The 57671-nt window shown below is 63.0% G+C and carries 44 protein-coding genes, 1 tRNA gene, 1 other RNA gene and 2 pseudogenes (1 of these 48 running past the window's edge); 17 read left to right on the top strand and 31 right to left on the bottom strand.

Annotated features, from left to right (window positions below; all coding sequences use genetic code 11):
• Both EK16_RS04465 and EK16_RS04460 read left to right on the top strand, forming a co-directional pair.
• Window positions 1-235, top strand: partial view of a hypothetical protein gene (locus EK16_RS04465; RefSeq protein WP_038034970.1) — the 3' portion only. It extends 233 nt beyond the left edge of the window; only the last 235 of its 468 coding nucleotides appear in the window; its start codon lies off the left edge, out of view; it ends in the stop codon at window positions 233-235.
• Window positions 232-780 (top strand): hypothetical protein, encoded by a 549-nt coding sequence (locus EK16_RS04460; RefSeq protein WP_038034968.1) that lies wholly within the window; start codon window positions 232-234, stop codon window positions 778-780. The genes EK16_RS04465 and EK16_RS04460 overlap by 4 nt, the downstream gene beginning before the upstream one ends.
• A 49-nt stretch (window positions 781-829) precedes the next feature.
• Here EK16_RS04460 and EK16_RS04455 read toward each other — a convergent pair whose 3' ends face one another.
• The gene (locus tag EK16_RS04455) at window positions 830-1366 is read right to left on the bottom strand and encodes a methylated-DNA--[protein]-cysteine S-methyltransferase (protein WP_156098482.1); all 537 of its coding nucleotides are present in this window, start codon (window positions 1364-1366) and stop codon (window positions 830-832) included.
• 133 nt (window positions 1367-1499) lie between these two features.
• A complete protein-coding gene (locus tag EK16_RS04450; protein WP_156098481.1) occupies window positions 1500-1697 on the bottom strand; it encodes a hypothetical protein in 198 nt (65 codons plus the stop codon).
• A 280-nt stretch (window positions 1698-1977) separates the two neighbouring features.
• Between EK16_RS04450 and EK16_RS04445 the strand changes: the two genes are divergently transcribed.
• Window positions 1978-3396, top strand: coding sequence for a TIGR03808 family TAT-translocated repetitive protein (locus tag EK16_RS04445; RefSeq protein ID WP_051928934.1), 1419 nt, complete (start codon window positions 1978-1980; stop codon window positions 3394-3396).
• Between the two features lie 106 nt (window positions 3397-3502).
• Here the strand turns inward: EK16_RS04445 and EK16_RS04440 are convergent, their stop codons facing one another.
• The gene (locus tag EK16_RS04440) at window positions 3503-3862 is read right to left on the bottom strand and encodes a TusE/DsrC/DsvC family sulfur relay protein (protein WP_038035879.1); all 360 of its coding nucleotides are present in this window, start codon (window positions 3860-3862) and stop codon (window positions 3503-3505) included.
• A 351-nt stretch (window positions 3863-4213) separates the two neighbouring features.
• Here EK16_RS04440 and mscL point away from each other — a divergent pair, with 351 nt between their 5' ends.
• Together mscL and def are read left to right on the top strand one after the other, a co-directional pair.
• Window positions 4214-4633, top strand: a complete 420-nt coding sequence (gene mscL, locus EK16_RS04435; RefSeq protein WP_038034966.1) for a large conductance mechanosensitive channel protein MscL — start codon at window positions 4214-4216, stop codon at window positions 4631-4633.
• 185 nt (window positions 4634-4818) lie between these two features.
• Window positions 4819-5337, top strand: a complete 519-nt coding sequence (def, locus tag EK16_RS04430) for a peptide deformylase (RefSeq protein ID WP_038034965.1) — start codon at window positions 4819-4821, stop codon at window positions 5335-5337.
• Window positions 5338-6296: 959 nt separating this feature from the next.
• Here def and EK16_RS04425 read toward each other — a convergent pair.
• The gene (locus tag EK16_RS04425) at window positions 6297-7298 is read right to left on the bottom strand and encodes an adenosine kinase (protein WP_038034964.1); all 1002 of its coding nucleotides are present in this window, start codon (window positions 7296-7298) and stop codon (window positions 6297-6299) included.
• A 452-nt stretch (window positions 7299-7750) separates the two neighbouring features.
• Between EK16_RS04425 and EK16_RS04420 the strand changes: the two genes are divergently transcribed.
• Window positions 7751-9352 carry a phosphoenolpyruvate carboxykinase gene (locus EK16_RS04420; RefSeq protein WP_038034963.1) on the top strand — a complete coding sequence of 534 codons (1602 nt, stop codon included), beginning with the start codon at window positions 7751-7753 and terminating at the stop codon, window positions 9350-9352.
• Window positions 9353-9489: 137 nt separating this feature from the next.
• Here the strand turns inward: EK16_RS04420 and EK16_RS04415 are convergent, their stop codons facing one another.
• The gene (locus tag EK16_RS04415; protein ID WP_231573602.1) at window positions 9490-9951 is read right to left on the bottom strand and encodes a c-type cytochrome; all 462 of its coding nucleotides are present in this window, start codon (window positions 9949-9951) and stop codon (window positions 9490-9492) included.
• Window positions 9952-11103: 1152 nt separating this feature from the next.
• Here EK16_RS04415 and dnaA point away from each other — a divergent pair.
• The 3 genes from dnaA (at window position 11104) to EK16_RS04400 (ending at window position 16777) form a co-directional block, all read left to right on the top strand.
• Window positions 11104-12513: a chromosomal replication initiator protein DnaA gene (gene dnaA, locus EK16_RS04410; RefSeq protein ID WP_038035877.1), complete on the top strand. Its 1410-nt coding sequence runs from the start codon at window positions 11104-11106 to the stop codon at window positions 12511-12513.
• Window positions 12514-12783: 270 nt separating this feature from the next.
• Window positions 12784-13947, top strand: a complete 1164-nt coding sequence (locus tag EK16_RS04405) for an exonuclease SbcCD subunit D (RefSeq protein WP_038034959.1) — start codon at window positions 12784-12786, stop codon at window positions 13945-13947.
• Window positions 13948-13951: 4 nt separating this feature from the next.
• On the top strand, window positions 13952-16777 hold the full coding sequence (locus tag EK16_RS04400; protein ID WP_038034957.1) for an AAA family ATPase: 2826 nt from the start codon (window positions 13952-13954) through the stop codon (window positions 16775-16777).
• Window positions 16778-17261: 484 nt separating this feature from the next.
• Here the strand turns inward: EK16_RS04400 and EK16_RS04395 are convergent, their stop codons facing one another.
• Entirely contained in the window at window positions 17262-20861 is a 3600-nt protein-coding gene (locus EK16_RS04395; protein ID WP_051928933.1) for a PAS domain-containing hybrid sensor histidine kinase/response regulator, read from the bottom strand.
• Window positions 20862-21398: 537 nt separating this feature from the next.
• Here EK16_RS04395 and EK16_RS04390 point away from each other — a divergent pair.
• A complete protein-coding gene (locus tag EK16_RS04390; protein WP_038034955.1) occupies window positions 21399-21644 on the top strand; it encodes a hypothetical protein in 246 nt (81 codons plus the stop codon).
• Between the two features lie 40 nt (window positions 21645-21684).
• Here EK16_RS04390 and argE read toward each other — a convergent pair whose 3' ends face one another.
• Together argE and EK16_RS04380 are read right to left on the bottom strand one after the other, a co-directional pair.
• Complete coding sequence (gene argE, locus EK16_RS04385; protein WP_038034954.1) at window positions 21685-22848, bottom strand: acetylornithine deacetylase; 1164 nt, start codon at window positions 22846-22848, stop codon at window positions 21685-21687.
• Between the two features lie 224 nt (window positions 22849-23072).
• On the bottom strand, window positions 23073-23354 hold the full coding sequence (locus tag EK16_RS04380) for a helix-turn-helix domain-containing protein (RefSeq protein WP_038034952.1): 282 nt from the start codon (window positions 23352-23354) through the stop codon (window positions 23073-23075).
• 383 nt (window positions 23355-23737) lie between these two features.
• Here EK16_RS04380 and EK16_RS04375 point away from each other — a divergent pair, with 383 nt between their 5' ends.
• On the top strand, window positions 23738-25264 hold the full coding sequence (locus EK16_RS04375) for a helicase HerA-like domain-containing protein (RefSeq protein WP_038034951.1): 1527 nt from the start codon (window positions 23738-23740) through the stop codon (window positions 25262-25264).
• Window positions 25265-25580: 316 nt separating this feature from the next.
• Here the strand turns inward: EK16_RS04375 and greA are convergent, their stop codons facing one another.
• The 3 genes from greA to EK16_RS04360 form a co-directional block, all read right to left on the bottom strand.
• A complete protein-coding gene (gene greA, locus EK16_RS04370; RefSeq protein WP_038034950.1) occupies window positions 25581-26054 on the bottom strand; it encodes a transcription elongation factor GreA in 474 nt (157 codons plus the stop codon).
• Window positions 26055-26295: 241 nt separating this feature from the next.
• Window positions 26296-29709, bottom strand: coding sequence for a carbamoyl-phosphate synthase large subunit (gene carB, locus EK16_RS04365; RefSeq protein ID WP_038034949.1), 3414 nt, complete (start codon window positions 29707-29709; stop codon window positions 26296-26298).
• 223 nt (window positions 29710-29932) lie between these two features.
• Window positions 29933-30481 (bottom strand): adenine phosphoribosyltransferase, encoded by a 549-nt coding sequence (locus EK16_RS04360; RefSeq protein ID WP_038034948.1) that lies wholly within the window; start codon window positions 30479-30481, stop codon window positions 29933-29935.
• Window positions 30482-30688: 207 nt separating this feature from the next.
• Here EK16_RS04360 and EK16_RS04355 point away from each other — a divergent pair, with 207 nt between their 5' ends.
• Window positions 30689-31348 (top strand): SOS response-associated peptidase, encoded by a 660-nt coding sequence (locus EK16_RS04355; protein WP_197059605.1) that lies wholly within the window; start codon window positions 30689-30691, stop codon window positions 31346-31348.
• 34 nt (window positions 31349-31382) lie between these two features.
• Here the strand turns inward: EK16_RS04355 and lptB are convergent, their stop codons facing one another.
• From lptB to EK16_RS04310, 10 genes and pseudogenes are all read right to left on the bottom strand, one after another.
• Window positions 31383-32150, bottom strand: a complete 768-nt coding sequence (gene lptB / locus EK16_RS04350) for an LPS export ABC transporter ATP-binding protein (RefSeq protein ID WP_369793090.1) — start codon at window positions 32148-32150, stop codon at window positions 31383-31385.
• Between the two features lie 167 nt (window positions 32151-32317).
• Complete coding sequence (locus tag EK16_RS04345; protein WP_038034945.1) at window positions 32318-32854, bottom strand: LptA/OstA family protein; 537 nt, start codon at window positions 32852-32854, stop codon at window positions 32318-32320.
• Window positions 32855-32858: 4 nt separating this feature from the next.
• On the bottom strand, window positions 32859-33581 hold the full coding sequence (gene lptC, locus EK16_RS04340; protein WP_038034944.1) for an LPS export ABC transporter periplasmic protein LptC: 723 nt from the start codon (window positions 33579-33581) through the stop codon (window positions 32859-32861).
• Window positions 33582-33819: 238 nt separating this feature from the next.
• Window positions 33820-34788: pseudogene (gene accD, locus EK16_RS04335) on the bottom strand (acetyl-CoA carboxylase, carboxyltransferase subunit beta); the annotation flags it as partial.
• Between the two features lie 181 nt (window positions 34789-34969).
• Entirely contained in the window at window positions 34970-35803 is an 834-nt protein-coding gene (trpA, locus tag EK16_RS04330; RefSeq protein WP_038034943.1) for a tryptophan synthase subunit alpha, read from the bottom strand.
• Window positions 35800-37017: a tryptophan synthase subunit beta gene (gene trpB, locus EK16_RS04325; RefSeq protein WP_038034942.1), complete on the bottom strand. Its 1218-nt coding sequence runs from the start codon at window positions 37015-37017 to the stop codon at window positions 35800-35802. The genes trpA and trpB overlap by 4 nt, the downstream gene beginning before the upstream one ends.
• Window positions 37018-37273: 256 nt before the next feature.
• Window positions 37274-38122: a fumarylacetoacetate hydrolase family protein gene (locus tag EK16_RS04320; RefSeq protein WP_038034941.1), complete on the bottom strand. Its 849-nt coding sequence runs from the start codon at window positions 38120-38122 to the stop codon at window positions 37274-37276.
• A gap of 26 nt (window positions 38123-38148) precedes the next feature.
• Window positions 38149-38349, bottom strand: a complete 201-nt coding sequence (locus tag EK16_RS12185; RefSeq protein WP_156098480.1) for a hypothetical protein — start codon at window positions 38347-38349, stop codon at window positions 38149-38151.
• Between the two features lie 4 nt (window positions 38350-38353).
• The gene (locus EK16_RS04315; protein ID WP_197059604.1) at window positions 38354-40522 is read right to left on the bottom strand and encodes an LUD domain-containing protein; all 2169 of its coding nucleotides are present in this window, start codon (window positions 40520-40522) and stop codon (window positions 38354-38356) included.
• Complete coding sequence (locus EK16_RS04310) at window positions 40519-41310, bottom strand: (Fe-S)-binding protein (RefSeq protein ID WP_051928930.1); 792 nt, start codon at window positions 41308-41310, stop codon at window positions 40519-40521. Before EK16_RS04310 ends, EK16_RS04315 begins: the two co-directional genes overlap by 4 nt.
• Window positions 41311-41612: 302 nt before the next feature.
• Here EK16_RS04310 and EK16_RS04305 point away from each other — a divergent pair, with 302 nt between their 5' ends.
• Complete coding sequence (locus EK16_RS04305; RefSeq protein WP_038034940.1) at window positions 41613-42407, top strand: FadR/GntR family transcriptional regulator; 795 nt, start codon at window positions 41613-41615, stop codon at window positions 42405-42407.
• Window positions 42408-42440: 33 nt separating this feature from the next.
• Here EK16_RS04305 and EK16_RS04300 read toward each other — a convergent pair whose 3' ends face one another.
• Both EK16_RS04300 and EK16_RS04295 read right to left on the bottom strand, forming a co-directional pair.
• The gene (locus EK16_RS04300) at window positions 42441-43658 is read right to left on the bottom strand and encodes an FAD-dependent monooxygenase (RefSeq protein ID WP_051928929.1); all 1218 of its coding nucleotides are present in this window, start codon (window positions 43656-43658) and stop codon (window positions 42441-42443) included.
• 219 nt (window positions 43659-43877) lie between these two features.
• Window positions 43878-45059 (bottom strand): YeeE/YedE family protein, encoded by a 1182-nt coding sequence (locus EK16_RS04295; protein WP_051928928.1) that lies wholly within the window; start codon window positions 45057-45059, stop codon window positions 43878-43880.
• A 293-nt stretch (window positions 45060-45352) separates the two neighbouring features.
• On the opposite strand from EK16_RS04295, the gene EK16_RS12180 reads away from it, so the two are divergent.
• Entirely contained in the window at window positions 45353-45523 is a 171-nt protein-coding gene (locus EK16_RS12180) for a hypothetical protein (RefSeq protein ID WP_156098478.1), read from the top strand.
• Between the two features lie 233 nt (window positions 45524-45756).
• Here the strand turns inward: EK16_RS12180 and arsC are convergent, their stop codons facing one another.
• From arsC to ffs, 6 genes are all read right to left on the bottom strand, one after another.
• Window positions 45757-46107: an arsenate reductase (glutaredoxin) gene (gene arsC / locus EK16_RS04290; RefSeq protein WP_038034937.1), complete on the bottom strand. Its 351-nt coding sequence runs from the start codon at window positions 46105-46107 to the stop codon at window positions 45757-45759.
• Window positions 46108-46194: 87 nt separating this feature from the next.
• Window positions 46195-47298, bottom strand: a complete 1104-nt coding sequence (locus EK16_RS04285; RefSeq protein ID WP_051929104.1) for a quinone-dependent dihydroorotate dehydrogenase — start codon at window positions 47296-47298, stop codon at window positions 46195-46197.
• 185 nt (window positions 47299-47483) lie between these two features.
• Complete coding sequence (gene recR / locus EK16_RS04280) at window positions 47484-48089, bottom strand: recombination mediator RecR (RefSeq protein ID WP_038034936.1); 606 nt, start codon at window positions 48087-48089, stop codon at window positions 47484-47486.
• A 109-nt stretch (window positions 48090-48198) separates the two neighbouring features.
• Window positions 48199-48522 carry a YbaB/EbfC family nucleoid-associated protein gene (locus EK16_RS04275; protein WP_038034934.1) on the bottom strand — a complete coding sequence of 108 codons (324 nt, stop codon included), beginning with the start codon at window positions 48520-48522 and terminating at the stop codon, window positions 48199-48201.
• Window positions 48519-50447 carry a DNA polymerase III subunit gamma/tau gene (locus EK16_RS04270; protein WP_197059603.1) on the bottom strand — a complete coding sequence of 643 codons (1929 nt, stop codon included), beginning with the start codon at window positions 50445-50447 and terminating at the stop codon, window positions 48519-48521. Before EK16_RS04270 ends, EK16_RS04275 begins: the two co-directional genes overlap by 4 nt.
• A gap of 273 nt (window positions 50448-50720) precedes the next feature.
• Window positions 50721-50817: signal recognition particle sRNA small type (gene ffs / locus EK16_RS11860), an RNA gene on the bottom strand.
• A 170-nt stretch (window positions 50818-50987) separates the two neighbouring features.
• Here ffs and EK16_RS04265 point away from each other — a divergent pair.
• Window positions 50988-52547, top strand: a complete 1560-nt coding sequence (locus EK16_RS04265) for a YifB family Mg chelatase-like AAA ATPase (protein ID WP_038034931.1) — start codon at window positions 50988-50990, stop codon at window positions 52545-52547.
• A 257-nt stretch (window positions 52548-52804) separates the two neighbouring features.
• Here the strand turns inward: EK16_RS04265 and EK16_RS04260 are convergent.
• Together EK16_RS04260 and EK16_RS04255 are read right to left on the bottom strand one after the other, a co-directional pair.
• A tRNA-Val gene (locus tag EK16_RS04260) sits at window positions 52805-52880 on the bottom strand.
• 269 nt (window positions 52881-53149) lie between these two features.
• Window positions 53150-54958 carry a monovalent cation:proton antiporter-2 (CPA2) family protein gene (locus tag EK16_RS04255; RefSeq protein WP_051928927.1) on the bottom strand — a complete coding sequence of 603 codons (1809 nt, stop codon included), beginning with the start codon at window positions 54956-54958 and terminating at the stop codon, window positions 53150-53152.
• A gap of 273 nt (window positions 54959-55231) precedes the next feature.
• Between EK16_RS04255 and mutY the strand changes: the two genes are divergently transcribed.
• Together mutY and EK16_RS12400 are read left to right on the top strand one after the other, a co-directional pair.
• Window positions 55232-56311, top strand: a complete 1080-nt coding sequence (gene mutY, locus EK16_RS04250) for an A/G-specific adenine glycosylase (protein WP_051928926.1) — start codon at window positions 55232-55234, stop codon at window positions 56309-56311.
• Window positions 56312-56575: 264 nt separating this feature from the next.
• Window positions 56576-57671, top strand: a pseudogene (locus EK16_RS12400) (hypothetical protein); the annotation flags it as partial.

Genomic DNA, 57671 nt, shown 5'->3' with positions numbered 1-57671 from the left:
GAAACTGAGCATTCAGCCCGATCCCCTGCTCGTGGATGAGGCCTTCCGCATCATTTACGCCACGCCCGTGCGGGATTTTCAGCGCATCGAGAAATATGATCTCGCCGCGCTGACCAAACGCCTGAAGGAGAGCGTGAACAAGCGCCTGGGCATGGATCTCGTCCGCGAGGTTCTCGTCGATTCCATCAACTATGTCTCCAAGAGCGAGATCCGCTATCGGGGGCTTAAGCAATGAGCCGCACACCTTTTCGGGAGTTTCTCTCCACCTATTCCACGCCCCTTCTCGCCGCCACCTTTTCCGTGGCCTTTGCCGGTTATGCCATCATCACCGGTGGCAACGGCGGCATGCCGGACATCATCGCCTTCGTCCGTCATGCACCGGTGAAAAGCCCATTGTCGGAAGCGCCGGATCATCGCATCGTACCCACGCACCGCCTGTTGCCTGATGCCGGCCCGGTCTTTGTCGATCCCATCATCACCGGATCGGTGGACAAGCCACACGAACCCGAAGGCGCGGCAAAAAGCCAAAGCGCCCGCAGCGGCGGCGTCAGCAAGGCCGAGCGCCGGCCCGAGCGCGAACGCCCGCCGCGGTACGTGTTGCGTTTCGCCACCCGCGAAATGGCCCTGGTGGAAGGCGAGGGGCGTCTGTGGGACGTCTCCCCGGGTGATGTGCTTCCCGGCCTGGGCCGTGTCACCGCCATCGAACGCAAAAAGGACAAAGGCTGGGTGGTCAAGGCCAGCGACGGCGAACGCATCTGGGAAATCGGCGAAGAACGCTGAGAAGGCAGGGCGGTTCAGGGGCGCCGCCGCTTCAGGCGCCGGATTTGTTTCATGACGGGGCTTCACCGGCAAGAGCGCCTTCCAGGATGAGAAGACGGCGCTTCAGGGAAAGGCCGCCGGCAAAGCCGGTGAGGCTGCCGTCGCTGCCGATCACGCGATGACAGGGCACGAAAAAGCCGATGGGATTGGCGGCCACCGCCTGCGCCACGGCACGCACGGCCGAAGGCCTGCCGAGCCGTTCGGCAAGGGCGCGATAGCTTACCGTTTCCCCCCGGGGAATGGCGCGCAAGGCCTGCCAGACCTGGCATTGAAAGGCACTGCCGATGAGGGCAAGCGGCGGGACGTGATCGGGGGCCCTTCCTTCGGCCATGGCGTCAAGAGCGGCTGAAACCTCTCGATATAAGGAGAGGTCTTCAGCCCTTCCGTTTTCATGAACGCCCTTGAGCCGTCGCAGAAGGCGGGCAAGAAGAGGGCGCTCATCCGCCTCGCCAAGAGAGAGCAGACACAACCGCCCGTTCAGCTCACCCATGAACAGGCGGCCGAACGGGCTTTCGATCCATGCCGTTTTCAGAACGTCTTCCGCCAACCTCTCATCCCCGCGCGCTTTGGGAAACAAAACCCATCTTTTTCCGGGCCTGATACACTCTCCCGGAAAATTCCGTTTGCCTCATTTCATGGGCATCCCAAGCGCAGGGGATTAACGGAACGATTGCGCCCCTTTAAGCGTGTTTTCCGGACGTGCGCTCGTAAATGATCTTGCCCACATACCAGGAGACCGGAATGGCGATGATGAATCCGGCGGCGATCAGCCACATCATCACGGAATTGGACCAGCGGGCCGCAAGCGCAACGGTCATCAGGATGCCTGCCAGCGTGGGACCGGCCAGAACATAGATGATGAGAAACATCTTGAGCATGGATCGTCCCTCCTCGCTTGTGCCGTCTTCGTATGTTTTTGTCAGCGTGAGACAATTATAGGGCACGCTCATTGATCTGGGTCAATCCGGGATGCGCCATATGAACTCATTTCTTCACCTCTTGGTACGAATCATGCAACCATAAGGCGATAATTCCTGATCAGGCGCAAAGTGTGCCGGCATGAAACGGATATTGGCACCGAAGCAGACACATCGCAGGCACACTGCGGAACTCCGTCCGGCATCTTGTGCGAAGGGCCTCTGGAGGGGAAGGAAGGACATGAAGGGCATCAGCAGACACACATCGGATGAGGACAAATCGGCGTTTGCCAGGCAGCGGCGGCGTTTTCTGCACGGTCTGGCCGGGCTGGCCGGCCTTGGCGTTGGTGTGCTTTCCGGAAGCCCTGAACCGGTGTTGGCGCGCGGCAGGCGTCGTGATGATGCCGGCACGGGCCCGTTATTCATCGAGGCGGAATCGTTCGGCGTGCGGGCGGATGGCGGCCGCCGGGATCAGACGGCAGTGCTGCTGCGCGCGCTGAAGGCTGCGGCGTATCGAAAGGCCGTCCTCCTGCTCCCTTCTGGGACCATACGCATTGGCAATCTGGAACTTTCCGCACCGGTGCGCATGGCCGGGCGGCCGGGCGCGCGCCTGCTGGCAACCAAATCCGCCGATTTTCTCATGCATGTGCGCAAGGGGCCGGTTCTTTTGCAGGATATCGAGCTGGACGGGCAGCATGCCGGCAAGGATCCGCTCTTGTGGCTGGAGCGTGTCCCTGATCTACGCATCGAGCATTGTCGCATCCGCCGGGCGGGTGCCGATGGCATCAAGCTCGACTCCTGCTCCGGAACGATCCGCGAGTGTCGCATTGAGGCCGCCGGCAAGGCGGGCCTGTTCAGCATCGATGGCCGGGATTTGCGCATCATGGGCAATAACGTGCGCAACTGCGGCGACAATGGCATTCTTGTCTGGCAGTCCAAGAAGCGCGAGGACGGCAGCCTCATCTCCGGCAACGTGATTGAGAACATCCGCGCCGATTCCGGCGGCGATGGCCCTTATGGCAACGGCATCAATGTCTTCCGTGCTGCCGGTGTGCGCGTGGTGGACAATCGCATCCGCCGCTGCGCTTTTTCCGCCGTGCGCAACAATTCCAGTGATGATTGCGTGATCGCCCGCAATGTCATCAGTGACATGAAGGAAGTGGCCATTTTCGTGGAATTCGCCTTCCGCGGTGCCGTGGTCAGCGACAACATCATCGAGAATGCCTCCGCCGGCATCTCCGTGACCAATCTGGACGAAGGCGGGCATTTTGCCGTGGTCAAGGGCAATGTGGTGCGCAATATGCGTCCGCGTATCTCCTCCCGGGACGGTTTGGGTTATGGCATCGCGGTTGAGGCCGATACTTCCGTGACCGGCAACGCCATTGAGGTCGTCTCCGGCATTGGCATTGCCCTGGGCTGGGGCCCTTACATGCGCAACGTGGTGGCCTCGGCCAATGTGATTCGCCGCTGTGGTGTGGGCATTGGCGTTTCCGCTGTCAGGGATGCCGGCAATGCGGTTATCACGAGCAATGTGATCGCCGGCGCCCGTGCCGGCGCCATCATTGGCTATGATCACGACAAGCCCATCACCGGCGATCTTTCCCGGTCCGGCGCCCGCGTGCCCGGCAATATCACGCTGGCCAACAATCGCGTTTCCTGACCGGATACGCCAAGCATCACAAGAAGGCGGGACGGAAAGCCAAAAGGCTCGTCCCGCCGTCGTCAAACGGATCAAAGCCGTTTTCTGCGCTCTCGCCTGAGGCGGATCAGGCCACGGAGCCGAAGCCTTCATCCACCGTGCCCGCCGGCGGACGCAAGCCGGCGAGAATGCAGACACGATAGACGGGCCCGCCGCCAAAAATGGCATAGAGATGGCGGATGCCGCCCTTTTCGGCAAAGCGGCCATCCAGCGCATCGTGAATGCGCCGCAGGGGCGGGGCCTCCTCGTCACGATAGGCGCCCTGCACCACGCGAATGGCCTCCCAGTGATCGTCTTGAAGCGTAATGCCCATCTCCCGCGCCCGGTCCTCGGCGAGCTGCGGCGACCAGTCCTCGGGCGCATCAGGAAAATCCGGTGTTTCATGAACCATCCCCGGATGGGTGAAAGCCTGCATGGTTCTCGGCATGGGCGTCTCCTCCTTTTTCTCCGCTGTGATTGTTTCGGCCCTCTTTCTCGCCCCAAGTCTTGGTGCGGGAGTGTTCAGGGCCGCATCATTGGGGAAGCGCCGGGGCAAGGGAATGAACCGAAGTTCGTCCGCGATTGCCGGACACATGCCGGTGCTTCCCTGTCTGAGATCATCATAACGGGACAGGAAAAATTTGCAAATGATTTGCAAATGCATATGTATCGATCCTTGCGCGCACATCCGCGATCAGAACGCGCAGAATGGTTGCATTCCGCTGTGTGAGGTCATAGGCTGTCGCCGCTGCCTGCCAGGGCGGCGAAATCCTGCAAGAAGCAGCAAGGGGGCAGAACCATGCTCAAGGAATTCAAGGAATTCGCCATGAAGGGCAACGTCGTTGATCTCGCCGTGGCGGTGATCATCGGCGGCGCCTTTTCCCTCATCGTCAAGTCGCTGGTTGATGACATCATCATGCCCATCGTCGGCTACATTTTCGGCGGCATGGATTTTTCCAATTACTTCCTGCCACTGTCCGACAAGGTGACAGCCACCACGCTTGCCGAGGCCAAGAAGCAGGGCGCCGTTCTCGCTTACGGCAATTTCATCACGGTGACGGTCAACTTCATCATCATCGCCTTCGTCATTTTCCTGCTGGTGAAAGGGCTCAACAGCCTGCGCCGCAAGGAAGAGGAGAAGCCGGCCGAGCCACCGGCGCCGCCGCGCGAGGAACAGCTTCTGGAAGAGATCCGCGACCTGCTCGCCAAGAAGAGCTGAAAACGCACGATTATTTCGTGCTCACGCATTCACAATCGCCGCAATCGACAGGCTCATATCCGGCCCGCGCGCCCTGTTGCCGCGGGCCGGAAGTGCAGGATGAACCGCATTGACCGCTCACTCCCGCTGGCCTATCTCTCACTTTAGAAAAGATCTCGTCAGCCGTTTGGAATGAACAGGGCGCCATGGCCGTTCGCAAGATCATCACCCCGCCGGATCCGCTGCTGAAAAAACCGTCGCTGCTGGTGAAGGAAGTGGACGATTCCATTCGCGAACTCGTCCGCGACATGTTCGACACCATGTATGCCGCGCCGGGCATTGGGCTTGCCGCGGTGCAGATCGGCGTGCCCCTGTCGGTGATCGTAATGGATACCGCGCGCGAGGAAGAGGAACCGCGCCCGCTTGCGCTCATCAATCCGCAGATCGTCTGGGCCTCGGAGGAAACCCGCGCGCAGGAGGAGGGCTGCCTGTCGGTGCCGGACATCTATGACGAGGTGGAGCGCCCGGCGGAGGTGCGCGTGCGCTATCTCGATCTTGACGGCAAGGAGCAGGAGAAGCATTTCACCGGCTTGGACGCCACCTGCGTGCAGCATGAGATCGATCACACCAAGGGCATTCTCTTCATCGATCACCTTGGCCGTCTCAAGCGCGAGCGCTATCTGAAAAAGGTCATCAAGAAGGCCCGCCAGATGCAGGAAGCATAAGCCCGGCCTCCCCCTGATGCTCGAGTGCCAACCCAGGAGTGCCCCATTAAATTGCTTTGTGTGTTGTGAATGTTTTTACCGCTAAAGAGCGATTACTAACATTCTACACAGATGTTTTTACCAAGGCATTTTCCCACCATTGCCCAAACTCGGAGTGGGTTATTTCTATCTGGAATATCAACAAGTTAAGTCATTAACTCAGTTGCCCTTGATATTCTTTCTATACATGAAGCACCACTTTTCTCCCTCCCCCTGGCAGGGGGAGGGGCGGGGAGGGGGTCGGGCAATTTAACTCTGCGTTTGTGGCCCCTCCCGGCGCTTCGCGCCGACCTCCCCCTATCAGGGGGAGGATTGAGACGCTGCATCCTTTAGGCTAGCCCTCCTTAAACAACCAATATAGGATAAGGCTGTGATGCAGTGTGGGAGTAAGGACAGACACAACAAACTCCACCTTAATGGAGGGAGATCATTCTTAAGGTATTGAATTCGCACACTCTTTTGTCATGCCTGGGCGTGTCCCGGGCATCCAGGGGCGGTTTACACATGTAGGAATAGCAGTCAGGAACGGTTCTTCCAGGCTCAGGGCTTACCGCCGGAAGGATATTGTATATCCTTCCGGAACGTTTCGGCGGGGTATATTACCCCGCCTATAGCATAGATGGCGGGGTAACATACCCCGCCAAGACGTTCCGGAACGGGATAAAATCCCGTTCCGGCATTTTACTTCCATACGGCTCAGATCAAGCCTGCTGGCAAACGACATCGCCCGCCAAAACCGCCTCGCTTGTGGCCCTGGATTGCCGGAACAACAAGTCCGGCAATGACGTTTTCTTGTGGTTTATCAATGAGTTAAACAATTTACCCTCAACTTATGCACACTACACGACATTTGCCCGGGAGACCAAGCACAACATCGATCGGAATGGCGCAAGTGTGGGCTCATATCCCACACTGAAGCATCAAAAGCCGTTTTCCCGGGCGATTTCATGGAAGGGGCGGATGCTGCGCGCGCCCACCTGCTGGATGATCTCGGCGGCCGCAAGCGCCCCCAGCCGCGCGCATTCCGCAACCGGCCGTCCCTCGCTGTATCCGGCCAGGAAGCCGGCCGCAAACAGATCACCGGCACCGGTGGCATCCACGACCTTGCGCACCGGATAGGCCTCGATCACGTGCACATCATCACCTTCCACCACCACCGAACCGGCGGCTGATCGCGTCAGCACCGCCAGCGGGCAATGCGCCTTGATCGCATGCATAGCCTCATCGAAGGTGGGCACCTGATAGAGCGCCTTGATCTCCGCCTCGTTGGCGAAAAGGATGTCCACCTGATTTTCAATCAGCTCCAGAAAGCTTTCGCGGTGCCGGTCCACGCAGAAGGAATCGGAAAGCGTCAGCGCCACCTTGCGCCCGGCCTCGCGCGCAATCCGCGCCGCCTTGCGGAAGGCATCCTTGGCATGGGGCGGATCCCACAGATATCCTTCCAGATAGATGATGGCCGAATCGGCCACCAGCGCCTCGTCCACGTCATCGGGGTTCAGGTTCTGTGCCGCGCCCAGCCAGGTGTTCATGGTGCGCTCGCCATCCGGCGTGATCATCACCAGACAGCGCGCCGTGCTCGGCCCCTCCGTGGCCGGCGGCGTGTTGAAATGCACCCCCAGCGAGCGGATGTCATGCGCAAAGACCTCGCCGAGCTGATCATTGCGCACCTTGCCGATGAAGGCGGCCCTGCGCCCGAAGGAGGCAAGCCCGGCGATGGTGTTGGCCGCCGAGCCGCCCGACATCTCCACGCTGGGTCCTAAGGCCTCATAGAGCTCATGGGCCTCCACCTCATCGATCAGGCGCATGGAGCCCTTCACGAGATCATGCTTGATCAGAAATTCCTCGGTCACGTTGGCCAGCACGTCCACAATGGCATTGCCGATGCCGAGAACGTCGAAACGGGCCTCTTGCGGTGTGCTCATGCCTGATCTCCCCTCCCACCCGTATGTCGTGAGCCGTCAGTATAGGCATGATGTACGTGCTGGCAATCGGGCATGTTCATGCATGACCGCCCCAGTCCCAAGTGCGGCTCTAAATTAAACCTGCATAATGAACCGCCCACCGCCCCGCGCCCCCGTCCAACCCCCTAATTATAAAAACAAGGGCCTGGGCGGTGGCGCGGGGCGATTTCACCGGTCAGCCTTTGCGCAATGTGGTACTTACAGACACCACGCTTGCCCGCTTCGGGTTTGCCTGCCTTGACCGAAAGTCTTATGCTGGCCCGGCCCGAGATGAAGCGGGCACAAGGGGGGACATGAGGCTTTTCATCCGGACATGAAATGTGTCCGCCCCGGGACAGGTGCAGATGGGAAACACTCTGCCCATGAGCCCGGGAGAGCATTGTGCGCAATTGCAGGCAAGGGGAGAGGGGAACGTGAGAGAGGAAGGACGCATCAATCCGCAAAACCGGCTGGATCCGGACCTTTTCGGCGCAGCCGAGGTGGCCTTTTGTAATCTCAATCAGGCCGAGCTTTATGAACAGGCCATCCGTCGTGGCGAAGGCGAGATCACCTTTGACGGCGCCCTGCGCGTGCTCACCGGTCAGCACACCGGGCGGTCGGCCAATGACAAGTTCACCGTGCGCGACGCCACCACCGAGAATACCGTGTGGTGGGACAACAACGCCGCCATGTCGGAGGAGCATTTCGCGCGCCTGAAGGCGGATTTCGCCGCCCACATGAAGGGCAAGACCCTCTTCGTGCAGGATCTCTACGGCGGGGCCGATCCCGATTATCGCATTCACGTGCGCGTGGTGACGGAAAATGCCTGGCACGCCCTTTTCATTCGTTATCTGCTCAGGCGCCCCTCCATGGAGGAGGTCGCCCGCTTCACCCATGAGCTCACCGTCATTGACCTGCCATCCTTCAAGGCCGATCCCGCCCGCCACGGCACGCGCAGCAGCACCGTCATCGCCCTCAATCTCAGCCAGCGCCTCGTGCTCATCGGGGATACGTCCTATGCCGGTGAGATGAAAAAGAGCGTGTTCACCACGCTCAATTTCCTTTTGCCCGAACAGGGGGTGCTGCCCATGCACTGTTCCGCCAATGTGGGCGGCAAGGGCGATGTCGCCCTTTTCTTCGGCCTCTCCGGCACCGGCAAGACCACCCTCTCCTCTGACCCTGAGCGCATGCTCATCGGCGATGACGAACATGGCTGGTCGGACAATGGCATCTTCAATTTCGAGGGCGGCTGCTATGCCAAGACCATCAGGCTTTCCGCCGCGGCGGAGCCGGAAATCTGGCAGGCCTGCCATACCTGGGGCACCATTCTCGAAAACGTGGTCATGGACGACATGCGCCGGCCCGACTTTGATGATGCCCGCTATACCGAAAACGGGCGCGCCGCCTATCCCCTGAACTACATCCCGCATGCTTCGGAACTGGGCATGGCCGGCCAGCCCGATAACGTCATCTTCCTCACCGCCGATGCCTTCGGCGTTCTGCCGCCCATTGCCCGCTTGAGCCCCGCTCAGGCCATGTATCATTTCCTCTCCGGCTATACGGCCAAGGTGGCCGGCACCGAAAAGGGCATTACCGAGCCGGAGGCCACCTTCTCCACATGCTTCGGTGCGCCCTTCATGCCGCGGCATCCTTCTGTCTATGGCAACATGCTCCGCGACCGCCTGCACAAGACGGGCGCCACCTGCTGGCTGGTCAACACCGGCTGGACCGGCGGCCCCTACGGCGAGGGCCATCGCATGCCCATCAATGTCACGCGCACGCTGCTGCACGCCGCCTTGGAAGGGCAGCTCAAGCGCGTCTCTTTCCGCAAGGATCCCGTCTTTGGCTTTGAGGTTCCGGAAACGGTGCCCGGCCTTGAGGAGAACGTGCTTGATCCGCGCAGCACCTGGAGCGATCCGGCCCGCTATGATGAACAGGCCAGGCGCCTGGCTTCCATGTTCCATGACAATTTCGCCCGCTTCGCCGATGTCGTCGACGACGAGGTGCGCAACGCCGGCCCGCTCGTGGGGATTTAAGCGACAGAGAATGCGATACCCAAAGACCACTGCGTAACCGGGGGCGTCGATGCCGATCGCACCGACGCCCCTTTGCGTTTCAAGGGTCTTTCTTGAAAGAGAAATCCCGCCCCTTTTTCGCTTTGGGCGCGCCGGTTTCAGGAGCCGCGGGCGGCGCGGGCGTTTACGGCATCATGCGCCGCGCGGATGCGGTCCGGCCAGCGGCTCTTGATGAAGGAGAGAACCGCGATGATGTCGTCGTCGGTAAGAACGCCGCCAAAGCCGGGCATGCTGCCGCGGCCGCCGGTAAGCTTCGCGGTGCCCTCGCGCGTGATCCGAAACAGCAGGGTGTCGGGATGATGCCAGGTATGGCCGCTGGCGTCATGAGGCGGCGCCTTGCCCGCGCCCTGTTGCCAGCCGGGCTGCCCCTCCAGATTGCGGCCATGGCAGCTGGCGCAATATTGCGCATAGACCTTTTCACCCCGCGCCACAATCGCTGCATCATCGGGCCTTAACAGGCTTGTCGCCTCACCCGGGGTTGAGCCGCGCCCGGTCCACCAGACGATGCCGATTGCACCGATCCCGATCAGGGCCACGAGAGTTGAGGGAGACAGCTTCACCGTTTTCTCTCCTTATTCCTTATGCCTTCTCTGCGCTCTGTCCTTGCATGCCTCACACCGGCGCCCGCCCTGGCCGCTTTGAAACGTGCAGCCGCATCCTTGCCGCCTTGATCACGGCAGAAAGATACCTAACGGTTCGGGCCGCCTTGTGAGCAGCGTTCACTTTCCAGTAACTGGAAGGTCAAGGGCCTTTCTCGCCCTTTCGGGCCTGACTCAAAATCCTCATGTTTCCCAAGCGCTTGCCGGCATGCCCTCGTTTTGAGAATTTTTTCTGCCCCTTTGCCCCGCTTCAGATGCCGCATCCTGAGCAGGCCGTTAACCATCTGTTAACTTTTTGCCCGAGCCTCTTGACAGGCGATTCATGAAGGCGAGTCAGGTCCTTGCCGAAATTGTCGCAGTGGCTCTCCACAGCTTCTCGGCAGCCACATTCTGCCCTGATGATCATCGCGCTCGCCCCAAGCATTGCCAGCGGCTTTTTCCGGGGGCTATAGTCACTCCTGTCGATGGTGCGGGCAGGCCATCGGCTCCAGAACCATCAAGGGAGAGGCGGCATTGAACGCCGGAACGCATCCCGTTCACGGCCAGCATGCCGCGCCGCTTCGGCGAAGAGACAAAAACGGCCCGGAAGACCGGAAAGCAGCATGAGCCAGCACCGGCCCGGGAAAAAACGCGATCGCGTCGGAAAGCGGCATCCCGCACATGAGAAAACGGCATTCTGCCTGCTGCCTAAGGGGCATGAGGGTGTTTTGTCCTTCATGACCAAGGCACCTGGCAAAAGCCGGATCAAGAAAGATCCGCCCGGATGGCTCATCATCCGACCGGATGCAAGGGGCGAGGATATTCGACATGGGGGCTTGTTACGACATGATGGTTTCGTTGCAATCCGGCATTTTCCCGATGCGGGGCGGGAGAAGGCCCGTCGGTCACGAAACGGGGCGAAACGATCCCGGTGATTGCGGCTTGAGCAGCCGCGCCTGAAACGGTGACCGACGGCCCGGTTAGGGGTCATTCGCGTAAGACAGTATCGATTTGAACGGCACACCGGAAAGGCATTTTTCCGGGAGGGGAGGTTTTTGCGCCATGACACGGCTGGTAACGGGGCAGCTCACGACAATGGAGAAGATGGACGAGGCGATGGGGCGCAGCGAGACGATGGGGCAGGACAGCGAACAGGCCTGGCAACGGGTGAAGGAACGCCTGCAGGCGGAGCTGGGGCGTGATCTCTATACCAGCTGGTTCGGGCGCATGGCGCTGGAGGCCATTGCGGACGGCATTCTCAAGGTTTCCGTGCCCACCCGCTTTCTCAAGAACTGGATCGAGACCCATTATCTCGATGTCTTCCGCCGGCTGTGCCTTGAGGAATTCAAGGAGGTGAAGGACGTCAGCGTGCTTGTGCGCGATGTTGCCCGCCCGCGGCCCAAGGTGCCTGCCGCGGCCGCTGCCGTGCAGGATGGCGGGGCGGCCGCTGCGCTTTCACCTGCCGCCGGCAGCCTTGGTGTGCATGATGAAAACGGCTCGCCGCTTGATCCGGCCCTGACCTTCGACACCTTCGTCTCCGGCGAATCCAACGCCCTGGCGCTTGCCGCCGCGCGCCGGGTGGCGGAACAGCCGCATGGCATGCCCCTGCGCATCAATCCCCTGTACATTCATTCGCCGTCCGGCCTGGGCAAGACGCACCTGCTCAACGCCATTGCCTGGCACATCCTGCGCAACGCACCGCGGCGCCGCATTCTCTACATCTCCGCGGAGCGCTTCATGTATCGCTTCCTGGCCGCGCTGAAAAACCGCGATGTGCTGTCCTTCAAGGATGCCTTCCAGTCCGTGGATGTCCTGCTGATCGATGATTTCCAGTTCCTGCAGGGGCGCACCATGCAGCAGGAGTTCTGCCATACCTTCTCCTCGCTGGTGGATTCGCGCCGGCAGGTGGTTATTGCCGCAGACGTGCCGCCCAGCCAGCTCGACCGGCTGGATGAGCGCATGCGCTCGCGGCTCAATGGCGGCCTTGTGGTGGACATCGACAAGCCGGATCATGCCTTGAGGCTTGCTATCTTGCGCCGCAAGCTGGATCTCGCCCGGCAGAAGGATGCCTCCCTTGCCATCGGCGATGATGTGCTGGAATTCATCGCCTCCCGCGTCACCGGCGGCGGCCGCGAGCTGGAAGGCGCGCTCAACCGCGTGATCGCCACCCAGCAGCTCATGGGCGCTTCTCAGGTGACGCTGGACATGGCCGCCCATGCCTTAAAGGATCTCACCCGCCGCAATGACTCTCAGCCGGTGCGCATTGACGACATCCTGCGCATCGTCGGGAGGCACTACAATGTGCCGAAGGCCGATCTGCTCTCGCCGCGCCGCGCCCGCTCCATTGTCTTTCCGCGCCAGATCGGCATGTATCTGGCCAAGAAGCTCACCTCCCGCTCCCTGCCGGAGATCGGCCGGCGTTTCGGCGGGCGCGATCATTCCACCGTGCTGCATGCGGTGCGCAAGATCGAGCGCGAAATCGCCAAGGACGAAAACCTGCGGCGGGAGATCGATCTGCTCACGCGCCTCATCGAACAGCGCTGAGCCATCAGCACCCGGCGTCTGGCCCAAGGACGTTCACCCAACCCTCTTTTGACCGGAAAGACCAGCCCGTGATCTTTCCGCCAAAAAGCGGGGGTGCCTTTCATGGAAAGCTTTTCAGGGCGTGCCAAATCCTTCATCTTGCGGCATGATGGGACATGGGCAAAAGCCGCCTGCCAATGGGGAAACGCCCATCATGGGCCTTGGGCCTTGAAAGAAACGGGCGGCCAATTGCCGAACCATCCATCCGTGAATTAAGGCATTTGGCGGATTATGCGCATCCTGCACACGGCGGACTGGCACCTGGGCCGGATTTTTTACAATGTGCACCTCACCGAGGATCAGGCCCATGTGCTTGATCAGTTCGTCACCCTGGCCCGCGAGGAAAGGGCAGAGCTCATCATCATCGCCGGCGACGTTTTCGACCGCGCCGTGCCGCCGCCGGAGGCCGTGGCCCTCTGGGATGAGACCGTAACCCGCCTCGTGCAGGAGACGAAGGCGCACATCGTCGTCATCGCCGGCAATCACGACAGTGCCGAAAGACTTGGGCTCAACGCCCGCCTGCTTGCCGCCTCTCGTGTGCATCTGCACACGAAAATAAGCCAAACGCCCCTGATCACGCTGGAAGATGCCCACGGCCCGGTGCATGTGCATCCCTTGCCCTATGCCGAACCCGTTCTGGCCCGCGACCGGCTGGATAAGGAAGGGGCGTCATTGATCAGGACGCATGAGGACGTTTTGCGCCAGCAAATGGCGCGCGCCCTGAAAGCCTCCGCCGGAGCGCAGGCCCGCCATGTTGCCGTTGCCCATGCCACCGTTCTTGGCGCGGAAAAAAGTGATACGGAGCGCCCGCTGGCCATCGGCGGGGCGGAGGCCGTGAGCGCGGATGTCTTCACCGGCTGTCATTACGTGGCGCTTGGCCATCTGCACAGGCCCCAGGCCGCAGGTGCCGATCATGTGCGCTATGCCGGCTCCCTGCTGAAATATTCCTTTGCCGAGACGGATCATCACAAATCGGTCACGCTGGTGGACATGGATGCAAAAGGCGCCTGTCACATCGAGGCCATCTCCCTAACCCCGCGCCATGATGTGCGCTGCGTATCCGGCTCGTTTGAGGAGCTGCTCGCCCGCGGCGAGGCCGATCCGGCCCGCGAGGACTACATCCTGGCGGAAATCACCGATACCGCACCGGTTTACAACGCCATGGAGCGGCTGCGCCGGGTCTGGCCCAACCTCATGCATGTGGACCGGAAATGGCTCACTGAGGCCACGCATGCTTCAAACCGCTTCGATTCCGATGCCGTGAAAAGGCTTTCACCCCTGGAGCTTTTCGCTGGCTTTTATGAGGACATGACGGGAAAGACGCTTGCGGAAGCGGACAGGGCGCTGCTTGCATCCCTGCTGGCCGAGATCGAACGGCAACGCCGGGAGGCTTAAAGCCATGAAGCCGTTAAAGCTCACGCTTTCCGCCTTCGGCCCCTATCCCGAGCGCGAGCAGGTGGATTTTGCCCGCTTCGGCACCGCGCCGCTCTTTCTCATTCATGGCCGCACCGGCGCCGGCAAGAGCAGCATCCTCGATGCGCTGTGCTTTGCCCTGTATGGCGTGGCATCCGGCAGCGAGCGTCAGATCGTTCAGTTGCGCAGCCAGTGGGCGCATGAGGACAGGCTCACGGAGGTCACCCTGGATTTCGCCCTCGGCGATGCCCATTACCGCATTCGCCGCCGTCCGGCGCAAAAGCGTCCGCGCAGACGCGGCGAGGGCATGGTGGAGATCGCCGCCGCCGCTCATTTGTGGAAGCGCACGCCTGAAATGTCCGATGAGGAAGACGGGACGCTCATCGCCGAAGGGGTGCGCGATGTCACCGAGGCCATCGAGGACTTGACTGGGCTGACGGCGCAACAGTTCCGTCAGGTCATCGTTCTGCCGCAGGGAGAGTTTCGCAAGCTCATTTCCGCCTCGTCCGGCGAACGGGCAGCGATCCTGGACAGCCTCTTTGACACCTGGATCTTCAATCGCCTGCAGGAGGCGCTCAAGGCCAGGGCCGCCGCCCTTGCCGAAAGGCGCGGGCGCATTGAGGCCGAGCGCAAGGGCGTTCTCGACAGTCTCCAACTGAGCGCGGAGATGAGCGATGAACAGGCCCTGGCGTTTATCGATTCTTCCATCGCGGAGATCGAAAAAAACCGGGAGAAGATTGCCGCGGATCAGCAGCGCCTGCACACAACGCTGGCCGCAGCCCAGACATGCCTTGATGCGCTCAGCGATCATCGCCGCGCGCAAATCGCCTGTGAAAAGGCCGAAGAAACCCTCAAGGCGGCAGAAGCTGCGGCGCAAACGGCCGAAAAGGCATGGCAGGCCGCGCTGGCCCGGGATGAAGAGCGGCTTGCCTTGCAAAAACGGCGCGACCTTTTGCGCGAACGCCTTGACGACGTAAGCCGCCTTCATGAGGCCCTGCACAAAAAGAAAGAAACGGAACAGACCCTTGCCGGCCTCGAAAAGGCCTTGGGCAGCGCGCGCGAAAAACATGAGCAAACGGCCGCGGAACTTCGCAAGATCGAAGAGGCGCTCATGGCCTTGTCGGCAAGCGCGGAGCGCAAGCAGCGCCTGCAGCAGGAGCGCGAGACGCTTCAAAAGGCCATGGCGCAAAGAGAGCGCTTGAAAGGCCTGAAAGAAAGGATCGCCCAGGCCGAAACCGCCTATGAGGCCGCACAGGCCGGCGTGGAGCAGGCCAGGGCAAGGCTGAAGGCGGCCGAAGAACATTACAACGCCCTGCAGGCCCGTTTGCGCGCCTCGCATGCCGCCCTGCTGGCAGCGCAACTGCGCCCCGGTGAGCCTTGTCCTGTCTGTGGCAGCCGGGAGCATCCGCATCCGGCGCGCGTTGACGGAGCAGGGGAAGGCGCCCCCGATGATGCCGCCATGGCCCGGGCCGAGGCGGCGGTGACAGAAGCCCGTAACGCCTTTGAAGCGGCACAGGAAGCGGCAAGAGAGGCCGAACGTCAGCGCGAGGTCCTCAAGGCCGAGCGGAACAGCATTCTGGACATTCTCCTACTTTCCGAGCTCACCGATGATGCCCTTGCCCGGCAGCTGCAGCGGATTGCGGCCGATCTGACAAAAGCGGAAGAGGATATTGCCCGCCGGGATGCCCTGACGGCGCAGCAGCCCCGGCTGCAGGCCACGTTGTCAGACCTTGAGCAGCATATCGAAGAAAAACAGAAAGAAGAGCGCGCCGCCCTGAACCAGAAAGCCGCCCTGCAGGCGCAGATTGCGGAAATTGAAGCACGCCTGCCTGAGGACATGCGCGACCTTGCCCGGCTGCAGGCTGAAATTGCCCGCATCGAACGGGAGATTGCCCGGCTGGAGCAGCAGCGGGCGGCGGCCGAAGTGGCCTGGACACGGGCAAAGGGGGTGCTCGATGCCGCCAGGGGCCGCTTGCAGCAGGCCAAAGAGGAGCACACCCGCACGGAAAAGGCCCTGCTTATGGCCCGGCAGGCCGGGCGGGATGCGCAGGATGCGGATCTGGCGGCGCTGATGACCTTTGACATGAAGCAGCCGCAAACCCTGCCCGCCGCCGAGCGCGCCCTTGCCGCGCATATCGAGACGGTGCGCACAACACTGAAAGAGCTGCAGCAGGAAGACGGGCGCCTGCAGGAGCGTCTGAAAATGTTTGAAGACCGGCGAGATGCCCTGCGGCGGCTGCAACAGGAGGATGCGGCCATAAAGGCCGAGCATGAGCGGGTGCATGCCCTTGCCGAGCTTGCCGCCGGTGACAATCCGCTGAAAACCTCACTGCAGCGCTATGTGCTTGCGGTTCTGTTCGATGAGATCCTGCAGGCGGCCAATCAGCGCCTGCTTGTGATGAGCGAGCGCCGCTATCGTCTTTTTCGCCGCCGCACGGTGGAGGACCGCCGCCGCGCCGGCGGGCTGGAGCTGGATGTCCATGATGCCTGGACCGGCGAGAGCCGCCCGGTTCAGACCCTTTCCGGCGGCGAGGGCTTTCTCGCCGCTTTGGCGCTGGCGCTCGGCATGGCCGATGTGGTGCAGGCCAGAAGCGGCGGCATGCGCATGCAGACGCTCTTCATCGATGAAGGCTTCGGCGCGCTGGACAGCGAGGCCCTGGACAAGGCCCTGCTCACGCTGGAAAGCCTGCACGGCGAGGGCCGCTTAATCGGCATCATCTCCCACGTCAGCGAGCTGCGCGAGCGCATCCCCGCCCGCCTTGAAATCATCCGCGGGCCTCACGGCAGCCGCATCCGCCATCACGCCCCCTGATCAGCCATTTATCGGGGGGCACGGTCTGGCATTTTTAGAAATTCAGGAAGCGTGATCCTCTCGTCAAACCGAGCAAGAAAAAACTTTCCACGAGTTTGGAATTGGTTATTTAACTATTTGAAAAAACAAAAGAAAACGTCATTGCCGGGCCCCGTCCCGGCAATCTAGGGCCAAGAACGAGGCGGTTTTGGTGGGCGTTGGCGCTCGCCAAATGGTTTGATTTGTGCCGTCTGGACATAAAATGCCGGAACGGGATTTTATCCCGTTCCGGAACATTTTGGCGGGGTATATTACCCCGCCATTCATGCTTAGGCGGGGTTGAAACCCCGCCGAAACGTTCCGGAAGGATATAAAATATCCTTCCGGCGGTAAGCCCTGAGCTTGGAAGGATAATCCGCGGGCCTCACGGCAGCCGCATCCGCCATCACGCCCCCTGATCAGCCGTTTTCAAAGCCATTCGTTTCATTCGTGCCCCATAAGCCTCTCAGCTCTCGGCGGGAATGTTGCCGTATGCCGTCTGTGAGGCCGCCTGTCTGCGCCGCATGCGGCACACCCGCGTCATCACCGCGCGTAAGGCCGCGGGCTTGATGGGCTTGGCCAGATAGGTCACGTCATGATGCCGCGCCCGCTCCTGCACCTCCCGGGAGCGGTCGGCCGTGATCAGCACGGCCGGAATCGGCCGTCCCGCCAGCGCCCGCAGGGTTTCGATCACATTGAGCCCCTCTTCCTCGTCATCGAGGTGATAGTCGGCGATGATCAGGCCGATCTCCTCATCGTGCTCCTGAAGCGCGCGCGCCGCCTGCGCGCCCGATTTCGCGGTCAGGACTTCACAGCCCCAGCCGCCGATCAGGGAGACCATGCCCTCAAGGATCGCCTCCTCGTTGTCAATGACGAGAACGGCTCCGGGCTCCGCCACGGCCGGACGGGCGGATGCACTCACGGCACTTGCCTTCGCTTTCGGTTTCTCCGCCGCGCCCGGTTCCGCCCGCGGCACGCTCACCCTGAATACTGAGCCGCGCCCCACCTGCGAGCGCAAGCTTAAGGAGAGATTAAGCCGCCGCGCGATGCGCTCCACGATGGACAGGCCAAGGCCCAGGCCGGGCGCTGCATTGGCATGATCATCCAGCCGCTCGAATTCCCGGAAGATGAGCGCCTGTTTCTCTTCCGGAATGCCCGGGCCGGTATCGTGCACCTCGATGCGCACCATCTCGCCTTCGCGGCGGCAGCCCAGCAGCACCTTGCCGGATTCGGTATACTTGATGGCGTTGGAGAGAAGGTTTTGCACCAGACGGCGCAGCAGCCGCCTGTCGCTGCGCACCCAGCAGCGGCAGGGCACCACCTTCAGCCTCAGCCCCTTCTTTTCCGCCGCTGCCGAGAATTCCCGCGCCAGCGGCTCCAGAATGTCCGAAAGCCGAAACGTGGTGATCTCAGGCTTCAAGGCCCCGGCATCCAGCCGCGAAATGTCAAGAAGGGCAGTGAGGATCTCCTCCACCGATTCCAGCGAAGCGTCGATGTTGCGGGCGATGGCAGGATCCAGCCCCTTCACGTCGCCGCGCTCCACCTTCTCCACCAGCGTGGAGGCAAACAGCCGCGCCGCATTGAGCGGCTGCAGGATGTCATGCGAGGCTGCGGCAATAAACCGGGTCTTGTCCAGATTGGCCTGTTCCGCCGCGGCCTTGGCCCGCGCCAGTTCCTCGTTGAGCCGCAAAAGCTCCGCCGTACGCTCCTCCACGCGCTTCTCCAGCAGCGCATTGGCCATTTGCAATGCCTCCGCTGCCAGAACCCGCTCGGTGATGTCGGCGAAGGTGATGACCACGCCTCCATGCGGCAGCCGCGAGGCACGCACATCCAGCACGCGCCCGTCCTCCTCGAAGCGGATGTTGAACGGCTCGAAGCGCTCCGTGAGGCATTTCATCCGCCAGTCCACCTCCTCTTCGAGGTGACCGTCCGGCATGGCCCGCGCCAGCACGTTCTGCAGAATGCTTCTTAAAGGCACATCCACCCGCTCAAGCTCCGGCGGCAGATGCAGCAGCCGGCTGAACTGACGGTTCCAGCAGGTGAGGCGATAGTTGCGGTCGAACACGCCAATACCCTGCCGCACATGATCGATGGCCGACTGCAGAAGGTCGCGGTTGTACTGGATGGCGGCGGAGGCATCGTCCAGAAGCCGCAAGGCGCTGCGCGGATCCGGCGAAACCCGCTCAAGCAACAGGGCGAGGATGAGGCGGGAGGATGCCGCTCCCACGGCCGAGGCCAGCAGATGTTCGGCAAAGCGCAGCAGGCGGATGTCCGCCTCTTCCGCCGGATTGAGGATCACCTCATTGCGCCGGGCGAATTCGGCAAAGGAGCGCCGCGTGCGCTCCTCGCCCAGATAGCGCGCCACCGTCTCCTGCAGCTGACCGATGCTCACCGCCGTGCGCCAGGCGTGCGCATTGCCGGCGCCTTCGGTTCTTTCCGCGGAGACGAAGGCCGCCCCCTGCAGCTTCTCCGCTGGTGTCGCCCGGGTAAAGCGCGAGACCACGGCCCAGGCCAGAAGATTGAGCGTCAGCGACCAGAAAACGCCATGCGCCAGGGGATCCATCTCCAGGCTGAACAGCGCCCGCGGCCGCAGCCAGGCAATGCCGAAGGGGCCGTCTTTCAGAAAGCTTGCATCGATCCAGCCGGAATCGGCGAAAGAGGGCAGAAGCAGCGTATAGGCCCACAGCAGAAAGCCCGTGGCCAGCCCGGCCATGGCGCCGCGGGCGGTGGCATTGCGCCAGAACAGCCCGCCGAAGAAGGCCGGGGCGAACTGCGCCACCGCGGCAAAGGAGATCAGGCCCGTCTGTGCCAGCGCCTCGGAAGCGCCGGCCATGAGATAATAGCTGTAGGCAAGCAGCAGGATGACGGCGATGGCCGTGCGCCGGATCAGGATCAGCGCGCGCCCCATGTCGCGATAGGCCCGCCCGCGCCCCAGGCTGCCGCTCTCCGCCCGTGCCAGCAGATAGGGCACCACCAGGTTGTTGCAGGCCATGATGGACAGCGCCACCGTCTCCATGATCACCATGGCGGTGGCCGCGGAAAGGCCGCCGACAAAGGCCAGGAGCGCCACAAGGGCGTGGTCGCTGTGCACCGGCAGGGCAAGCACATAGGTGTCCGCATCCACCGCCCGCCCCAGCACAAGCAGGCCCGCCGCGGCGATCGGCACCACGAAGAGATTGATGGCCACAAGATAGAGCGGAAACTTCCATGCGGCCTTGCGCACATCCCCTTCGTGGGTGTTTTCCACCACCGCCACGTGAAACTGCCGCGGCAGCAGCAGAAAGGCGAACAGGGACAGCACCGTGATCGTCAGCCAGCGGCCGGCATGCGGTGTCTGCTGAAAGACCGAGAGCACATCCGCGCGCGCCCGCACCTGTTCCATGAGCTGCGCGGGCCCGCCCATCAGCCAGAAGACGACGAAAACGCCCACCGCCAGAAAGGCCACGAGCTTCACGATCGATTCCACCGCGATCGCCGTGATCAGGCCGTCCTGATGTTCGGTGGCGTCGATGTGGCGGGTGCCGAAGAGAATCGCAAACCCGGCCATGGCAATGGCCACGAGCAGCGCCAGGTTCTCGCCCGCCGTGGTCAGGGCGGTTCCGCCCGCCGCCATCTGCGGCATCATCGTCTGCAGCGAGAAGGAGACGGCCTTCAGCTGCAGCGCGATGTAGGGCACGACGCCCACGATCGCCACCAGCGCCACCAGCGCGCCGAGGGCGCGGTTCTTGCCATAGCGGGCGGAGATGAAGTCGGCGATGGAGGTGATGTTCTGCTGCTTGGAAATGCGCACCACCGATCTCAGAAGCGGCCAGCCGAAAATCAGCAAGAGCGCCGGGCCGATATAGACGGGCAGGAAGTCATAGCCGGTGCGCGCGGAAAGCCCCACCGAACCATAGAACGTCCATGAGGTGCAGTAGACGCCAAGCGAAAGGACGTAGATCATCGGCCGCGGCCGGTTGCGGCTGCTGCCGCCCGCCCGCATGGAGCGGTCGCTGAAATAGGCGATGAGAAACAGCATGGCCACATAGGCCAGGGCCATGACAATGGCGATCCACGGAGCCGACATGCCGCCTGCGACCTCGCTCTTGCCTGATCAGCCGGGACGCTCACAGAACACACACGCTTCCCTAAAGCATCCCCGGGCTTTCCCAGTGTGGACAGGATCTTAGACCACGGCCGCGGCAATGGCAAAATCATGTCTCCATCGTGCGCCTTTTGCACGGCAGGGTTGACGGAAAGGAAGAGACATGCGATAGTAATTTGCAATAACTATAACGCAACCGAATGTCGCATGCGGGGCGATGGCGCGGGCGCTCCTTGTCAGATCAAGGAGGCCATCATGCCTGGTTTTTCACTGCCTCCCGCATGGATGGAACAATTCGGTAACCTCTATGCCATGATCGGCTGGTGTCCGTCGCCAAGGCCGTGCCGCAAGGATATCGAAGAGGGAAATCCCCCGTCTCCCGAATGTAAGAAAGCGCTGCGCTGCCATCGCCAGGTCCTGGAATTCCTCTTTTTCTTGCGCTCTATTCCCTGGCTTTCCGCCCTCCCTGATGATTTTTCTAGATCAGAACCGGGCCCTTACAGGCCTTTCTCGGCGGATATGCCTATAGCCATCTGGATTTCCGGCCCCGGCGTTCAGACCCAGGCCCTTGAGGCGGAGTTCATGCTGAAAATGCTGCAGGCAACACCCCGGGAGCAGGAGTCAAAAATGCTCACGGGCCTGCCCACGCTGTCCGCCTATTATTCCAAGATGAACCTTCTGGCCGAAGCGGCCGAAAGCCTTGCCGACCGCATGGAGAAAGTGGCCGGAATGCTGCGGGAAGAGGCCAAGATGCTCTCCGTCTGACTGAAAGGAGGCCGCCCTGACGGAAAATCGCCCGGCGGCCTCACAGGCAGTTTTTCACAAGCCGCCGCAGGAAGGCATCGCAGGCCTCGAGCTGGGAGAGGTCCACGTATTCATCGGGCTTGTGGGCCTGGGCGATATGCCCGGGCCCGCACACCACCGCCGGCATCTCCGCCTGCTGAAACAGCCCCGCCTCCGTGCCGTAAGGCACGCAGTGCGTGGCGTTCTCGCCCAGCGCCTGCAGTGCCGCCTGCACCGGCCATGAGTCCGGATCATGCTTCAGCCCCGGCACCCGGTTGTTCACCTCCGTGACAATACCGGCCCCCGGCCAGTGTGCCTTCATCTCTGGCTCCACTTGCGTGCGGCAGAAGTCATCCACTTCGGCGATGAGGGCATCGCCGTCCACATCCGGCATCAGGCGCGCCTCCCATTCTATGGTGCAATGCCGGGGCACGATGTTGCGCGCCGTGCCCGCCCGCACGCGCCCGATCTGCACCGTGGTGTAGGGGGGATCAAACCCGCTGTCTTCATCGGCCTGTTTCGCCAGCGCTGCGGAGAGCGCAACGATCTTCGTCATCACCGGCGCGGCGTAATGCGCCGCATTCACCCCCAGTTGCGGACAGCTGGAATGTGCCTCCCGTCCCGTGATCACGGTGGTGGCGGACATGATGCCCTTGTGCGCGGTCACCACCTTCATGCCCGTGGGCTCGCCAACGAAGACGCCGGCTATGGGCGGCAGGTGTGCGCGCATCCAGGCAATCATCGGCCGCACGCCGGTGCAGCCCACTTCCTCATCACAGGAGAAGGCGAGATAGACCGGCCGTGACAGCGGCAGACCGACGATCTCGGGAACGAGTGCCAGGGCAGAGGCAATGAAGCCCTTCATGTCCGCCGTGCCGCGGCCATAGGCCCGGCCCGTCTCTTCATCCACATGCAGCCGGAAAGGATTGGTGCGCCAGTCCTGATCGTCCACCGGCACCACGTCGGTGTGTCCGGAAAGCACAATACCGCCTGGCGCTTCCGGCCCGATGCGCGCCAGCAGATTGGCCTTCTCCGGCCCGAAGGGAATGCGCCAGCACGGCACGCCATATTCCGCCAGCCAGCCTTCCATGAAGTCGATCATCTCCAGGTTGGAATGCCGGCTGACGGTGTCAAAGGCCACAAGCCTCTCAAGCAGGGCAAGGGTGCTGTGTGCTGCGCGCTTCATGCCCCGGTTTGTCAGGCGCACACCCCACCCCTGTCAAGCCTGCGTCTTCTTGCCTTTTCGCTTAATGAGCGCGGGGTAAGGCGAAGGGTCATACAAGGAAAGAAAATGCCTTGTCAGGAGCGCTTCTTCACAACTTTCTGTACATTTCAGCGGGGCCAAAAGTGTTCCGGATACAAATCCGTTTTGTCAGTTGGGAAATGAAAGGAAAGTCCCGGCGAAGATTGTCAGCCCTCAGGAACGAGCTCGATTTTCAAACGAGCCCCAACCGCTGCCGCATAGCGCTCCAGTGTTTTCAGGCTGGGTTTGTGGCCGCTTTCCAGCCGCGCCACCACCGGCTGTGACGTGCCCATGCGGCGTGCCACTTCTTCCTGAGTGAGCCCGGCGGCAAGTCGTGCCTTGATCAACGTATGTGTTAAATCGAATTCGGGTCCAAGTTCCTCGTATGCGTGACGGAACTCGGGATCCTCCATCCATCGTTTCTTCACGTCCTTGAAGGGAATGCTCATCACGTAACCTCCCTCGCACGTCTCTGCGCCAGCTTTAGCGCCGATTGTATCATGTGGTTATGATACTATAACGTGTAGATTGCGCGCCCCTGACACTGTCAAGACCACCCTTTCCAATGCCGGAACGGGATTTTTTCCCGTTCCGGAACATTTTGGCGGGGTATGTTACCCCGCCATCCATGCTTTAGGCGGGGTTGAAACCCCGCCGAAACGTTCCGGAAGGATATAAAATATCCTTCCGGCGGAGACGCACAGCCCGCCCCTGTCAAGCCCGCCCTCTTTATCCTTTCATCTCATGACCACGGCCCCTTGACGGGAAAGTTCTCGCTGAACAGACTGGCGCCAGACAAACACTGCCGCAGCAAGGACCGGGGGATGATCCCATGACCGAGACGTCTGCCTCAAACCGTGTGTTCATCGGTTCCGCCTTTGATGAAAAGGGCGCGCCCCTCAAGCAGTGGCTGAACCTGCCCTATGCCAACCGGCACGGGCTCATCACCGGCGCCACCGGCACGGGAAAGACCGTCTCCCTGCAGATTCTGGCGGAAGGGCTCTCCGATGCCGGCGTGCCCGTTTTCGCCGCCGACGTGAAAGGGGACCTTGCCGGTTTGTCCCAGCCGGGCGAGGCCAATGACAAGATTCTGGAGCGCGCCCGCAAAATCGGTTTCGATGATTACGGCGTGCGCGAATTTCCGGTCATTTTCTGGGATCTCTTCGGCGAACAGGGCCATCCCGTCCGCACCACCATTTCCGACATGGGCCCCTTGCTGCTTTCGCGCCTGATGAACCTTACGGAGGCACAGGAAGGCGTGCTCAATATCGCCTTCAAGGTGGCGGACGAGGAGGGCCTGCTCCTGCTTGACCTGAAGGACTTACGCGCCCTGCTCAAGGATCTCGCCGATCGCGGCAAGGAGCTGGTCACGGAGTACGGCACCATCAACAAGCGCTCCGTGGGCGCCATTCTGCGCCGCCTCGTGGTTCTGGAAGAGCAGGGGGGCGAGATGTTCTTCGGCGAGCCCTCACTGGATATCCGCGATTTCATGCGCACAACGCCCGATGGCCGCGGCTACATCAACATTCTCGCCGCCGACCGCCTCATGCAGTCGCCCAAGGTTTACGCCACCTTCCTGCTCTGGCTGCTCTCCGAACTCTTTGAGGAACTGCCCGAGGTGGGCGATCCTGAAAAGCCGAAGCTCGTGTTCTTCTTTGACGAGGCGCACCTGTTGTTCAAGAACGCGCCCGTCAGCCTGGTTGAAAAGATCGAGCAGGTGGTGAAGCTCATCCGCTCCAAGGGCGTGGGCGTCTATTTCGTCACCCAGAACCCGCTGGACATTCCCGACAGCGTGCTGGCCCAGCTTGGCAACCGCATTCAGCACGCCCTGCGTGCCTACACCCCGCGCGAACAGCGGGCGGTGAAGGCAGCCGCCGAAACCTTCCGGCAGAATCCCGCCTTTGATACGGCGGACGTGATCACCAAGCTCGGCGTTGGCGAGGCGCTCGTCTCCACGCTTCAGAAAAAGGGCGTGCCCAGCATGGTTCAGCGCACGCTCATCCGCCCGCCGTCCTCACGCATGGGGCCGATTACTGAGGCGGAAAGAAAGCGCGTCATTCTCGATTCGCCCGTTTATGGCATCTATGAGGAAAGCGAGGATCGCATCAGCGCCTTCGAGACCCTCAAAAAACGCGCAGAGGAAAAGGCCCTCGCCGAGGAGCGCGCCCGTGAGGAAGAGGAGCGCCGCAAGGCCGAGGAGCGTGCCGCCCGCGAGGAGGCGCGCGCCAGAAGCTATGCCTCCCGCCGCATGAGCACAACAGAGCGCTTCATCAAGTCTCTCGCCGGCTCCATCGGCACCCAGCTCGGCCGCGCCATCATCCGCGGCATCCTCGGCGGCCTCCTCCGCGGCCGCCGCTGAGAAATTGTTTCACGGCACGGCGAAGCGCGCCGGAGGGTTTGATGAAGAGGCTTTTGTCCATGCTCAGGATTGACTGAATTATAGCAAACTATAATCTCCGCCCCCCTTTTTATACCAAAAGGGCCGTTTTGTATAATTTGCAGCGAGCCAAGGCCGATTACTGGCCGCGAGATGCGGGCGCGGGGGATGCCAGTGAAGACGTAGAAAAGGCGAAAGCAGACAGCCCGCAGCATGCATGCCATGCTGACGGGCGCTGCCGCTTTCGCCTGATCAAGAAACACGCGTGATGCGTGCCAGTGCGGTGTCGATTAGGGTCTTACTTGTATTCCACCTTCATGATCTCGTAGGACTTGCCGCCGCCGGGAGTGTTGACCTCCACGATATCGCCCACCTCCTTGCCGATAAGCGCGCGGGCGATGGGCGAGGAGATGGAGATCTTGCCCTTGGAGACGTCCGCCTCGAGATCGCCGACGATCTGATAGGTGACCTCCTTCTCCGTGTCCTCGTCAATCAGGGTCACCGTGGCGCCGAACTGAATCTTGTCACCGGAAAGCTTGGAGACATCGATCACCTCGGCGCGCGAGAGCTTGTCCTCCAGCTCGGCGACGCGTGCCTCGTTCCATGCCTGCTGCTCCTTGGCGGCATGGTATTCGGCGTTTTCCGACAGGTCGCCATGTGCGCGCGCCTCGGCAATGGCCTTGATGATTCGCGGCCGCTCCACCGTCTTCAGATACTTGATCTCCTCAAGCAGCGCCGCATGGCCTTCCGCAGTCATCGGAATCTTGTTCATGGTCGTCCTGTCTTCCTGAATATCCGGTTTTCGGCCGGCGCCCCGCCTTGTTCCGGTCTCACAATCGGCAAGCCAGGGATGCGCCGGCTCTTGCCCCCTTCATGGATCCGGCCGCATCAGGGCGGCCGGTCCGCCTGATTTGGGCCGCTAGGACTGAACCATCCCGTGCGGCCCTCTCGCCCGACAGAAAAAAGCCGCCCCGCAGATCGTCTCCGATCAGCGGGGGACATCACCTCGGGCTTCAGCGGCGGCCAATATACCCCTGCAGGGAACGGACTTCAAGGGGGCGTGCCTTCAGCGCGGCAATGGCCGCGGCTGTGGCCTTCGCGCCGGCAACAGTGGTGGTGTAGGGGATGTTGGAAATCAGGGCCTGCTGGCGAATGGAGCGCGAATCCTCCTGGGCCTTGGCGCCCTCCGTGGTGTTGATCACCAGCTGCACCTCGCCGTTAGCCATGGCATCCACGATGTGGGGCCGCCCTTCGCGCACCTTGTTCACCCGTTTCGCCGGCACGCCGTGCGCCTTCAGATAGGCAGCGGTGCCGCCGGTGGCAATGATGGAAAAGCCCATTTCATGCAACGCCCGCGCCGGCTCAAGCACCTCCGGCTTGTCGGCATCGCGCACGGAGATGAAGACCGTGCCCGAAAGCGGCAGCTTCTGCCCCGCCGCCAGCTGCGCCTTGGCGTAGGCCATGGGAAAATCGGAATCGATGCCCATGACCTCGCCGGTGGAGCGCATCTCCGGCCCCAGCAGCGTATCGACGCCGGGGAAACGGTTGAAGGGAAACACCGCCTCCTTGACGCTGACATGATCCAGCGTCGGCGGTTTTAAGCCGAAGGTGGAAAGCAGCTCTCCGGCCATGACCCGCGCCGCCAGCTTGGCGATGGGCACGCCCGTGGCCTTGGCCACGAAAGGCACCGTGCGCGAGGCGCGGGGGTTCACCTCGAGGATGTAGACGATATCGCCCTTCACCGCATACTGCACGTTCATCAGCCCGCGCACGTCAAGCGCCTGCGCCAGCAGGCGGCTTTGGCGCTCAATTTCGCGAATCACGCTTTCGGGCAAGGCATAGGGCGGCAGCGAACAGGCGGAATCGCCGGAATGAATGCCCGCTTCCTCGATATGCTCCATGATGCCGGCCACATAGACGGTCTCGGCATCGGCAAGCACATCCACGTCCACTTCCGTGGCCCGCACCAGATAGCTGTCGATCAGCACCGGTGAATCGCCGGAGACCACCACCGCCTCGCTGATGTAGCGCTCAAGCTGTTCACGGTCGCGCACGATCTCCATCGCCCGCCCGCCGAGAACATAAGAGGGGCGGATGACCACGGGATAGCCGATCTCCTCGGCGATGCGCACCGCCTCTTCCGCCGAGCGCGCAATGCCGTTGTCCGGCTGCCTTAAACCCAGATCCTTCAGAAGACGCGAGAAACGGTCGCGATCCTCGGCCAGGTCGATGGCATCCGGCGATGTGCCGAGAATGGGAATGCCGGCCTTCTGCAAATCCTGCGAGAGCTTCAGCGGGGTTTGCCCGCCAAACTGCACGATCACGCCCTTGAGCGTGCCGGCCTGTTGCTCCGCATGCAGGATTTCCAGCACGTCCTCCGTGGTCAGCGGCTCGAAGTAGAGACGGTCGGAGGTGTCGAAATCGGTGGAGACCGTCTCCGGATTGCAGTTGACCATGATGGTCTCGTAATCGGCATCCTTCAGGGCGAAGGAGGCATGGCAGCAGCAGTAGTCGAACTCGATGCCCTGACCGATGCGGTTGGGGCCGCCGCCGAGGATGACCACCTTCTCGCGATCGGAGACGAAGGCCTCGTTGCCGTCGGTGAGGCCGGGAATGCCGGTCTCGTAGGTGGAATACATGTATGCGGTGGGCGAGGCGAACTCCGCCGCGCAGGTGTCGATGCGCTTGTAAACAGGACGCACGCCAAGCCGCCAGCGATGGGCGCGCACGTCCTCTTCCCTCAAGCCCGTCAGCTTCGCCAGCCGGGCATCGGAAAAGCCCATGGCCTTCAGCCAGCGCATGTTTTCGGCATCCTCGGGCAGGCCGTGGGCCTTCACGCGCTCTTCCGCCGCCACGATCTCGGCGATGCGCTCAATGAACCAGGGATCGTAACGGGTGATGCGGCAGATGTCCTCCACTGATGCACCCTGGCGCAGGGCCTGCGCCACCTTCAGCAGCCGGTCCGGTGTCGGCACCGAAAGGGCGGCCCGCAGGGCATCGCCATCCCCTTCGGCCAGGCCGGGGATCTCCACCTCATCAAGGCCGGTCAGGCCGGTTTCCAGCCCGCGCAGGGCCTTCTGGAAACTCTCATGGAAGGTGCGGCCAATGGCCATGACCTCGCCGACCGATTTCATGGAGGTGGTCAGCACCGGCTCCGCGCCCGGGAACTTCTCAAAGGCGAAGCGCGGCACCTTGGTGACGACATAATCAATGGTCGGCTCGAAGGATGCAGGGGTTGCGCCCTTGGTGATGTCGTTCTCCAGCTCATCCAGCGTATAGCCGATGGCAAGCTTGGCCGCCACGCGGGCGATGGGAAAGCCCGTGGCCTTCGAGGCCAGGGCGGAAGAGCGCGACACACGCGGATTCATCTCGATGACGACCATGCGGCCGTCCTTCGGGTTGATGGCGAACTGCACGTTGGAGCCGCCCGTCTCCACGCCGATTTCGCGCAACACCGCAATGGCCGCATTGCGCATGCGCTGATATTCCTTGTCGGTCAGCGTCAGCGCCGGCGCCACGGTGATGGAATCGCCAGTGTGCACGCCCATGGGATCGACGTTCTCGATGGAACAGACGATGATGCAGTTGTCGTCCTTGTCGCGGACGACCTCCATCTCGTATTCCTTCCAGCCGATGATCGATTCCTCGATCAGCACCTCGGAGGTGGGCGAGGCCTCAATCCCCTTCAGCACCAGATCATAGAGCTCCTCCAGCGTGTAGGCGATGCCGCCGCCGGTGCCGCCCAGGGTGAAGGAGGGGCGGACGATGGCGGGAAGTCCCGTGACCTGAAAGGCGGCAAAGGTCTGGCGCATGGCCTCAAGGCGGTGCTCCTCGCGGCGGATCCACTCCTTTTCCAGCCATTCGGATTCGAATTCGCGCAAGGCCCGCTCGCGCTCTTCTCCTTCGGGATAGGCTTCGTGGATTTCAGCTACCAGCGCCTCATATTCCTTGCGGAAGCGACGCTTCAGCTCCGAGGTGTTGACAAAGGCGGAGCGCGGCAGATCGAGGCCGATCTTCTCCATGGCCTTGCGGAACAGCTCGCGGTCTTCCGCCTTGTCGATGACATCGGCGCGCGCGCCGATCATCTCCACGCCATAGCGGGCAAGCACGCCGGAGCGCTCCAGGGTCAGCGCGGTGTTCAGCGCCGTCTGCCCGCCCATGGTGGGCAGCAGCGCATCAGGGCGCTCTTTCTCGATGATGCGCTCCACCACCTCGGGCGTGATCGGCTCGATGTAGGTGGCATCGGCCAGCTGCGGATCGGTCATGATGGTGGCGGGGTTGGAGTTGACGAGGATGACGCGATAGCCCTCTTCCTTAAGCGCCTTCACCGCCTGCGTGCCGGAATAGTCGAATTCGCAGGCCTGACCGATGATGATGGGCCCGGCTCCGATGATGAGGATGGATTCGATATCGGTTCTTTTCGGCATGACTGCTCTGCTTGTGTTCGCCCTGCCCAAATTGCCGCCCTCATTACACCACGGCGGGCGGCAGGAAAAGGCCGCGCTTTGTCCGCGGCATGCTTTTTTCGCCTCTCCCCCGTTCTTTTAGCGGCCAGGTCATTTTATGCCATGATGCGCGAGGCTTTCTCACAGCCGATAAGGGCTCATGAAAAAGGGCCGGATCTTTGATCCGACCCTTTGTCGTCTTGGCTCATGCCCCTTCGAATTCCACCAGCGTATGCACCTTCACGCCTTTCTGCCGCAACCGCTCCGCACCGCCGAGATCCGGCAGATCGATGACGAAGGCGGCCGCCACCAGATCGCCGCCGGATTCCCGAATCAGGTCGATGGCGGCGTTGGCCGTGCCGCCGGTGGCGATGAGATCATCCACGAGCAGAACCTTGTCACCCTGGCTGATGGCATCGGCATGCACCTCGATGCGATCCACGCCGTATTCCAGCTCGTAGTCCTTGCCGATCACCTTCCACGGCAGCTTGCCCTTCTTGCGGATGGGCACGAAGCCCTTGCCCAGCTCATGCGCCACCGCCCCGCCAAGGATGAAGCCGCGGGCCTCGATACCGATGACGTAATCGATGTCCTCATTAAGAAACGGCCAGATCAGCTCGTCCACGGCCGCGCGCAGGCCATGGGCGGAGGCAAGCAGCGTGGTGATGTCCCTGAAGATGATGCCCGGTTTCGGATAGTCGGGAATGGAGCGGATGTATTGCTTGATGTCGAAGACCTTGCGGCTGGTGTTCATGGCCGGTCCCCTTGCCCGTAACGCCTCTGGCCTGTGTCTTTAAGCCCAGGCCGCCGCATAAGACAAGCGTTCTTTTGGGCGTCAGGAAAAGAAGGCGGGAAAGGTTTGCGGGAGAGAGCACAAAGCGGCGGTGACAGCGACATTGCGGCTTTCTATCTTGAACCCGGGGGAATGCCGTATGGAGCGGAAAAAGACAGGGAACGGGACATGTGCGGGCTGTATCGACTGACTATCGCGCCGGAGGCGATGAAGGCGGCCTTTTCGCTGGCGGAGGGGCCGGAGCTGGCCAATTGCTGTCCGCGGGCGCTGGTGCGCCCGGGTGAGCCGGCGCCCATCATCCGTCGCGAGGAGGATGGCGCTTATCATCTGCGCTTCGCCCTGTGGGGGTTCGTGCCGCACTGGATGAAGGAATGGCCCAAGCAGCGCCCCATCAACGCCCGCGCCGAATCGCTTTTGGAACGGCCCTATTTCCGTTCCGCCGTGCGTCATCATCGCTGTCTGTTTCCGGCCGACGGCTTTCATGAATGGACGGGCCAGCCCGGGCACAAGCACGCCATTCTTTTTACGCTGCCCGATGAGCGTCCCTTCGCCATGGCCGGGCTGTGGTCGCGCTGGATGGGTGCGGACGGCAGCGAGATGGAAACCTGCGTGATCATCACGGTGGATGCCAATGCCGATGTGCGCCCGGTGCATCCGCGCATGCCGGCCATTTTCCTCAATGAGGCGGACAGGGCCGCCTGGCTCGATCCCGCCTGCCCGGCGGAAGAAGCCGTGCGCCTGTTAAAACCCGCTCCGGACGGCACCTTCTCAGGCCATGATGTCGGCCATCCCTTGAAACGCCCGCCTGAGCAGCCGCGCCTGCTCTAGGTGGCGCTGGCCGGTTATTGGCAGAGGATTGCGTTCACAGCGTGAAGTCCTCGCCGAGATAATAGCGGCGCACTTCCTCGTGTGCGACGATCTCCTGCGGCGTGCCTTCCGTCAGCACACGCCCGTCATGGATGATGAGGGCGCGGTCGATGAGGCTGAGGGTTTCGCGCACGTTGTGATCCGTAATAAGCACCCCGATTCCCCGATCGGTAAGCTTTCGCACCAGCTTGCGGATATCATTAATGGCAATGGGATCGATGCCCGCGAAAGGCTCGTCGAGGAGCATGTATCGGGGATCGGCGGCAAGAGCGCGGGCGATTTCCACGCGGCGACGTTCTCCGCCAGATAGCGCCACAGCCGGCGAATGCCTAAGGTGCGTAATCTGGAACTCATCCAACAACTCACTCAAGCGTTCCTCGCGCGCCTTCCTGTCGCGGATACGCAGCTCCAGAATGGCGCGGATGTTGTCCTCAACCGAGAGGCCGCGAAAGATGGAGGCCTCCTGCGGCAGATAGCCGATGCCCCGCCGCGCCCGCCGATACATGGGCAGCAGGGTGACATCGCGGCCATCCAGCGTGATCGTGCCCTGATCGGCGGCGATCAGCCCGGTGATCATGTAGAACACCGTGGTCTTGCCGGCCCCATTGGGGCCCAAAAGGCCCACGGCCTCGCCACGGCGAACGGAAAGCGACACGCCCTTCACCACCGGCCGCCGCCGGTACACCTTCACCAGCCTTTCGGCCCGGATTCCCTGCTGTAAATCGGCCCGTGCCTCCTTCGAGGCCGTCGCGGCGCTGGGCATGTCCATGGGCGTCGTTCCGTTCATGAGCTAGAGTGATGTGTCAACCTTAACAGGCGGTGAATGACCAGCGAATGAATGCACTGCATGCGCTCGCGAATATGCGGCAAACCTCACACGAACGCATCGTTCCCGCTCGACAAGTCTGCGAGCGCCCCCCATATTTGCCATCATTCGCTGAAAATGCCGCGCACCCGCCCCTTGCCCGGCGCTTCCATGCGCGACACGCCGGTCTTGAGATTGGCAAACAGCTTGGTGCCGCGCACCGTGGCCGTCTTTGTCTTCACCGTGACGTTGCCCGTGACCCACAAAAGATCCTTCTTCACGTCCATACGGGCCTGATCGCCGGTGATGGTCTGATCCGGATCGACAATCTTGACATGCCCGGTGGCCACGAAGTCGGTCACTTCCGTTTTCTCTCCCCCGTCTTCTTTCGGCACTTTCTTGTAGTGCACCACCATCTTGTCGGCATAGAGCGTGGAATTGCCCCGCGTGGCCTTCACATTGCCGATGAAGATCGCGGTGTTCTTCTCGTCCTGGATTTCCATGCTGTCAGCCTCGATATCCACCTTTCGGGCCTTCTTGGCCTCCTGCATGGGCTTGGTGTTGACCACCTGTGGCTGCGCCATGACCGGCGTCATGGTCGGGGCAAGAAAGGCTGCGGCCATGACGGCAAGCAGCGGCGGAAAGATGGACTTGGCGGACATCGGTTCACTCCCGGGCGTTGGCTTTGTCCTCTCTTGCCGGCCTGCCCCCTGTTGCGTCCGTGGTTCCACCGGCCGGCGTTTCGCTGCGAAAGGTAGCGTAAACCCGCCCGCCGAAAAAGACATGATCGGAATTGCGGGCGGTGCGCATGCTGCGGGCGCGGATTTCGCCATCCTTGAGAACAACGCGCACCGGTCCCGGCACGGTGAAGATCTTGTCGGGGATGTGCACGCGGGCGCGCTGCGTATAGAGGTCATAGCGGCCCTGTGAGCTGACATGCACGTTGTCGATGAGCGTGGCGATCTCGGTTTCGGTATCGTATTCTCCGCGATCGGAGGAGAAGCGGATGATTTCGCCGTTGCGCTTGGTCAGCGTGCCCCGGACGTTGCGCAATCTGATGCGGTTTCTTTCCTGCTCCTTGCGCTCCGACATCTGTGCGATGATGGTGAAGGGCAGGCCTTCGTCATCCAGGCCGGAAATGCGCGTATTGCGCACCACGATGGTGCCATCATCGGTGACCGTTACCTCGATTTTCGGCGGTTCGCGGCGTTTGGGCGCAATCAGGCCCGATGACCAGAGAAACAGCGCGATCAGGCCCAGAGCCGAAAACAGAAACAGAAGGGATACCCAGAAAGCGAGCGGCCGGCGGCGCCGTTCCCGACGCAGATAGTCCTGTGGTGCAACCGGTTCGGTTTGCGCCGCGTTCCTCTCCTCGGCCTTGTTCACCACGGCACGATCAACTCCCTGACCCCGCTAAACGGCTTCAAACGTGAAATGTAACAAAATCGCAGGTTCAGTCCTTGCGCGCCTCTTCGGCCTTCGCTGGCGGAGAGGATTCCTTCTCAGCGCCCTCCGCCTCCTTCGCCTCGTCTGCGGAAGATCTGGCCTCGGCCTTATCTTCCTGCATGTCAGCCCCGGATGCGCTCTCGGCAGCTTCGCCATCTTTTGGGGCGTTTTCTTTTTCATATTCTGCCGTTGCGGCCGTTTCGGCGCTTTCCGTGGCATCGCTTTCAGCCGGCTCTTCCGGCTTTGTTTCGCCGACCTCTTCGGCCGGCAATTCTTCCGCCCGGGTCTCCACCAGCGCCGGCTGATGGGTGAACAGCCGCACCAGCCGCGAAATCACCGCACGCATCTCATGCCGCGGCACCACGGCATCGACCATGCCATGCTCGAGCAGATATTCGGCGCGCTGAAAGCCCTCGGGCAGCTTTTCCCGGATGGTCTGCTCGATCACGCGCGGACCGGCAAAGCCGATGAGCGCGCCCGGCTCGGCCAGATGCACATCGCCCAACATGGCATACGATGCGGTGACACCGCCGGTGGTGGGATGGGTGAGCACCACGATGTAGGGCAGGCCTGCTTCCTTCAGCTCCTGCACGGCGATGGTGGTGCGCGGCATCTGCATCAGGGAGAGAATGCCTTCCTGCATGCGCGCGCCGCCTGAGGAAACGAAGAAGATGAAGGGACAGCGCCGCTTCACCGCCTCGCGCATGGCGCGGATGATGGCCTCGCCTGCGGCCATGCCCAGCGAGCCGCCCATGAACTCGAAGTCCTGCACGGCAATCACCACCCGCACGCCATCCAGCCAGCCGACACCGGCGAGAATGGCATCATCCCGCCCGGTCTTGGCCCGCGCCGCCTTCAGGCGGTCCACATATTTCTTCTGATCGCGGAACTTCAGCGGATCCTGCGGCACCTCGGGAAGCGGGATTGCTTCATATTCGCCATCGTCGAACATGTGGCGCAGGCGCTCTGTTGCAGGCATGCGCATGTGATAGCCGGATTCCGGCACCACCCACAAATTGGCCTGCAGATCCTTGTAAAAGACCATCTTGCCCGTCTGTGGGCATTTCACCCACATGTTCTCGGGCATTTCGCGCTTTTTGCCGAGAAAGCTGCGGATCCTCGGGCGGACGAAATTCTTGATCCAGTTCATGGCGAGGCTCTGCCTCCCTGTTGCCCCCGTTGATGTCGTTCATGCGCAAAGAGCCTTTTTCGACGGCCGGCTGGCTTAAATGGCCCTGATGCGGCACTTCATGGCCTGTTCCTTGACCAACCACCGGCCCGGGCCTGTGCATGCACGGGGCTTTTGGCCCCTTTGTGCTTTCTTAAGCCACTCACTGGCGCGCGGCGCGCACGCCCTCCGCCAGCGCCGAGACGAGATCGAGCACGGCAGAAACCGTGCCATCCGTGGCCCGTCCCTGATCATCCAGGCTGTCGCGCACGGCGTTCACCAGCGCCGATCCCACCACCACGCCATCGGCCACCTCGGCGATGGCCCGCGCCTGCTGCGGTGTTTTTACACCAAAGCCCACGGCGATGGGCAGGTCCGTGGCCGTGCGGATGTACGCAAGCGCATCGCGCACGGCATCGACATCCGGCTCGCGGGTGCCGGTCACGCCCGTGACCGAGACGTAATAGAGAAAGCCGCTGGCGTTGTTGAGCACCTTGGGCAGGCGGGCCGCATCCGTCGTCGGCGTGGCCAGGCGGATGAAATTGATCCCCGCCTCAAGCGCCGGCAGGCACAGCTCTTCGTCCTCTTCCGGCGGCAGGTCGACAACGATGAGACCATCCACGCCCGCCTCCCTGGCTTCGGCGAGGAAGCGCGCGTTGCCGTAAACATAGATGGGATTGTAATAGCCCATGAGCACGATGGGCGTTTCCGCATCCGTTTCGCGAAAGCGGCGCACCATTTCCAGGGTGCGCGGCAGGGTCTGCCCCGCCGCCAGCGCCCGCTGCGAGGCGAGCTGAATGGCCGGGCCATCGGCCATGGGGTCGGTGAAGGGCATGCCCAGTTCGATGATGTCCGCCCCCGCCTGCGGCAGGCGCCTTAAGATTTCAAGAGAGGTCTCGAAATCGGGATCGCCGGCGGTGATGAAGGTGACCAGCGCCGCACGGTTCTGTTCCTTCAGGGCGGCGAAGCGCGCCGCGATGCGCCCCGTCTCGCTCACAGCTCCACTCCCAGATGCTTGGCCACGGTGAAGATGTCCTTATCTCCCCGCCCGCACATGTTCATGATGATGATCTGATCCTTGTCCATCTCCGGCGCCAGCTTCATCACGTGCGCAAGGGCATGCGCCGGCTCCAGCGCCGGAATGATGCCTTCCAGACGCGAGCAGACCTGAAAGGCCTCCAGCGCTTCCTCGTCCGTGGCCGCCACATAGTTCACCCGGCCCACCTCATGCAGCCAGGCATGCTCCGGCCCGATGCCGGGATAATCAAGCCCGGCGGAGATGGAATGCGCCTCCTTGATCTGCCCGTCCTCATCCATGAGCAGATAGGTGCGGTTGCCGTGCAGCACGCCCGGCTTACCGCCGCTGATCGAGGCGGCATGCAGGCCCGTTTCCAGCCCCTTGCCGGCGGCTTCCACGCCATACATGGCCACATCCGTGTCATCGAGGAAGGGATAGAACAGCCCCATGGCGTTGGAGCCGCCGCCGATGGCCGCCACCAGCGCATCCGGCAGGCGCCCTTCCTTTTCCAGGATCTGGGCCCTGGCCTCGCGGCCGATCACTGCCTGAAAATCCCGCACCATCATGGGATAGGGGTGCGGCCCCGCCACGGTGCCGATGCAGTAGAAGGTGTTCTCCACATTCGCCACCCAGTCGCGCAGCGCTTCGTTCAGCGCATCCTTCAGCGTGCGCGAACCGGAGGAAACGGGCACGACCTCAGCCCCCAAAAGCTTCATGCGAAAGACATTGGGCTGCTGGCGCTCCACATCCACCTCGCCCATGTAAACGACGCATTCAAGGCCGAAGCGGGCACAGGCCGTTGCCGTGGCCACGCCGTGCTGACCGGCGCCGGTCTCGGCGATGATGCGCGTCTTGCCCATGCGCCGTGCCAGCAGGATCTGCCCGAGAACGTTGTTGATCTTGTGCGCGCCGGTGTGATTGAGCTCATCGCGCTTGAAGTAGATCTTCGCCCCGCCCAGATGTTCGGTTAAGCGCTCGGCAAAATAAAGCGGCGAGGGGCGACCCACATAATCCCGCAGAAATGCCTCCATTTCCGCATGAAAGGCGGGATCGTTCCTGGCCTCCTCATAGGCGGCCTCCAGCTCGAGAACGAGCGGCATTAACGTCTCGGCCACGAAACGGCCGCCATGAATGCCGAACCGGCCATGTTCATCCGGCCCGCTGCGGAAGGAGTTGGGCGTGCTTTCGCTCATGTCGTGCCTGACCGTTGAGAATCTCGCCTTGCGCCGTGTTCACCATGTCCGGGCCCGCGTGTCAATGAACCCGTGCCGCTTTCGGCGCATCCTGCCAACAGCTATATACCCCTTCGCCATGCTTTCACCAGTGACAACGCACCTGGCTCATCTCGTCCTTACGTTTTTTCAACGGCGGTTCTCGCTTCCTTTTCCGTAAAAATGATGAGCTGATCAGGCGCGGTTGAACTTAAATGAACGCGATGAGAAGAAAACATCAGGCCGGTTCGCGGCGCACCTGTTGTCTTTGGCGGCCAAGCCCGGTGCCGGTGAGGGTCATGACGTCACCGTCCTTCAGATAGACGGGCGGCGTGCGTCCGTGGCCGACGCCGGCCGGGGTGCCGGTGGCGATGATATCGCCGGGCATCAGCGTGAAATGGCGGGAAAGGTAGGAGACTAGCTCCGCAACGGAAAAGAACATGTCCGCCGTCGTGCCCTTTTGCATCACCTGGTCATTCACCCGCAGTTCAAGGTCGATCGCCTGCGGATCAGGCAGCTCATCGCGGGTGACCAGCCACGGCCCCACCGGCCCGAAGGTGTCGAAGGACTTGCCTTTCACCCACTGGCCGGTGCCCTCAAGCTGCACGGCGCGCTCGGAAATGTCGTTGACCAGGCAATAGCCGGCGACGTGATCGAGCGCATCCGCCTCGGGGACGTTCTTGCACACCCGCCCGATGATCACGCCAAGCTCCACCTCCCAGTCGGCCTTGCGGGCGAAGGCGGGCAGGATCACGTCATCATCCGGACCGATGATGCAGCTGACATGCTTGGTGAAAACCACAGGCTCGGCTGGCTTTTCCATGCCCACTTCCGCGGCGTGATCGGCATAATTGAGGCCGATGCCGATGAATTTCTGCGGCGCCCGCACCGGCGGGCCGAACCGCGGCGTTCCCTCCACCGGCGGCAGATCGGCGATATTCAGCCCCGCGATCGTCTCCAGACAGCTGGCGGCGAGCGTCTCAGGCGTGATATCCTCGATGATATGGGAGATGTCATAGACCTTGCTGGCGGCATCGACGATGCCCGGCCGTTCCGCCCCCGCTTCGCCATAGCGCACGATTTTCATGGTTGCAGTCTCTCCATTCTCGCACATTACACGACACATGCATCGTCATACCGGCGAAAGCCGGTATCTAAAGCCACAAACGCATGAATTTGCGGCTTAAGACCTAAGGCTTTCGCCGGGGTGACGGGGAAGGTGGCAACGTTGTGTCGTGTAGTGTGCCCTCCTCGATTTTTGCCGCGCCGCAAAGGAGTTTGAAATTTCAACAAAAATTCGTTTTCCGCTCCCATCCGTTCAGGCCTCCTTGATCAGGAAAATGTGCAGGATGGCGGGGCCATGGGCGCCGAGCACGAGCGTTTGTTCAATGTCGGCGGTGCGTGACGGGCCGGTGATCCAGTGCACGCTGCGCGGCATGTCTTTCGGCCCCAGGCGGGTGCGCAGCAGATCCCAGCTGTCATCAAGCCCGGGCCGAATGGCCGAAACCGGCACCGCCGCCAGGAGCACTCGCGGCAACAGCATCAGCGTGGGCGGTGCCGTCTTTCCGGAAAGCGTAAGCAGGCTGCCGGTTTCGGCAATGGCCGCCTCCGGCAGGATCAGGCCTGCGCCTTTTGCGCTCTCCGCACACGGCGGCAAGGAGGGATCAAGATCAATCCCCGCCTCGTCCCACGCCAGCTCAGTGAATCGTGAAGAGAGCACATGCAGCGGCCCTTCTTCCCCGTGCCTTTTCAAGGCGAGCGCCACCGCATCCGGCAGAGTGTTGAAAGACGGCACCGTCTCCACGATGGCGCCGGCCGCCTCCGCCTCTTCGCTGAAGCGCAAGGCCAGACGTTCCGGCGCATCGGGCCGGGCCCTCTCAGGCTGCGGTCCGCGCGGATGGTTGCGCAGGCGCGCTTCAAGCGTCTCGTAAGCGGCCTTCCCCGCGCGTGCCTTTTTCCCGCCCTCTTTTGTGCAAGGAGCTTCTGTCAGGGATGTATGAGCTTCCTTGCCCGGTGCCTTTCCGCGCTGATCGGGCCAGACATCCTCATGCGGCTGCGCAAGAAACGGTGGTGCGTCCGGCGCCGGCAAATCTCGCACGCTGAACCAGCCGCCCAGCCCCGGCAGGGGGCGGGTGATGAAATGTGTCTTTCCGGCAAGAAAGCGCAGCATGCCGTTGCCAAGCCGGGAAAGGCGCCGATAGAGCCGAGGCCGCTGTGCCAGCCGGGCCCAGAGTTTCAGCCCCAGCCGCTGCATGGCGGACCCGTGCCCGGCCTTGAAAGCCCGCATGCGCCAGCGGCGGATGAGATCGGGCAGGGGGATGCGCACCGGACACACCTCCGCACACCGCCCGCACATGGTGCAGGCATCGGCCAGATCATGCATTTTTTCCAGGCCATGCAGGGCCGGCTGCAGCACCTCGCCCATCGGCCCGGGATACACATCACCATAGGCATGACCGCCGGTCACCTGAAACACCGGGCAGTGATTGAGGCACGCCCCGCAGCGGATGCAGGCGAGAATGTCGGCAAACGGCCCCTGCCGCACATCCTTGCGCCCGTTATCCAGCAGCACGATGTGCATCTCCTCCGGCCCGTCCGCATCGGCATCCCGCTTCGGCCCGGTGAAGAAGCTGGTATAGGTGGTTATCTCCTGCCCGGTGGCCGAGCGCGCCAGCAGGCGCAACAGCGCGGTGGCATCCTCGCGCGTGGGCACCACCTTCTCGATGCTGGCAAGCACGATGTGCAGGCGGGGCAGGGTGGCGCAAAGATCGCCGTTGCCCTCATTGGTCACCAGCACAACCGTGCCCGTTTCCGCAATGAGGATGTTGGCGCCGGTGATGCCGGCATCAGCCGTGCAGAAGACCTCGCGCAGAACCTTGCGCGCCTCGCTGACGAAATCCTCCTGGCTGCTCAAGGTCCGTTCGGGTGGGAGCTGTTCATGGGCCTTGCGGAAAGCGGGCTCGATATCGGCACGGGTCAGATGAATGGCGGGCGCCACGATATGGCTTGGTGCCTCCTTGCGCAGCTGGATGATGTATTCGCCAAGGTCGGTTTCGGTCACCGTCATGCCCGCTTGCTGTAGGGCGGCATTAAGCCCGATCTCCTCGGAGATCATGGACTTGCCCTTCGCCACCCACCGCACACCCCGTTCGGCAAGAAGGGCTTGAATGCGCGCGCAGGCTTCTGCCGCATCCGCAACCCGGTGCACATGGCAGCCGGCCGCTTCCGCCTGCCTGATGAAGCGCTCAAGAAGCACATCGAGATCGGCAATGGCCCGCCGCTTCAGGGCGGCGGCATACTGGCGCAGATCCTCGAATTCCGGCAGACGCGCAAGCGCCTTCGCCCGCTTGGCGATGAAGCCGCGCGGCACATTGGCCAAGGCCCTTTGCAGCTGCGCATCCGTCAGCGCCCGCACCGCCCGCGCCCGGAATGTCGCCGGTGCTGCCGTGGCCGCATCCGCCTTTTTCCTTGCCGTTGTCTCGTTCATGATCCGGCCTCGTTGGCGATCCGGGTGGGCTTGCAGAAGACAGGCGCGAATCCCGCCAGGATCTCGGCAACGTGCATGACCGCAACCTCCATGCCGCGCCTGTGCATGCGCCCGGCCAGATGCAGCAGGCAGCCCATGTCCACGCCGGTGAGAATTCGGGCCTTGCTCTGCATGATGGTTTCGATGCGCCGGTCGGCCAGCGCCGCGGATACTTCCGGCAGCTTCACCGAAAACAGCCCGCCAAAGCCGCAGCAGGTTTCCGGATCATCAAGCGCCACAGCCTCAAGCCCCGCCACCTGATCCAGCAGCGCCCACACAGGCGTGCGCCCGCGGATTTCGCGCAAGAGCGCACAGGATTCATGCACCGCCACCGGGCCAAATTTCCAGCGCCCGGCAAGCGGCGGTACGCCATGGCGATGCAGAAACTCGCACAGCTCAAAGGTTCGCGCCGCCAGCGTACAGGCGGCCTCATGCTCGGCGGAACCTTCGGGAAACAGCGAGGGATAATGCACACGGATCATCCCGGCGCAGGAGGCAGAGGGCACAACCACTGCATCAAAAGCGGAGAGCATCTTGATCGCCTGTATTGCCAGCGCCCGTGCTGCCGCCGCATCGCCGCCGTTATAGGCCGGCTGGCCGCAACAGGTCTGCCTTTCAGGCACCGAGACACGAAAGCCCGCCGCGCGCAGAAGCTTCAGCGCCGCCTGCGGCACGGAAGGGCGCATCACATCGGCCAGACACGTGGCAAACAGGGCGATGGTGCGGGGGCGTTCGGAAGAGTCCGTCATGAAAGGTGTCCGAAAGGCTCTCAGTCTGGCAGGGGATTCAGGGCATCTTTGGCTTTTACGCGCACATGTATGCGCTTGTGTGTAGAGCCTGCCGATGGCCGCTTCGTCAAGCATGCAAAGGTCGCGTTTTCCTGATCGGGAAGGCCAAGGCACGAAAAAGGGAAGACATGGGCCCATGGAGAGGTGAAGGCGCCGTGCCTGCGACAGCCCGTCATGGCCATATCCCTTGACCACTCCGGGAAGCGATTGTTACTTCAAGAAAAAGAACCTATAACCCTCGCCACAACCAGCGGGAGGGGGCCATGACGAACAACGTTTTCACGCGCATCGATCAACGCAAGATCTCTTCCGAGGTGGCGCGCCAGATCGAGGAGCTCATTCTGGAGGGCACGCTGCGCCCGGGCGATCGTCTGCCCGGCGAGCGTGACCTGGCCGAGGCCATGGACGTTTCGCGCCCCACGGTGCGCGAGGCCATCGAGGATCTCAAGAACCGCGGCCTTTTGCGCACGCAGCACGGCGGCGGCACCTTTGTTGCCGATATCATGGGCTCCATGTTCTCACGGCCCATGGTGGAGCTGTTCGCCCGTCATCCCCGCGCCACCTTCGATTTCATCGAATACCGCGGCGAGATCGAGGCCATTGCCGCCGGCTGGGCCGCCGCGCGCGCCACGGAGACCGACCGCGAGATCTTGACCCGCATCATCAACGACATGGAGCGCGCCGCCCGCGAGGAGGACACGGAGCTGGAGGCGAAGCTGGATGTGGATCTGCACATGGCCATTGCCGATGCCTCGCACAATCTCATGCTGATTCAGACCATCCGCTCCATCTTCTCCATGCTGGCGGAAGGCGTGTTCTACAACCGTGAGCTGGCGGTGAAATACGGTGCCCGCGGCATGGTGCTCTATGAGAAGCACAAGCGCCTCTATGATGCGGTGATGTCCGGCGATCCCGAATGGGCCGCCCGCGAGGCCCGCGGCCACATGGAATACATGGCCGGGGTCATGCGCGAGGCGCAGATGGCCGAAAAGCGCGAAAAGGAGGCGCGCCGCCGCCTGGAGCTCATGCGCGATTCCCGCAGCCGCCGCCGCCGCTGACCCCCGCCGGCGCCATTAATTATTGATCCTCCATCACGGCCGCCAGCCGTAGAGCCAGCGCATGGCGCGCAGGCCGGCGGTGCCGGAGCGGGCGCGGATGAACAGATCCCGTGCCAAAGAAAGCGGCGGGCCGGCATGATAGATCCGGCCCAGTGCGTGCGAGCGCTTCACGATCCGTGCGGTGCGCGGCTGGCGCGTGGCCTCATAGGCGCGCAGGGCGCTGATGATCTCTTCATCGCTCGCCTCCCTTTCGCGGCTGCGAATGGCGGCGAGCTTGCGGCCCAGGATCACGGCATCCTCCAGCGCCATCACCGCGCCCGAGGCGAGATAGGGCAGGGTGGGATGCGCCGCATCGCCGATCAGCGTCACCCGGCCCTTCCCCCAGGTGTTCACCGGCTCCCGGTCCGCGCCCGCCCAGCGCAGCCATTGCCGGGGCAGGGAGAGCACCTTTTCAAGCGCCGGCGCCACATCCTTGAATACCCTGCGCAGAATGGCGCCGTCGGACGGCTCGCTCCAGCCCTCCGATTCCCAGGATTCATTGACGGCAGCGACAATGTTGAATTTCTCACCCGCCGCCACCGGATAGTGCACCACATGCCCGCCCTCATGCAGCCACAGGTGCACGGATGAAAGATCCACCCCCTCCGGCACCGCATCGATATCCACCAGCGCCCGGTAAAGAACATGCCCGGCGAACTGGGGCGGCCCGTCGTGCAAAAGCCCTTCGCGCACCCGGGATCGGATGCCGTCGGCGCCAATGAGAAAGTCGCCCGTGAGCGTCTGATGCTTTTCGGCGCCCTCAGCGTCCGTCTCTTCCCGTTCGATATCCACGCGCACGCCGTTGTCATCCTGGGCAAAGCCCGTCACCCGCCGGCCCGTGTGAATGCGGATCAGCGGCCGTTGCGTGGCTTCCACAAACAGCGCATCAAGCAGATCGGCCCGGTGCACCACCTGATAGGTCCCGTCAAACATCCGCTGAAACGGCTCGTTCAGCGGCAGCTCGGCCAGTGCCCCGCCTTTTGCCCGTAAGATTCGGATGGCCCTGGGAAACACCACCCGCGGCCGCAAAAGATCCCACACGCCCAGGCCCTCAAGCGCCCGGCGGCCATTGGGACCGATCTGAATGCCGGCGCCGATCTCCTCGATGATCGGCGCCTGTTCCAGAACCGTGACCTTGTGCCCCTGATGCGCGCAGGCGAGCGCCGCCGCCAGACCGGCAATGCCTCCGCCTGCCACGATGAAATGGGCCATGATCGCTGTTCCTTTCCGTTCGATGCAAGGACGAAAGATGCCCGCAAAGAGGTGAAAAGATCCGCTTACCCGCGGATCGCAAAGCGGCGGTGCGCGGCAAACGGCAGAATGTCTACAGCATGCATGAGTCTTGCGGCATGAGAAAGGTCAAATTCCCCGCCATTCCTGCGCCGGCGGGATGAGCCCCTTTCTTTCTGAACAAACGTATTCCGGCGCCGGTCACGGATTCTTCAGCCCGAAGAAGGGGCGCAGGCGCACGCCGATGGCCGTGCCCATCAGGCCGAAGACCACCCATTGCCAGCCGTGCAGGGAGCCGGAAATGATGCCGGAGAAATAGGCGCCGACATTGCAGCCGAAGGCAATGCGCGCGCCATAGCCCATGAGCAGCCCGCCGATGGCCGCGCCCAGAGCCCCGCGCCAGCCCACCCAGACCGGCCTGGAGAAGCCGCCGGCCAGCGCCGTGGCCAGGGCGGCGCCGATGATGATGCCGAGGTTGCTCAGCGAGGTGTCCTCCGCCAGCCAGGAATTGGCAAGCGCCCATTTGGGATAGGGCCAGGTCCAGAACGGCACTTGTGAAAGATCATAGCCCAGCGCCTGCACGATCTTGCCGCCCCAGAGGGTGTAGCCGAAGGAGATCGTCCACATGTGCCCGGTCACCGCCAGCACTGCGAAATTGAGCACCGCCAGCAAAAACCCGCCGGCCATCCAGCTCCAGGGCCCGCTTAAGATACGGCGCCAGGTCAGCGACGGCCGTTCCGCTTTTGCGGGGGAGGCGTTTGCGGAAGAAGTGATGGTGCAGCGGCGCTCAAGCGCCAGGGTGGCGATGAATATGGCGGCGAAGATCGAAAGCTGCAGCACAAGCGTCGCCCAAAGACCAAGCTTGTGCACGAGCGAGATTCCGCCCAGGTTCGGCATGCCATACCAGAAGGGCAGGTCGGCCGAGCCCCAGAGCGAACCGATGAGGAAGAACACCAGCGTGATCATCATGCGCGTGGAGCCGCCGCCGAGGGCATAGAGCGTGCCGGAGGCGCAGCCGTTGGCCAGTTGCATGGCCAGGCCGAACATGAAGGCGCCCACCGCCACCGAAACCCCGGCCGGTGCGATTGCGCCTGCCACCTTGTGCCCGAGGATCTGCCCCTGTGCGAGAACGGGCAGAACGAGAAGGCTGCCCACCGCCAGCATCACCATTTGCGCCCGAATGCCGGAACCGTCCAGCGCCACGAGAAAGCGCCGCCAGTGCGTGGTGAAGCCATAGGAAGCCTGCATCAGCACAAGGCCGAGAAGAAGGCCAAGGCCGAACACGAGCGCCTTCTTGCCGGAGACAGTCCAGGCAATCCAGCCGGAAAGCCCCGCGGCGAAGATCAGCACGATGATCACATGAAGCCAGTTGGGCCGTCGCATCACGCCCTCCCACAGTATCCCCTCACACGATCGGAACGGCTCTTCCACCACCTTCAGGAAAGGATAGGAAGCCCGCCCAAGCCATGCAATGCTCGCTCACTCAAAAAGATGACACATCCCTCCACATGCCGCATGCACCCAGGCATCTTCCCGATCGTCTGCCGGCTAAGGGTTTGCCGTTGCGGCAAGGCATGTTACGGTTTGTTAACCATGATGACTCACACTTCCCCTGTGGGTTGGGGGGCAACCCGAAGAAGCCTCCTCGGACGTGCATGATACGGGGAGAGAGTGTCATGGCGAGCATTGTCCGTTTTCCGCCGCGATCGGCGCGACTCGGAAAACCGAGACAGCAGGCCGCGGAGAAAGAGGCGGAGATCATCCTCTTTCCGGGCGTGCGCTACGAGTATCTCGACGCGGACGACCAGGGCGGAAAGGACGCCACCGAGGCCCGGGAACACGGCTGAGCCTTAAAACTGGCGCAGCCCGCCCGCGTGGTGTGATCACACTTGCGGGTCTGCGAAAGGCCAAGGGGCTTTTTGCGCGCCGTGTGCCCTTCAGCGGGCCTGCAATGCCATGTCCGCCTGAAGAGATGGCAAATCCCGCCGTAAACCCGTTCACCGGCGCCAGTCACAGGACAGACAACCCATTTCGCCATCATTTCCTGTCTTGTAACCGAAAGGGAAGCGGCCTTCCGGGATCAGAGAATGGCAAGCACATTCTCGGGCGGGCGGCCGATGGCGGCCTTGCCATTGGCGATGACAATGGGCCGCTCGATCATGCGCGGATGCTTCACCATCGCCTCAATCAGCGCATCGTCGGAAAGCGTGGGATCATCCAGCCCCAATTCCTTATATTCCTTCTCCTTGCGGCGCATCAGCTCCCGCGGTGAGGACAGCCCGAGCAGACGCACGATCTCGCGCAATTCCTCAGCCGAAGGCGGTGTCTCCAGATATTTCACGATCCTGGGCTCAATGCCCTTCTCCTGCAAAAGCTTGAGGGTGGCGCGGGACTTTGAGCACCGCGGATTGTGATAGATGGTAACGCTCATGGCCGCAAATCCCGGAAGAAGTGTGTTTCGCAATCTTTCTTGAGAACGGTTTGCAATGTGTGCACCCTAGCGCCTGCGCCCGCTCCGTCAAGAGCTTCGTACGGATATTTCACGCTGCGCCCATTCGGCCATGCCGCTTCCGGTAATCTCGGTGATGCTGGAAAGCCCTTCCCGTGCGCAGCGTTCCGCGAGATCGGAGAGGATTCGCGGCACGATCTCGGGCCCCTGCCAGATGAAGCCCGTGTAGATCTGCACAAGATCGGCACCGGCCCGCATCTTTTCCCATACATCCTCGGCCGAGCTAACCCCGCCGACGCCAATGAGGGCGAGCCTGCGGCCCGCCAGTTTGCGCACGCGGGCGAGAAGCCGGGTGGAGGGGACAAAGAGCGGTCGGCCGGAAAGCCCACCGGTCTCGCCCTTGTGAGGCGACTGCAAGGAAGCGGGCCGCGCGATGGTGGTGTTGGAAACGATCATGCCGGCCGCACCGCCCTGAATACAGGCGGCCACAATCGGCTCGATGTCCGCATCGTGCAGATCCGGCGCGATCTTCACGAAGACGGGCACGCGCCGCCCTGCCGCATCCATGGCCTGCATCACCGCCGCCAGCAGACGGGCCAGTTCGGTGGTGGACTGCAGGTTGCGCAGCCCCGGCGTGTTGGGAGAGGAGATGTTGATGGCCAGATAATCGGCAACCGGGGCCATGCAGCGGGCGCCATGGGCATAGTCGGCCACGCGGTCAAGCGAGCGCTTGTTGGCGCCGATGTTGACGCCAAGCACGCCGCGCCCGCCATACCCCCGCCGGCGCCAGGCGAGAATGCGCTTGCGCGCCGCCACCAGCCCCTCATTGTTGAAGCCCATGCGGTTGATCAGGGCCTCATCCGCACGCAGGCGAAAGATGCGCGGCTGCGGATTGCCGGCCTGAGCCAGGGGCGTGAGCGTGCCCACCTCCACATGACCAAAGCCTATGGCAAAAAGGGCGGGAAAGGCGCGCGCATCCTTGTCAAACCCCGCGGCCATGCCCAGCGGGTTGGCAAAACGCAAACCCGCCACCGAAACCTCAAGCCGCGGATCCTCAACCTTCGGCAATTGCGGAAAAAGGCCAAGCTCAAGCGCCCGCACCGCCAGATGATGCGCGGTTTCCGGCGGCACCGGGCCGGTGAGCAGCCGTGTGACCAGCGTGGACAGAGACATGAAACGGACCTGATGAGAGATCATTCAAAACCCAAAATCGCCGGCACCATTCCATCAATCCCCCGACAGCGCAAGCACTCCGGGCATGCATGCAAAAGGATATGCGCCATGCAGGCACGATGAAAAGGCATGGCCTTGTCACGACATCCCGAACCGTGATCAAGCGACCATGGGGCCAGGAGGATCTAGCGCCGGTCCTGAAAAGCGGCGCGCAGGGTGTTTTCGTCAAGATAGTCAAGCTCGCCGCCCACGGGCATGCCCTGGGCCGGGCGGGTGAGTTTCACATCCGGCAGGGCCGCGCGCAGGGCATCGGCGATGTAATGCGCAGTGGTCTGTCCTTCCACCGTGGCCGGCAGGGCAAGAATCACCTCCTTCACCGCCAGGCGCCGCGCCCGCTCCAGAAGGGTGGGAATGCCGAGATCTTCCGGTGTTGTGCCGTCAATGGGCGAAAGCACCCCGCCGAGGACGTGATAGAGCCCACTGTGGACACCGGCGCGCTCCAGCGCCCACAGATCGGCCACATCCGCCACCACACACAGCACATCCTGCGCCCGCCGCGGATCGGTGCAAAGGCTGCAGGGGCGTTCCGTATCGAGATTGCCGCATTCCGGACAGGTGCTGATCGTTTCCATCGCCTGCGCAAGCGCCCGCGCCAGCGGATCAAGCAGCACCTGCCGGTTCTTGAGCAGATGCAGCGTCACCCGTCGCGCCGAGCGCGGCCCCAGCCCCGGCAGACGGGCCAGCAGCTGAATGATACGTTCGATTTCGGGGCTGACGGGTGTGCGGCTCATTGATAAGGCCAATGTCCGGATGACATCTCACTATGACGGGGGATGGGTGCTCTTGCCATCAGCACGGCAAGCCCTGCCCTTTGCGGCGAAGAAACGGCAGCCAGCGCGCTCAGAACGGCAGGTTCATGCCCGGCGGCAGGGGCAGATCGCCCGTGGCCTCCTTCATCTTCTCCGCGATCAGCGCCTCCATCTTCGCCTTGGCGTCATTATGGGCGGCCACGATCAGATCCTCGAGAATTTCGCACTCCTCGGGCTTGAGCAGGCTTTCATCGATCCGCACACCGCGCATTTCGCCCTTGCCGTTCAAGCGCACGGAAACAAGGCCGCCGCCGGCTGTGCCTTCCACCTCCGCTTCGGCCAGCTCCTGCTGCATGCGCTGCATGCGCTCCTGCATCTCCTGCACCTGACGCATCAGGCTGCCAAGATCCTTCATGGGCCGTCTCCTTGCTCGTCCTTTGTCATGATCTCTGACGCTTCGCCGGCGCGGGGCCGTGTGTCCTCAGGCGGGCGCACATCAAGGATGCGCGCTTCGGGAAAGGCCTGCAAAATGGCGTTCACGGCCGGATGCTGGCGCACCCTGTCCAGATGCGAGGCCTTCTGCCGTCGCCGCTGCTGGTGAATGGTCTCGCCATCTTTTGCTTCAACCACCGCCACCGTCCAGCGCTGCCCCGTCCATTGCGACAGCCGCTTGCCCAGCCGCCCGGGCAGATCCGCCGGGGCGCCATCCGCAAGACCGATTTCCAGCCGCGGCGGTGCAAACCGGACCGGGATCACAAAGCGCTCGATCTCCTCCTTCAGCTTGAGATCCCGCATGGTGCGCGCCAGTTCCGCCACCGCCTCAAGTGAATCGGGAAGCGCAGCCGCTTGCGCCGGCAAGTCATCGGTTTTGGCTTCGGCGGCTGTTGCCGCCTCGGCGGTGTGCATGGCGGAAGCGGTGCCGTTTGCGCGCTTTTCAATAAAACCGGCGCCACGCTCGGATCCACCGGTGCTGCTTGTCATGCCGGCCGATGCAGGGCCTTCCAAAGGCCCGCCCTGCTTGCCTGCGCCTTGAGCCGATGCCGGCCCCGCGCGATGACTGCCGCCGCCCGCATCCCCTTGCTCGCCAGCAGACGGGGCGGGGGAAACGCCGCCACTGCTTTCAAGGATCTTCCGCGCCAGCTCCGCCGGCGGCGGCATGTCCGCGGCATGGGCTAGCCGGATGAGGATCATTTCCGCTGCCGCAAGAGGCGTGGCGCTGTTGCGCACTTCATCCAGCCCTTTCAACAGCATCTGCCATGCCCGCGTCAGCACCGGCATGGACAGCTTTTGCGCCAGCGCCAGACCGCGGCGGCGCTCTTCCTCCGCGGCGCTGTCATCCGCGCCGTTCTCGCCGAGGATACGCATGCGGGTGACCAGATGCGTGAACGTGGCCAGATCGACAAGCACCTGCGCCGGATCCGCCCCCAGCGCATGCTGCTCCGCCATCATGGCAAGCGCGGCATCGGCCTTGCCCGCCATCACCGCCTCGAACAGGTCGATCACCGCGCTTCTGTCCATCAGCCCCAGCATGGTGCGCACATCCTCCGCGCGCACGGCATTGCCACCATAGGCCATGGCCTGATCGAGCAGGGAAAGCGCATCGCGCACCGAGCCTTCCGCCGCCCGCGCGATCATGCGCAAGGCCTCCTCCTCCGCCGGCACGCCTTCCAGTTCGCTGATCCTGGCCAGGTGTTTCATCAGCGTGCCCGCTTCCACCCGCCGCAGGTCGAAGCGCTGGCAGCGCGAGAGGATGGTGACCGGAACCTTGCGGATCTCCGTGGTGGCGAAGATGAACTTCACATGCGGCGGCGGCTCTTCCAGCGTCTTCAGCAGCGCGTTGAACGCCGCCTTGGAGAGCATGTGCACCTCGTCGATGATATAAACCTTGTAGCGGGCCGCCACCGGGCGATAGCGCACCTGTTCGATGATCTCGCGGATATTCTCCACCGAGGTGTGGGAGGCCGCGTCCATTTCCATCACGTCCACGTGACGGGATTCGAGAATGGCCTCGCAATGCTCGCCCATCTCGGGCATGTGCACCGTCGGCTTGTCGGAAAGGGAATAGTTGAGCGCCCGCGCGATCAGCCGCGCCGTTGTCGTCTTGCCGATGCCGCGCACGCCGGTGAGCATGTAGCCCTGAGCGATGCGCCCCATTTCGAAGGCGTTGGCCAGGGTGCGCACCATGGGCTCCTGGCCGACGAGATCCTCAAAGCGCTTCGGGCGATATTTGCGGGCAAGCACGCGATAGACACCGCCGCTTTCCGACGCGGCCGGCTGGGTCTTGCCGCTTTCGCTTGCCTTGGCGGCGTCTTGTTCCGGCGTGGATAGCCGATCGTTCACGGCCCTTCTCCTGTGGACACCGGCGTTCGCGATCGCCCTATGCTCCGGGAGCGCGGCGGCGTGAAAACACCAAACCCCGCCCGGGCGCCGGCGCCGGAATCCCGATCCTCATCTGCAAGGGGCAGGGGGGCTTAAATTCTCAAGACCCGCGCCAAAAGCCCCTTGGCGAAAACACCGAAAGCCGCACCGTCAGCAACCTTTTCCTTCGCCCGACCATGAGGCCTTTTTTGCGGCTTTTGCCCCATCCCCTGGCCTTTTCTGGCCCGCAAGGCGGGTGGAAGGCTGGACACGACCCGTGCGGAAAGCCGCCTGGGCTGCTTCCTTCCGGACCTGACCCGCTGGGCGGCGCGCACGTCCGCGCCAGCCTTCCGCCTGTCTATATCGACAATCCCCGCTTATCTTGCAAGCGGAATCGACGCCATTGCCCGAAAACCCCTTTGCCTGCGCCCCTGAGCCGCAAAAATCGCCATGTTTGAAAAATGTTCTTGATTCGTATTTTGAATGGCGTATACTCTCCCTGGTTGCAAGAGGGAGGGGGTTATGGTCTCGCGTGCGTATACCTTGGCCTTTGAGGGGTTGCAGGCCCGTCCTGTCGATGTTCAGGTGCTCATTTCCTCCGGCATGGTCAATTTTTCCATCGTCGGCCTGCCGGACAAGGCGGTGGCCGAAAGCCGGGAGCGGGTGCGGGCCGCTCTGCATGCCATCGGGCTTGCCCTGCCGGCGAAACGCATCACCGTCAATCTCTCGCCGGCGGACCTGCCCAAGGAGGGCAGTCATTACGATCTGCCCATCGCGCTCGGCCTGCTCGCCGCCATGGGCATCCTGCCGGCGGAATTCATCGCGCGCTATGTCACCATTGGCGAACTGGCGCTGGATGCTTCGCTCACGGCCGTGGCCGGGGCGCTGCCTGCTGCCATGGCCGCCCATGATGCCGGCCGCGGGCTGATCTGCCCGGCCGCCAACGGGCCCGAGGCCGCCTGGGCCGGCGAGGAAGTGGACATTCTCGCCCTGGCCACGCTCGTGCAGATTGTCAATCATGTCCGCGGGCATCAGATGCTCTCCCGGCCCGCTCCCGGCGTATCCACCGCCGCTCATGGAGAGGAACGGCCCGATCTCGCAGATGTCCGCGGTCAGGACGCGGCCAAGCGCGCGCTGGAGGTGGCCGCCGCCGGCGGACATCACATGCTGATGACCGGGCCGCCGGGCGCCGGCAAGTCCATGCTCGCCGCCCGCCTGCCGGGCATTCTTCCGCCGATGAGCGCGGAGGAGATGCTGGAAACCTCCATGATCGCCTCGCTCGCCGGCGCCCTGCAGGACGGAGCCATCATCGCTGAGCGCCCGTTTCGCGCCCCGCATCACACCGCCTCCATGGTCGCGCTTGCCGGCGGTGGCGTGCGCGCCCGTCCCGGCGAGATGTCTCTGGCACACAACGGCGTGCTTTTCCTGGACGAATTGCCGGAATTTTCACCCCGCGCCCTGGAAACCCTGCGTCAGCCGCTGGAGACCGGCGAGGTCACCATCGCCCGCGCCAGTTATCATGTCACCTGGCCGGCACGCTTTCAGCTGATCGCCGCCATGAACCCCTGCAAATGCGGCATGGCGGGCGAGCCGGGCCATGCCTGCCGCCGGGGGCCGCGCTGTGCCGCCGAGTATCAGGCGCGCATTTCCGGGCCGCTGATGGATCGCTTTGATCTGCGCATCACCCTGCCGCGGGTGACGGCCCTGGATCTGGCCCGGCCGCAGAAGGGCGAAACCTCCGCTCACGTGCGCGAGCGCGTCATCGCCGCGCGGGACCGGCAACTGGCCCGCTGCCGCAAGCTGGGCATGAGCGAGCCGGTGCCCAACGCCCGCTTGCCCGCCCGCGTGCTGGAGGAGGTGGCGCGCCCCGATGCGGAAGGCCTCACGTTTCTTACCGAGGCTGCCGAACGGCTCATGCTCTCCGCACGCGGTTATCACCGCATCCTGCGCGTGGCCAGGACTCTCGCCGATCTGGAAGGCGAGGAACAGGTGCGCCGCGCCCATCTCGCTGAGGCGCTGGCCTACCGTGGCCAGCCTTTACCCACGGCCGGCGCCGGCACCGGCGCGATGCCTGTCCTGTGATCGGGATGGGAAAGGCCACAAATGGTTAGCATGCCCATTGGGGCCGAAAGAGGTGCTTGAAAGGACTGAAGGGAATGCACGGCCGCTTTTTATGCCATTGCCGTCCTGGATGCCGGCGCATGCTCATGAAAGGCGCAATGCGCGATCGGAGAGGCAAAAGGATGAAGAGCCGCAGATGATGAAGGATCGGGAACGGGAGCGAGTGCCCCATGCGTGATCGGGTTAACAGAGCGCTGATTGATCCGGTGAGGAAGAGATGGTGGGCGATGCTGGACTCGAACCAGCGACCCCTGCGATGTGAACACAGTGCTCTACCAACTGAGCTAATCGCCCAACCCGAAAGCGCTTTTCGGAAAGAGGCCGCTAAACGCGCGTTCCGCTCCGCCATTTTCTGGGGGAGCCACGCCATGGCCTCTCTCACGTGGCGCACGATGCATATAGGGCCAAGCGCCCTGTTCCGTCAACCCTGCCCGTGCCCCGCAAAGTCACCGTTCATGATGATGCCGCCCACGCCGGGGCATCGCCTGCGTCCATGTCCATGGGCGCCTTGCGCGAGCGGCCCGCAACGGCCTCAGCGCCCGAACGAAAATTCATCAAAGGGCTCACGCTTCCGCATTCCCGCCTGGTGCGCCGCCGTTGGCCTGAAGCGCTGCGTCATGATTCCGGCGTCCGCGTTCCACCGCGCGCAACAGGCGCTGACGCTCCTGCTCGCGCCGCGCGGCGATGACATCATGCGCGGCCTCCGCTCCCAGGCCCGTGCTTTGCAACAGCAGTTCCGCCAGATCAAGGCTCGCCTCCACCGTTTCCGGCACAACTTCATGCGCACCCTGGCTGACAAGGCGCATGGCATGACGCGTATCGCGCGCCCGCGCCAGAACCGGCAGCTGCGGCCAGTGCCGGCTGACCATGCGCACGACCCGCTCTGCCGTTTCGGCATCGTCCATGGTGATGACAAGCGCCAGGGCCTTTCCCGCCCCCAGCCGGCGCAGGATGTCCGGATGCGTGGCGTTGCCGAAGTAAACCGGCGCCGTTTCGCGCGCGGCGGCGACGATCACCGGGTCATTGTCAATGGCCACGAAGGGCTGGCGCAAATCGTTGAGAATTTCGCCCAGAAGCTGGCCGACGCGGCCATAGCCGATGATGATGACGTGATCTTTCAGCTCGCGCGTTTCCTCCGGGGTGGGCAGTGGCGCGCGATGCTGCACCTCGGCGCGGGAAAGGCGCATGCCAAGCCGCCGGCCCAGCCGCGCCAGAAACCCGAGCATGAACATGCTGACCGTAGTTACCACCATGAAGAACTGGGCCTGGTTCCATGGCACAACCTCCCGCCCTGCCGCCTGAGAGAGCACGACGAAAGCGAATTCGCCGCCATGGGCCAGCAGCAGCGCAAGCTCAATCCCCGTGCCGGCGGAGAGACCGAAAAGACGGGCAATGATCAGCAACACCGCCGCCTTGACCAGCACAAGAAGCATGACCACCAACAAGAGCACATGCGCCTGCCCCAGTGCCGCCGGCAAATCGAGATTCATGCCGATGGACGTGAAGAACACACCCATCAAAAGCCCCTTGAAGGGCTCAAGATCCACCTGCACCTGATGGCTGTATTCCGTCTCGGCCAGCAAAAGCCCCGCCAGAAAGGCGCCAAGCGCCATGGAAAGCCCTGCAGCATGGGTGATCACGCCGGTGCCCACAACCAGCAGCAGCGTCACCGCCATGAACGATTCGCGGCTTTTTGCGGCAAACCGCAGCATGGGCCGCAGCAGGAGCCGGCCGAGAAGCGTGATGATGCCGATGGCCAGCGTCGCCTTGCCCAGGTTCAGAAAAAGCGGCCAGAGAATGCCGCCCGCATCGGCCGCCAGCGCCCCGGTCAGAAACAGCATGGGCACCACGGCCAGATCCTGAAACAGCAACACGGCGAAGGCCGCGCGCCCCACCGGCGTGGCCAGCCTGCGTTCCTCCACCATCATGTGCATGACAATGGCCGTGGACGACATGGCCAGGGCCATGCCCACAACACTGGCGGCCGCCAGCTCCAGCCCCGTGGCCGCGCGCAGGAGAGCGGCAAGGATCGCAGCTGTGAGAATCACCTGCGCCGCCCCCAGGCCGAAGACCAGCCGCGCCATGCTCATCAGCCGCTCCCAGGACAGCTCAAGCCCCACCATGAACAGCAGGAACACCACGCCCAGCTCGGCCATGACGTGCACGGTCTTGACGTTCTTGATGGTGGCCCACGCAAGCCAGGGCCAGTATTCGGCCAGGGCGCCAAGCCCATAGGGACCAATGAGCACGCCCGCCAGCAGATAGCCCAGCACCGAAGGCGCGTTCAGCCGCCGCACCAGCGGCGCAATCAGGCCCATGGCCACGAGAAGCACGATCCAGTCGCGCAAGACCGGCAAGCCTTCCTGGGGCACTGTCCGTTTCTCCCTCCAAGGCCGCTGCGAACAAGCGAAGTCAGCCAGCGCTTATGGCAAAGGCCGCGCATGAACGCCCGGCATGCCGGTTTCCGGTGCATGAAAACGGCAGGGTGCTTCGATTTTTCGCGTCCGCCAGGGCGTGATGTATGGATTATGTCTTCCGACGCGCATCGTGCGCAACCGTCCATCCATGCGAAAATTTCACCGGCGCACGGGCGTACTCGCAGAAGCGCCGCGCCAGATACAAGGGGCGAGAGCATTGGACCCGGCATGACCGCAGATCATCATTCCGGAAAAGAGGTGAACATCTCCGCGCTCAGAAAAGCTTTGCTCACCTGGTATGATGTCCGCGCGCTGTCCCTGCCCTGGCGGGCGCCGCCGGGAGAACGGGCGGACCCTTATGCGGTATGGCTGTCCGAAGTCATGCTGCAGCAGACCACCGTCGCTGCGGTTCTTCCCCGTTTTCAACGCTTCATCGAACGCTGGCCCAACGTGCAGGCACTCGCCGCCGCCCCCTTGGAGGATGTGCTCGCGGAATGGGCCGGCCTCGGCTATTACGCCCGTGCCCGCAACCTGCATGCCTGCGCCCGCCTTGTGGTTGAGGTCCATGACGGCCGCTTTCCGCAGGATCCGGCGCAATTGCGCACCTTGCCCGGCATTGGCGCCTATACCGCCGCCGCCATTGCCGCCATCGCCTTTAACGTGCCCGTCATGCCGGTGGACGGCAATGTGGAGCGCATCACCGCCCGCCTCTTTGCCATCGATCAGCCCTTGCCCGCCGTCAAGAAACGAATCGCCGCCCGGGCCGCCACGCTGCAGAACGCTCATCGCCCCGGCGATTTCGCCCAGGCCATGATGGATCTCGGCCGCACCGTCTGTACGCCCAAGGCCCCCACCTGCGCCGCATGTCCGCTAAAGGATGTCTGCCGCGCCCATGCTCATGGGCTGGCAGCAGACCTCCCCCGCCGGGAAAGGCGCAAGGAAAAGCCGCATCGCAGCGGCATGGCCTTCATCCTGCACAATTCCTCCGGGCAGGTTCTTTTGCGGCGCCGTTCCCTTTCCGGGCTTCTTGCCGGCATGCCGGAATTTCCCTCGCAAGGGTGGGATGATGCCCCGCCGTTCTGGCCAGATGCCCGCCCCTTTGGTGTCAAAACACGGCCGCTTGCCCGGGTCAGACACGTGTTCACCCATTTCGTGCTGGATCTCGAAGTGCGTGAGGGCCTGCATCCCGTATTGGCGGATGATGACCTGCCGGATGGCTATTTCTGGCTTGATCCGCTTGAACTTTCCGTGGTCGGCCTGCCCGGCCTGATGAAAAAGGTGGCGCGCAGTGCCGGTTTTCTGGATTGATCCTTGAAGTGAAGAGGCGCCTCGAAACCGACACGCGTCTGGAATACAGAACAACCAGGATCATTTCGCGCGATTGCCACCAGAGATCCATAACGGGGAGGATTTGCCCTGCCAGCGCTTGTGGGGCTAGAATGCCGCCGCATGTTTCGTGCCACGCCATAGCGGGAACGTCATCGGGGCGCGGTGAGAGGCACGAAATCCGATCGAGATAAAACACATTCTCGGGGCGGATGAATCGGGTCAACTGAAGGGGCAGGTGTGACCATGCGCATTTTTCTTTTCGTGATCGCCTTGGCATTGATCACTTTCGGTGCGGCCATCGGGGTTTTGGGGCTTCTTTCGCCGGAGATGCTGCCGCGGCTCGGCGCGCGGGACGGCCTCATCCTGTTCACCGCCGGTCTCGTCATATTCGGCATAGCCGCGCTTGTGGGCGAGATTGCGGGCCTGCGTGCCGATCTTTCGCGCCTGCTCTATGTGCTGGGCGGCCGTGCGCTCGCTGGCCAGGGGGAAGCGCAGCAGACGGCCGCTCAGCCTGCCAGGGCGCCCGCATCCCCACCTGCTTCTCATCCACAGGAAAAGCCTGAATCGGCTGACAAGAGCGCAGCGCCATCAGCCGCCGCGGCCGCCGCAACAGCTGCGGCTGCAACGGTGGCTGCCGCTGCGGCATCAACGGAAAAGGAAAAGGCCGAGCCGGTTCCACCGCAAAAGGAGGAGCAGTCACCCAAGACGGCAGAAAAACCGCAGGAGGAAACGCCCGCTTCCGCAGCTGCCGAGGCCGCAGCCGAGCGCATCCAGCGCCTCGCGGAACAGCCCGTGTTTGCCGAAAAACCGCCTGCGGAGCCTCTGACGGAGGAAAAGGAAACTTCCGCCTCACCAGAACCCAAGCCCGAGGCACCCAAACCTCAGCCCGCGCCGGAGCAGAAGCCCGCCGCCGCACAGCCCAAGCCGGCCGCGGAGGCCAAGCCCGAGGACCCCAAACCACAGCCGGCGCCGGAGCAGAAACCCGCCGCCGCTCAACCCAAGCCGGCCGCGGAGGCCAAGCCCGAGGTACACAAGCCTCAGCCGGCGCCGGAGCAGAAACCCGCCGCCGCACAGCCCAAGCCGGCTGCGGAGGCCAAGCCCGAGGCCCCCAAACCGCAGCCGGCGCCAGAACAGAAGCCCGCCGCAGCCCAGCCCAAGCCGGCCGCGGAGGCCAAGCCCGAGGTACACAAGCCTCAGCCGGCGCCGGAGCAGAAACCCGCCGCCGCACAGCCCAAGCCGGCTGCGGAGGCCAAGCCCGAGGCCCCCAAACCGCAGCCGGCGCCAGAACAGAAGCCCGCCGCAGCCCAGCCCAAGCCGGCCGCGGAGGCCAAGCCCGAGG

The sequence above is a fragment of the Thermopetrobacter sp. TC1 genome (assembly GCF_000746275.1).
In the GTDB taxonomy this organism is placed as follows: domain Bacteria; phylum Pseudomonadota; class Alphaproteobacteria; order Rhizobiales; family Aestuariivirgaceae; genus Thermopetrobacter.
This window is presented reverse-complemented; position numbering and strand designations above follow the sequence as displayed.

Bases quoted from the DNA above. Each gene is read 5' to 3' on its own strand.
- EK16_RS04460 (WP_038034968.1), top strand. From the start codon at position 232: ATGAGCCGCACACCTTTTCGGGAGTTTCTCTCCACCTATTCCACGCCC.
- EK16_RS04450 (WP_156098481.1), bottom strand. From the start codon at position 1,697: ATGCTCAAGATGTTTCTCATCATCTATGTTCTGGCCGGTCCCACGCTG.
- EK16_RS04445 (WP_051928934.1), top strand. From the start codon at position 1,978: ATGAAGGGCATCAGCAGACACACATCGGATGAGGACAAATCGGCGTTT.
- EK16_RS04440 (WP_038035879.1), bottom strand. From the start codon at position 3,862: ATGCCGAGAACCATGCAGGCTTTCACCCATCCGGGGATGGTTCATGAA.
- mscL (WP_038034966.1), top strand. From the start codon at position 4,214: ATGCTCAAGGAATTCAAGGAATTCGCCATGAAGGGCAACGTCGTTGAT.
- def (WP_038034965.1), top strand. From the start codon at position 4,819: ATGGCCGTTCGCAAGATCATCACCCCGCCGGATCCGCTGCTGAAAAAA.
- EK16_RS04425 (WP_038034964.1), bottom strand. From the start codon at position 7,298: ATGAGCACACCGCAAGAGGCCCGTTTCGACGTTCTCGGCATCGGCAAT.
- dnaA (WP_038035877.1), top strand. From the start codon at position 11,104: ATGGGGCAGGACAGCGAACAGGCCTGGCAACGGGTGAAGGAACGCCTG.
- EK16_RS04405 (WP_038034959.1), top strand. From the start codon at position 12,784: ATGCGCATCCTGCACACGGCGGACTGGCACCTGGGCCGGATTTTTTAC.
- EK16_RS04400 (WP_038034957.1), top strand. From the start codon at position 13,952: ATGAAGCCGTTAAAGCTCACGCTTTCCGCCTTCGGCCCCTATCCCGAG.
- EK16_RS04395 (WP_051928933.1), bottom strand. From the start codon at position 20,861: ATGTCGGCTCCGTGGATCGCCATTGTCATGGCCCTGGCCTATGTGGCC.
- EK16_RS04390 (WP_038034955.1), top strand. From the start codon at position 21,399: ATGCCTATAGCCATCTGGATTTCCGGCCCCGGCGTTCAGACCCAGGCC.
- argE (WP_038034954.1), bottom strand. From the start codon at position 22,848: ATGAAGCGCGCAGCACACAGCACCCTTGCCCTGCTTGAGAGGCTTGTG.
- EK16_RS04380 (WP_038034952.1), bottom strand. From the start codon at position 23,354: ATGAGCATTCCCTTCAAGGACGTGAAGAAACGATGGATGGAGGATCCC.
- EK16_RS04375 (WP_038034951.1), top strand. From the start codon at position 23,738: ATGACCGAGACGTCTGCCTCAAACCGTGTGTTCATCGGTTCCGCCTTT.
- greA (WP_038034950.1), bottom strand. From the start codon at position 26,054: ATGAACAAGATTCCGATGACTGCGGAAGGCCATGCGGCGCTGCTTGAG.
- carB (WP_038034949.1), bottom strand. From the start codon at position 29,709: ATGCCGAAAAGAACCGATATCGAATCCATCCTCATCATCGGAGCCGGG.
- EK16_RS04360 (WP_038034948.1), bottom strand. From the start codon at position 30,481: ATGAACACCAGCCGCAAGGTCTTCGACATCAAGCAATACATCCGCTCC.
- EK16_RS04355 (WP_197059605.1), top strand. From the start codon at position 30,689: ATGTGCGGGCTGTATCGACTGACTATCGCGCCGGAGGCGATGAAGGCG.
- lptB (WP_369793090.1), bottom strand. From the start codon at position 32,150: ATGCCCAGCGCCGCGACGGCCTCGAAGGAGGCACGGGCCGATTTACAG.
- EK16_RS04345 (WP_038034945.1), bottom strand. From the start codon at position 32,854: ATGTCCGCCAAGTCCATCTTTCCGCCGCTGCTTGCCGTCATGGCCGCA.
- trpB (WP_038034942.1), bottom strand. From the start codon at position 37,017: ATGAGCGAAAGCACGCCCAACTCCTTCCGCAGCGGGCCGGATGAACAT.
- EK16_RS04320 (WP_038034941.1), bottom strand. From the start codon at position 38,122: ATGAAAATCGTGCGCTATGGCGAAGCGGGGGCGGAACGGCCGGGCATC.
- EK16_RS12185 (WP_156098480.1), bottom strand. From the start codon at position 38,349: ATGGGAGCGGAAAACGAATTTTTGTTGAAATTTCAAACTCCTTTGCGG.
- EK16_RS04315 (WP_197059604.1), bottom strand. From the start codon at position 40,522: ATGAACGAGACAACGGCAAGGAAAAAGGCGGATGCGGCCACGGCAGCA.
- EK16_RS04310 (WP_051928930.1), bottom strand. From the start codon at position 41,310: ATGACGGACTCTTCCGAACGCCCCCGCACCATCGCCCTGTTTGCCACG.
- EK16_RS04305 (WP_038034940.1), top strand. From the start codon at position 41,613: ATGACGAACAACGTTTTCACGCGCATCGATCAACGCAAGATCTCTTCC.
- EK16_RS04300 (WP_051928929.1), bottom strand. From the start codon at position 43,658: ATGGCCCATTTCATCGTGGCAGGCGGAGGCATTGCCGGTCTGGCGGCG.
- EK16_RS04295 (WP_051928928.1), bottom strand. From the start codon at position 45,059: ATGCGACGGCCCAACTGGCTTCATGTGATCATCGTGCTGATCTTCGCC.
- EK16_RS12180 (WP_156098478.1), top strand. From the start codon at position 45,353: ATGGCGAGCATTGTCCGTTTTCCGCCGCGATCGGCGCGACTCGGAAAA.
- arsC (WP_038034937.1), bottom strand. From the start codon at position 46,107: ATGAGCGTTACCATCTATCACAATCCGCGGTGCTCAAAGTCCCGCGCC.
- EK16_RS04285 (WP_051929104.1), bottom strand. From the start codon at position 47,298: ATGTCTCTGTCCACGCTGGTCACACGGCTGCTCACCGGCCCGGTGCCG.
- recR (WP_038034936.1), bottom strand. From the start codon at position 48,089: ATGAGCCGCACACCCGTCAGCCCCGAAATCGAACGTATCATTCAGCTG.
- EK16_RS04275 (WP_038034934.1), bottom strand. From the start codon at position 48,522: ATGAAGGATCTTGGCAGCCTGATGCGTCAGGTGCAGGAGATGCAGGAG.
- EK16_RS04265 (WP_038034931.1), top strand. From the start codon at position 50,988: ATGGTCTCGCGTGCGTATACCTTGGCCTTTGAGGGGTTGCAGGCCCGT.
- mutY (WP_051928926.1), top strand. From the start codon at position 55,232: ATGACCGCAGATCATCATTCCGGAAAAGAGGTGAACATCTCCGCGCTC.